Source organism: Microbacterium sp. CIAB417 (assembly GCF_022788845.1).
The window spans coordinates 737,337-794,281 of record NZ_JAHZUT010000003.1 but is presented as its reverse complement, the minus strand read 5'-3'; the positions used below and the strand labels follow the sequence as shown (position 1 = coordinate 794,281).

The following is a 56,945-nucleotide window of genomic DNA, read 5'->3' as shown; positions in this document are numbered from 1 at the left end:
CGGTTGGGGGACACCCCGTGGTTCCTGCGCCTGCTGCGCGACTCGTCTGCGGCTGCCGAAAGCCTCACCCGCGTGCTGTCGGGCTCGCGCTACATCGGCGAGCTGATGGAGTGGATTCCGGAAGCGGCGGCGTGGCTCGACGATCCCGAGCTCCTGCGCCCGCGCAGCGGTGTCGCGCTGCAGACCGAGGCCCGCGCGATCCAGACACGGCACGACAGTCTGGACGACGCGATGCCCTTCGTGCGCGCGCTCCGACGCCGCGAGCTGCTGCGCACCGCGATGGCCGCCGTACTCGGTGTGCTCACGATCGAGGAGCTCGCCGATTCGCTCAGCACGATTACCGAGGTGACGATCCAGGCGACGCTCCGCGCCGTGCGTCGCGAGGTCGTGCCGCCCGAAGACGACGCGCTCGACTTCTCCGTCATCGCCATGGGGCGCTTCGGAGGACGAGAGCTCGGCTTCGGCTCGGATGCGGACGTGCTGTACGTGTATCGGCCGAACGGTGTCGACCCGGAACGTGCGCACGCGCTGTCGCTGAAGCTCGTGCAAGGGCTGCGCACGCATTCCGAAGACCACCGTGTTCCCCTCGATCTCGACGCCGACCTCCGCCCCGAGGGGCGCAACGGCCCGCTCGTGCGATCGCTGGACTCGTACGCGGAGTATTACGGTCGCTGGTCGCTGTCGTGGGAGGCGCAGGCGCTTCTGCGCGCTCGGGGCGTCGCGGGGAGCGTGAAGCTCATCGACGCTTTCACAGAGCTGGCAGACCGCGTGCGGTACCCGGAGCGTGCAGACCCGCAGGGCGTACGAGAGATCAAACGCATCAAGGCGCGTGTCGAAAGCGAGCGGCTCCCGCAGGGCGTCGATCCGTCGCGCCACCTCAAGCTCGGGCCCGGCGGTCTCAGCGATGTGGAATGGCTCGTCCAGCTACTGCAGCTGCAGCACGCCCATGCGGTGCCGGCGCTGCGCACGACCTCGACGACGGATGCGCTGCGCACCGCCGGAGAGGCGGGGCTGCTGCCCGAGAGCGCCGTGCCGCGTCTTCACGAGGCCTGGCGGTTGGCCAGTCGACTGCGTTCGGCGAACACCCTGCTGTCGGCCCAGACGAGCGACGTCCTCCCCGCCGACCGGCGGCGCTTGGACGGCATCGGGCGTCTGTTGGAGTACCCGCCTCGTTCCGCCTCCCGGGTCGAGGAGGACTGGATGCGGGCGGCCCGCCTCTCACGCCGAGTGTTCGAGAAGCAGTTCTACGGATGAGCGGCGGCGAGGGTCGAGCGACGCGTCGGCGGCTGCGAGAATAGGCTCGTGCGCCGCTCCCGTCTTCCCCGCCTGTTGCGCGGGGCGACGTCTGCGGCCGTCGCGACTTTCGTCGCACTCCTGTCTCACGTGAGTGCCGGCGGCACCGTGCCGGGGTGGCTCGGCATCCTGATTCCCTTCGTGCTGTCGCTGGCCGTCTGTACGGTCCTGGCCGGCCGTCGCCTGTCGGCGTGGCGACTGTCGATGGCCGTCGTGCTCAGCCAGGCACTGTTCCACACCCTCTTCGTGCTGGGGTCCTTCGCCGTGCCGGGCGTGGGACAGGACCATCACGCCATGCACGGCATGGGTGAGGCGATGCCCTCGTCGAGCGCCGGGATGACCGACGCCCTGCACGGCGACCCTGCGATGTGGCTCGGTCACGCCGTCGCCGCCGTGGTCACGATCCTCGCGCTGCACCGCGGAGAACGATGCGTGCGTGCGCTCGTCGAGCTGACCCGCACTCTGATGGCACGGCTCCGCATCCGGCTGGCGCTCGTCGTCGAGGATGTCGATGCCGACGCCCCGCGCGTCGCGTCTGCGGCCTTCGTGCGCGCACCGCTCGTGCGCCCACGGTTCTTCCTTCGAGACATCGCCCGACGCGGCCCGCCGCACCTGCACACGGTCTGATCACGCCTCCACGACGCCTTCGCGTCGTGTGTTGCGCTTCCGCCTGTCGTTCTGGCAGGCGTCCCGTGTGGTGCGGCGCGTGCGCGCGCCGCTGTCGAAAGGTGTCTCATGTCCCTGTCGCGACGTATCGTCGCGGGGATCGTGGTGGCGTTCGCCGCCGTCTTGGCGGTGGCCGCTCCCGCGTCCGCTCACGATGAACTTCTGTCCTCCACGCCCGACACCGGGCAACGACTCGCCGAGGCGCCGACGCAGGTCACGCTGACCTTCTCCGCCGACGTGCTCGACACCGGCGCCGCGGTCATCGTCGCCGACGCCGACGGGCGCGACTGGGCAGCCACCGAGCCGATGCTCGACGGCCAGACCGTCAGCGTCGACCTGCAGCCGGACATGCCGGATGCGGGATATGAAGTGCGGTGGCGTGTGGTGTCGTCGGACGGTCATCCGATCGCGGGCACCGTCCCGTTCACGATCGGCGACGGAACGCCTCTCGAGCACACGGCGCAGCCGACGGCGCCGACGGCGGACGGTCAGGCCGCACAAGCAGACGATCCGACGGCCGATGAGGCCGGTCAGGAGAACGCCGGAGCGCTGCGCATCGCGTTCGTCGGCGCCGCCGGTGCCGGCATCGCCGTCGCGCTCTTCGCACTCATCCTCTTCCTCCGCCGCCGCTCCGACGCGCGCGGCACGGACGACGCCGAGCACTGAGCTCGCCCGTCCCGCTTTTGAAAGGCACACCCCTGTGTACAATCCCACCACCCGTATCCGCTTCACCGCAGCTCTCGCTCTCACCGCACTCGCTCTCGCGGGTTGCGCCGCCCAGAGTCAGCCGACTGCGAGCTCCGCGACCGCTGCCGAGACGATCTCCGTCTCCGACGCCTGGGTCAAGTCCGCGGACTCCGGCATGTCGGCCGCGTTCGGCGAACTGAACAACGACGGTGACGCCGACGTCACGGTGACATCCGCGACGACGCCCGCGTCGTCCGCGGTCGAGCTCCACGAGACCGTCGAGAACGAGTCGGGGCAAATGGTCATGCGTCAGATCGACGGCGGCTTCGTGATTCCCGCGCACGGGAGTCTGACCCTCGCCCCCGGCGGCAACCACATCATGCTCATGGATCTGACCGCGCCGCTCGTCGCGGGCGACGACGTCACCCTGACCCTCACGTACTCGGACGGCACGAGCTCCCAGATCACCGCTCCGGTCAAGGATTACGCGGGGGCGAACGAGAATTACGAGGGCGGCGACATGGACATGAGCGGCGACAGCGGGATGAGCCACTGATGTCACGGCGCGATCCCGATGACACTACGGTTCGGCATCGCGCCACCCGGCGACAGTTCCTCCTCGGGGGAGCCGTCGCGGGTGTCGGCGCGGCGGCCGCGATCGCCATCGACGCGGCGCTTCCCGCGGCGCCGTCCGCGCCATCCGCGATCGCGCCTTTGAACGGCGATACCACCGTGCCGTTCTACGGCGTGCACCAGGCGGGAATCGACACGGATGCGCAGTCGCACGCGGTCTTCGTTGCCCTGGATCTGAAGCCCGAGGTCGACCGCGACGGCCTGCGACGGCTGATGCGCACGTTGAGCGACGATGCCGCGCGGATGACGCAGGGAGAGCCTGCTCTCGCCGACTCCGAGCCCGAACTCGCGCTGGCACCGGCCCGTCTCACCGTGACGTTCGCGTTCGGTCCGCGCTTCGTCCAGGTGGCAGGGGGATCGGCTCCGCAGTGGCTCGGCCCGCTGCCGGCGTTCGGCATCGATCGGCTGCAGCCGGAGTACTGCGACGGCGACCTGCTGATCCAGGTCGCATCGGACGACCCGGTGACGCTCGCCCACGCCTCGAGGATGCTGTTGAAGGACGCACGCAGCTTCGCGAGCGTGCGGTGGACGCAGAACGGTTTCCGGCGTGCGCACGGGACCGTCAAACCCGGCACCACGATGCGCAACCTCTTCGGGCAGGTGGACGGTACGGCCAATCCCGAGCCCGGGACGGCCGACTTCGACGAGGTGGTGTGGCATCCGAGCGGATGGCTCACCGGCGGCACCGGCGTGGTCGTGCGCCGCATCGCGATGGACCTCGACAAATGGGACCGGCTCGACCGCCCCGGGCGCGACCAGTCCGTCGGGCGATTCCAATCGAACGGCGCGCCGCTAACGGGCACGCAGGAGCACGACGAGCCGGACTTCGACGCGAAGACGCCGATCGGCTTTCCCGTCATCCCGGAGTTCTCCCACATGCGTCGTGCACGCAGCGATGATCGCCGGGAACGCATCTTCCGGCGCGGATACAACTACGACGACACTCCCGCTGGTGGCGAGATCTCCCGTGCGGGCCTGGTGTTCGTGTCGTTCCAGGCGGATGTGGCGGGCCAGTTCGTGCCGCTGCAGCGACGCTTGGACGAGCTCGACCTGTTGAACCAGTGGACGACCCCCATCGGCTCCGCGGTCTTCGCGGCACCGCCCGGCTGCGCGCAGGGCGGGTTCATCGGCGAGACCCTGCTGTCGTGAGGAGCGAGACGATGACCGACACCCTCGTCCCTCCCTCACCGGCCCGCCCGCGCACGGGCGGGTCCCGTGGTGCATGGTTCGGATCGCTGCTGCTGCGGGTCCACTTCTACGCGGGGCTGCTCGTCGGCCCTTTCATCCTCGTCGCGGCGACGAGCGGGGCCTTGTACGCGATCGCCCCGACGCTCGAACAGGTCGTCTACGCGCACGAGCTGCACGCTCCCGAGACAGCCACGAGGCTGTCGCTCGCCGACCAGATCAGGTCGGCGGAGGCGTACGCCAGCGACGATGCGGTACTGAGCGCGGTGCGACCTGCTCCCGGGGCCGGTGACACCACCCGCGTTATGTTCGCCGAGGACGGGCTCGCAGCCAGCGCGTCACGCGCGGTGTTCGTCGACCCGGGCACGGGGGAGATCCGCGGCGACCTCACGGCGTACGGCACCAGCGGCGCGCTGCCGCTGCGCACGTGGATCTCCAACCTCCACCGCAACCTGCATCTGGGCGAGCCCGGTCGCCTGTACAGCGAGCTGGCCGCATCCTGGCTCGCGATCATCGTGCTCGCGGGTGGTGCGCTGTGGGTGATGCGCATCCGGAAGGCGCGCGCGAAGCGGGAGTTCGCTCGGCCCGCCGTGAGGCGCCGCGGATACCGGCGCCTGTTCAGTTGGCACGCCTCCGTCGGGATCTGGGTGCTCCTCGGCGCGCTCATGCTCTCGGCGACCGGGATCACATGGTCCACCTATGCCGGGGCGAACGTCTCCGCTCTGCGCGCGGCGGTCGGCGGCGCCACGCCGGTGCTGCAGACGGACCACGCGGGTGCGCAGGAGGCACCGGACGAGCATGCTGCGCACCACGGCGGGGCCGCTACGGCGCCGACGGGGGAGGCGAATCCGGCCACGTTCGATGCCATGCTGGCCATCGCCCGGCGGATCAACGTGAACACGGAAGAGGTGGAGATCAAGCCGCCCGCCGCGCCCGGGCAGGCGTGGACAGTGACTGAGATCAAACGCTCCTTCCCGACGGAGGCGGATGCGGTCGCGATCGACGGGGCCACGATGCAGGTCGTGTCGCGCGTGGACTTCACCGACTTCCCTCTGCTGGCAAAGCTCGCACGCTGGGGCATCGACCTGCATATGGGTGTGCTGTTCGGCTGGATGAACCAGCTCGCGCTGCTGTTCATCGCCATCGGCATCGGAACACTCGTCGTGCTCGGCTACGCGATGTGGTGGAAGCGCCGACCGACACGCGGCGGTCGGCTCGTCGGGGCGGCACCGGCGCGCGGAGCGATGCGCGCGGCGCCCTGGTGGGGCCTGCTCTCCGTCGTCGCGGCTGCGGGTGTGATCGGTTGGTGGCTCCCGCTGGTCGGATATCCGCTGATCGCGTTCGTCGTGATCGACGTGCTGCTCGGCCTGTGGGCGCGACGGCCGGCTCGCTGAGGCGACCGTCAGCGTCTCCGGTGGTCGTGGAGGGAGCCCACGGCCACCAGAGAGACGTTCATCCCCATCTGCCCGCAAGGGCCGGTCATCGCCGCATCCTCATCCGTATGCTGGACGGCAACCGCTGAGTGCGCTCGCGAGACTCGGCGCGATGCACAGCGACACGACGAAAACCGGGGGAACGATGTCCGATCCGCAGCAGCCGTCCGAGCCGCCCGTTCCAGCGCCCGACGCCGTGGCCCAGCCGGGGCCCGTCGCGAGCGATCAGCCGGTGGCGCCGCAGTCGGGCGATGCTCCGCAGCCGCCCGCCGCAGCGGCACCCCAGCCGACCTATCCGTCGTACAGTGTCCCGCCGCAACCCTACGGCGTTTCTCCGCAGCAGAGCTACCCCGGATACGCGCAGCCGCAGGCGCCGGGCTACCCGACGGCCCCACAGGGATACAACCAGCCGCCGGCTCCGGGTCACGCGCCGGCGCAGGGATACGCTGTATCGCCCCAGCAGGGCTATCCGCCGGTGCAGGGATACGGCCAGGCGACGCAGGCGCCCGGGTACCCGCAACAGCAGCCCGTCTACGCGCCGCATCCCGGGTTCCAGCCTCCGGCGCCCGGACAGCAGTCGGCCGTGGCGTCGTCAACAGCGGGCGCAGCCCCGGTCGTCGCGGGCCCACCCACCAACAACCCCGCGCTGTGGTCGCTGATCCTCGGCGCGATCTCGGCCGCATCCCTGCTCAGCCTGCTGATCCCCTTCCTCGGGTTCTTCATCGTGATCATGACGTTCCCGCTGAGCATCTGCTCGGTCGCACTCGGCTATGCAGGGCTCGCGAAAGCGAAGCGCTCGGGCGGTGTCGGTCGTACGAACGCGATCATCGGCATGATCCTCGGCCACATCGTGCTGCTGCTCGCGATCGCGGTCGGCATCTTCCTGCTGGTCGCGCTCGTCGCGGCCATGAGCAGTGGCTCGTTCGGCTGAGCTGTGCACACGAAGAACGGCCCCGGCGAATGCCGGGGCCGTTCTTCGTGTGGGAGCGCGAGGCTCGCGGCGTCAGACGCCGAAGTAGAGCTCGTACTCGAAGGGGTGCGGGCGCTGAGCGATCGGCTGGATCTCGTTCTCGATCTTGTACTCGATCCAGGTCTCGATGAGCTCCTCGGTGAAGACGCCGCCCTGCAGCAGGAACTCGTGGTCGGCGCGCAGCGCCTCGAGCGAGTCGAGCAGCGAGTTCGGCACCTGCGGGATGCCCTTGGCCTCCTCGGGGGGAAGCTCGTAGAGGTCCTTGTCGACCGGCTCGTGCGGCTCGATGCGGTTCTTGATGCCGTCGAGGCCGGCCATGAGCTGCGCGGCGAAGGCGAGGTACGGGTTGCCCGAGGCGTCGGGGGCGCGGAACTCGATGCGCTTGGCCTTGGGGTTGGTGCCCGTGATCGGGATGCGGATGGCCGCCGAACGGTTACCGGCCGAGTAGACCAGGTTGACCGGAGCCTCGAAGCCCTTCACCAGACGGTGGTAGCTGTTCAGCGTGGGGTTCGTGAACGCCAGGACGGCGGGCGCGTGCGCCAGGATGCCGCCGATGTACCAGCGGGCGATGTCGGACAGCCCGCCGTAGCCCTTCTCGTCGTAGAACAGCGGCTTGCCGTCGTTCCACAGCGACTGGTGCGTGTGCATGCCGGAGCCGTTGTCGCCGAAGAGCGGCTTGGGCATGAAGGTCGCGACCTTGCCCCACTGCTCGGCGGTGTTCTTGACGATGTACTTGAACTTCAGGATGTCGTCGGCCGCGTGCACCATGGTGTCGAAGCGGTAGTTGATCTCCTGCTGTCCGCCCGTGCCCACCTCGTGGTGTGCGCGCTCGAGGATGAGGCCGGCCTCGATGAGGCGCAGGCTGATGTCGTCGCGCAGGTCCGCCGTCTTGTCGACGGGGGAGACGGGGAAGTAGCCACCCTTGTAAGGGGTCTTGTTGGCCAGGTTGCCGCCCTCTTCGGTGCGGCCCGTGTTCCAGGCGCCCTCTTCGGAGTCGACCGAGTAGAAGCTCGAGTTCTGCTTCACCTCGTAGCGGACGTCGTCGAAGATGTAGAACTCGGCCTCGGGGGCGAAGAACGCGGTGTCGGCGATGCCGGTGGAGGCGAGGTACTTCTCGGCCTTCTTGGCGACCTGGCGGGGGTCCTTCGAGTAGATCTCGCCGTTGCGCGGGTTGTAGATGTCGAAGACCATGACGAGCGTCTTCGCCTCGCGGAACGGGTCGAGGTACGCGGTCGACACGTCGGGGATGAGCTGCATGTCCGATTCGTGGATGTTCGCGAACCCGCGGATCGACGAGCCGTCGAACAGCTGACCGACGGTGAAGAACTCCTCGTCGACGGTGGACGCGGGGATGTTGAAGTGCTGCTGCACACCAGGGAGATCCGTGAAGCGGATGTCGAGGAACTTGACGTCCTCGTCCTTGATGAACTTCAGCACCTCGGATGAATCACTGAACATGGAGACTCCAGAGGTAGGGCATTTCGGGAAGTTCCGCCCGCCACGGCGGGCTGATCTGACGCTATCGATCGGGCGTTGCTCGCCAGTGTCCCATATGTTTCCGGGATGTTACGGGTCCCCGATTAGGGTTGATGCATGCCCGAGACCCCCGTCGAGTCCAGCTATCCCGGTGAGCGCCTCGGGCTGCCCCGCACCGGATCGACGTCGGTCGCGCGCGTGGGCAGGCGCCTGCTCGCCCTGCTGATCGACTGGACGTGCGCCACGATCCTGGCCGTCGCATTCCTCCGGTATGACCCGTGGGCGCTGCCGGGCGAGGCGGGGCTGTCGACCTTCGCGCCGATGCTGGTGTTCGCGCTGGTGCAGATCCTGTTCATCCCGCTGATCGGCGGAAGCCCGGGGCACCGCATCCTCGGGATGCGACTGGTTCTTGTCCGCGGCGGATGGGTCGGTCTTTGGCGGCCCATCGTCCGCACGGTGCTTCTGCTGCTCGTCATCCCCGCGGTGGTCTGGGATGCCGACCAGCGAGGACTGCACGATCAGGCCGCGGGCAGCGTCCTCATCCGCGGCTGAAGATCAACGCGGGCGCTGGGCGCGCACGCGGTTGGGGTCGACGCCCTTCGGGATCGGCAGCGACGTCAGCGACTGCGACACCGAGTCGATGCGCTTGATGACGGCGGCCATCGTGGTGCGGTCGATCTTCTTGGGCAGAGCCTTGATCGTGCTCGCGAGCTTCGCGATCGGAACCTCGTCCTCGCCGTGGCCGACGTAGAACACGGTCACCGGCACGCCCGAGGCGACGCGCTGCGCCTTCGAGCGCTCGTCGGCGATGAGACGCGTCAGACGACCGCGCGCTCCCTCGCCCACGAGGACGATGCCGCCGCGGCCGACGGCGCGGTACACGGCCTCCTGAGTGCGGGGGTTGATGCCGACGGGCATCTCGCTTGCTTGCCAGCGGCGTCCGAGCGACACCGACATCACACGTCCGGCGGCACCCGGCATGCCGTCGATCTGCTTGTACATCGCGGTCGTCGACAGGCGCGTGGTCAGGATGAGCGAGCCCAGGATGCCGGCGAACAGGCCCGTGATGCCCCAGAGGATGACGCTCCAGACGGTGAGCGGCGGGATGAGGAAGCCCACGCCCGCGCCGAGCGCGATGCCCAGCAGCACGATGCCGATCAGGGCGTACGGCAGCCAGGAGTACGCGTCCTTGGTGTAGCGGTACAGGGTCTTCAACTGCGAGAAGAATCCGGGGCGCTTCTCGGGGGCGGAATCGCGGGCTGCCATACCCTCCAGCCTACCGGTGCCGTCCGATCTCTTCTCCCCACCCCGAGGGCAGTGCACCGAGCATCCTCCGCTCTGTGAAACGCCGCGGTGCCTGCCCCTCTGGCGACCACGATCGGAACATGTCCTCGTTCCTCCTGCCCGCCCCGCCACCCCTGCGTTCGCTCGTGGAACCCGTGGTCCTGCGCTCCGTCGGAGCCGATGCGGCCCCGTTCGGCGGAGACATCGTGGTCCACGAGGGTGAGCCGGCACTCGCGGTGCCGGTCGCCGCCGTCGAGGGAACGGGCATCTGGGCGGCCTCGGGCGAACACGTCCTGGCACCGCTGGACGTCGTCGCCACGGCCGAGGGGCCGCTCGTCCTGCTCCCGACGGTGCGCTGCACACTGGAGTCGCTGCTTCGTCGGCGCGCAACGGTGGCGCCCGGTGAGGCCGTCACCATCGCCGTGAGCCTGCTCCGCGGCGTCGCGGCCGAGAACGCCGCGCATCCGCGAGGCACCTGCGTGGGCAGCTGGTGGCTGGACGCCGCCGGTGCGCCGCTGTTCGTCCACGGTCACGAGGGTGCCGTCGCCGCGGTCGGCGCGGCCGATCTGCTGGCGATGCTGGATTGCGGTGACCACGATGTCGCTCGACGCGCGATCGATGCCGCATCCGTCGCCGTTCGCGACACGAGGCGTCTGCGCGGAGGGCTCTCCGCCCTGGAGGACGACTTGTTCGCTGCGGCGAGGCCGCAGGCGGTGCGCATCGAGGAATCATCCGTCGCGACGTCGATCAGCCGCGCGCAGGCGCGCGCGGAGGCGAACCCACCGACATCGACGTGGCGCCGATTGACCGTCGCGATGGACGGTTCGCTCAGCGACCTGGTCGCAGAGCGTGTCGACGCCGTGCGTCAGCGGTGGCGGCGGTCGACGCGGACGCAGAAGCCGCGCTCTCGTCGTCCCGTGCTGCTGGTCGGGCTCGGTGTCGTGGCTCTCGTTCTCGCCGTAGGGCTCCTGTGGCCGGATTCCAGTGACACAGCGCCCCTCCCGGCGTCATCCGGAGCTTCTCTCGCCCCAGAGGTTGCCGCCGCCACGGCGCCACCCGTCGATCCTCCCGCGGCGACGGGGCCGGATGACCCCGTCGCCGCGGCGCGCGCGTTGCTCGCCGAATGGCACGCGTGCGGAGACGATTCCTGCCGGCAGAGACTGCAGGAGGCGCGGATCGACGCCGACCCAGCGGGTGCGGCCATGGTCGCGGACGTGTCGCTGACGGTCATCGACGATCTCGGCGGTCTCACCCTGCTGCGCGCCGACGACCCGAGGGGTTCAGCGGTGCCGCAGATCGTGGCGATCGTGCGTCAGAACGACGAATGGGTGCTGCGCGGCATCCATGATGTCGCGCAGCACCCATAGGTGCGGGATGGGTCAGATCCCGAGGTCTCCGGCGAAGTCGGCCGTCTCGAGGCGGGTCTTCATCGCTGAGAGGAAGCGTGCCGCGTCCGCACCGTCGATGATCCGGTGGTCGTACGAGAGCGCAAGGTAGACGTAGGAACGCACCGAGAATGCATCCTTGCCGTCCACCGTCACGACACCGGGGCGCTTGACGACGGTGCCGGTGCCGAGGATCGCGGACTGCGGCAGGAACACGACCGGGGTGTCGAACAGTGCGCCGCGCGAGCCGGTGTTCGTGACCGTGAACGTGCCGCCTGCGAGCTCGTCGGGCTTCAGCTTGTTGTCACGCGTGCGGGCCGCGAGGTCGGCGATGTCGTGAGCGATCTGGGCGAGGTTCTTCTCGCCCGCCTCGCGCACGACCGGCGTCAGCAGGCCGCGCTCGGTGTCGACCGCGATCGAGATGTTCTCGCTCGACGGGTAGACGATCTGCTCGCCATCGACAGTCGCGTTGATGACGGGGTAGGTCTTCAGCGCCTCGGCGGCGGCCAGCACGAAGAACGGCAGGAAGGAGAGCTTGTCGCCCGTCTTCTGCTGGAACTCGTTCTTGACGCCGTCACGGAACAGCGCGACCTTCGTCACGTCGACCTCGACCACTGTCGTGAGCTGGGCGGTGGCCTGCATCGACTCGACGGCGCGCTTGGCGAGCACCTTGCGCAGACGCGACATCGGCTGGGTCGTGCCGCGGAGCTCGGACACCTCGACGGGAGCCTTGGACGCGGCCGGGGCCGCGGGTGCGGACGCCGCGGCGGGGGCGGCAGCGGCCTCGGCGGCCTTCAGCACGTCCTCCTTGCGGATGCGGCCGCCGACTCCCGAACCGGTCACGGTCGCGAGGTCGACACCCTGCTGAGCCGCGAGGCGGCGCACGAGCGGCGTCACATAGCCCGAGCCCTCATCGCTCGAGGTCTCGGCCTGAGCGGGTGCGGGAGCCGGCGCGGGCGGCGCTGCAGCCGGGGCCGGTGCGGCAGCCGGGGCCGGTGCGGCAGCGGGCGCGGGCGTCGCGGGAGCCTCGGCTTCGGCCTCCTCGACCTCGACGGGCTTCTCGGTGGACGGAGCCTCGGGAGCGGCCTCGGCGGCCGGTGCGGCGCCGTCGCCGATGCGTGCGAGCGGGCTGCCGACGGCGACCGTCTCGTCCTCCTGGACCAGGATGGCCTGCAGGGTGCCGGCGAACGGCGCGGGGATCTCGGTGTCGACCTTGTCGGTCGAGATCTCGAGCAGCGGCTCGTCGACGGCGACCTCGTCGCCCACGGCCTTGAGCCAGCGGGTGACAGTGCCCTCGGTGACGCTCTCGCCGAGCTCCGGGAGAACGACGTCACGGCCGCCGGATGCGGCGGGGGCCGCTGCCGGAGCTGCCTCTGCGGCCGGCTCGGGCTCGGCGGCCGGAGCAGCCTCGGCGGCGGGCTCGGGAGCCGCAGCCGCCTCGGGCTCTGCTGCGGGAGCCGCTGCTCCCGAGCCGTCGCCGATCTTCGCGAGGACGGCGCCCACCTCGACGGTGTCGTCCTCCTGGAAGAAGATCTCTTCGATCACGCCGCTGACCGGCGAGGGGATCTCGGTGTCGACCTTGTCGGTGGAGATCTCGAGCAGACCCTCGTCCGCCTCCACCGTGTCACCCACATTCTTGAGCCAGCGGGTGACCGTTCCCTCGGTGACGCTCTCGCCGAGAGCGGGGAGGACAACGGAAGTGCTCATGGGATTTGCTCCTTCGAACTGCGATATCGATGTCTAGCTTAGTGAAGCCGAAGCCTCATAGCGTGTGCAGGGGCTTGCCTGCCAGAGCCAGGAACGCCTCGGACAGCGCCTCGCTCTGCGTGGGGTGCGCGTGGATGAACGGGACGACATCCTCGGGGTGCGCATCCCAGCCGATCACCAGCTGTGCCTCGGTGATCAGCTCGCCCACCCGCGGACCCGCAAGATGGACGCCCACCACAGGACCGTCGACGCGTCGGATCACCCTCGCGACGCCGCCGCCGCCCAGGATCTCACTGCGTGCATTGCCCGCGAGGTTGTAGTCGACGACGCGGATGCCGTCGGCACCGTAGCGCTGCTCGGCCACCTGGCGCGTGATGCCGACCGACGCGAGTTCGGGCGAGCTGTACACGACGCGCGGCACGAGCTCGTCCGAGACGATCGCCGGGTCCTGACCCGCGATCCGCTCGGCAACGGCGATGCCGTGCTGGAACCCGCGGTGCGCGAGCTGCGGGCCCGCGACGACGTCCCCGACGGCCCAGATGCCGGGGACGGACGTGCGCAGCCGGTCGTCGACGACGACGAAGCCGCGGTCGAGGACGACGCCGACCTCTTCGAGACCGATCCCGTCGGCGGCGGGTTCACGTCCCACGGCCACCAGCAGGTAGTCGCCGGTGAGGACGGTTCCGTCCGCCAGCTCGACCCGCACGTGCTCCGCATCCTGCGCGACCGCGGCGAAAGGAGAGCCGAGCCGGGTCTGGATGCCGCGGCGGCGGAAGGCGCGGGCGAGTTGCTGGCGCAGGATCTCGTCCTCCGCAGGTACGAGGGTGTCGGCGGCCTCGACCACCGTGACCTCGGCTCCGAGCGAGCGCCACAGACTGGCGAACTCCACGCCGATGACTCCTCCGCCCAGCACGATCGCCCGAGACGGCACCTCGTCGAGCTCGAGCGCCGTCTCGCTGGAGAGGATGCGGCCGCCGAGCTCGATTCCGAGAGTGCGGGTGCGGGCACCGGTGGCGACGATGATGTCGGTCGCTGTGATGATGTCGCCGTCGACCTCGACGATGCCGGGGGAGGCGATCCGGCCGCGACCGGGCACGATCTCCACGCCGCGTGCGGCGAGCAGGCCCTGCAGTCCCTTGTACTTCTTCGCGACCAGATCCGTGCGGAACGCGTGCATCGCGGGGACATCGATCGCCTCGAGCGTCGCCTTCACGCCCAAGGACGGCCCTTCACGGACCGCATCCGCCGTCTCGCCGACGTGCAGGAGCGCCTTCGTGGGAACGCATCCCCGGTGCAGGCATGTGCCGCCGACCTTGTCGGCTTCGACGACGACGACCTTCTTCCCGAGCTCCGCGGCGCGCAGCGCGGCCGCGTAGCCGCCGCTGCCGCCGCCGATGATGGCGACGTCAGTGCTGCGGGCGGTCACCGCGAGGATCCGGTGACGAGGTCGATGAGGCTGCGGACGGTGGCCGCCGTGGGGCCCTTGTCGGTGAAGCCGTAACCCGCGCCCTTGTTCATCCCGACGCCGGCGATGTCGAGGTGCACCCACGGGATGCGGGGCGAATCCGGGCCGTCGGTCCTGCCGACGAACCGCTGCAGGAAGAGGCCGGCGAACAGGGAGCCGGCCGCGGGGTCACCGATCTTGGCATTGACCATGTCGGCGATCGGGGAATCGAGCTCTTCCTCCATGTGCGCGGGGAGCGGCAGGCGCCAGGAGAGTTCTGAGACCCGCTCGGCCGACGCGAGGTACTCGGCGACCGCGTCGTCGGAACCCATGACTCCGGTCAGGCGGTTGCCGAGCGCGACGGTGATGGCACCGGTGAGGGTGGCGACGTCGACGATCAGGTCGGGGTTCTCGCGGCTCGCTGCGACGAGGCCGTCGCCCAGGACGAGGCGGCCCTCCGCATCCGTGTTGAGCATCTCGACGGTCGTGCCGTCGGCCATGCGCAGCACATCACCCGGGCGGGTCGCGCGGCCGGACGGCATGTTGTCGGCGATGCAGAGCCACGCGGTGACGTGGACATCGGCGGCGAGCTGCGCCGCCGCTCGGACGACCGCGAGCACGGTCGCGGCGCCGCACATGTCGTACTTCATGCCGACCATGGAGGCTGCGGGCTTGAGTGAGAGGCCGCCGGTGTCGAAGGTGATGCCCTTGCCGACGAGCGCGATGTGACGCTTCGCATCGGCGGGGGAGTAGTCGAGGCGAACGAGTCGGGGCGGGCGGTCGGAGCCCTGCCCGACGCCGAGGATCCCCCCGAAGCCCTCTTCGCGCAGCCGCACCTCGTCGTAGACCTCGACCGAGATCGGGAGATCGGCCACGAGCGCGGCGGCCTGGTCCGCGAGCTCGGCCGGACCGAGCCACTCTGCGGGCGTGGAGACGAGGTCCTTCACCACGGCGGCGGCGGATGCGTTCGCTCGCGCGGCGGCGAGGTCGGCCTCGGAACCCTCGGCGTGCACGGTCACCGATTCGGCGCGCGTCTTGCCCGCCGAGCTCTTGTAACCCGCGAATCGGTAGCCGCCGAGGCCCGCACCCTCCGCGAGTTCGCGTGCGCCACCCTCGACCGACGGCGCGGCGAGTGACAGGGAAGCGAAGCCGACGAGGGTGCGGACGCCTGCGCCCGCGGCGAAGCGCAGTGCGCCACCGTCCGGCGAGGCTCCGGTGCCGACGACGGCGACGGGAACCGCGGGGAGCTCGGCCACTCCCGGCAGGGCCACGCGCTGTACGGCCCCGGCGGCGCCGGTGAAGCCGACCGCCTCCAGCGTGTCGCGCATCGCGGCGCCGAGCCCGCCCTCGTAGAACGCGTCGTCGAGAGGCGGCAGGGCCAGTAGCAGCGCGTCCGCGGTGCTGTCGGTGAGGGGGTCCGAGGTGAGGTGCAGATCCGGGAACGGCATGACTCCATCCTAAGGACGCCGAGGCGAGTAGAGACGGCCCACACGGGCCGTTGCGTGTTCGACGCCTCGTACCATGGAGGAATGTCCTGGACCCCGCCGCTGTACGTGAGCGTCGACGACGCGCCCGCAGTGCCCACCGGGTTGCCGCTCGTGATCCTGCTCACGGGTTTCACGGACGCGGGCTCCGCCGTGTCGCAGTCCATCGGGTATCTGCGTGATGAGGCGAGCCCTTCCGTGCTCCTGCGCTTCGAGAACGACGTCCTGCTCGACTATCGTGCGCGCAGGCCCCAGATCACCTTCGACGCCGACCACCTCACCGACTACCGTCCGGCGCGCCTCGAACTCTCACTCGCCTACGACGCGCTCTCGCGTCCCTTCCTGCTGCTGGCCGGCTACGAGCCCGACTTTGCGTGGGAGGCGTTCGCGAACGCCGTGCTGGGTGCGGCGACGGCCTTCGCGGTCTCATCGGTCACGTGGGTGCACGCGATCGGCATGCCCGTGCCGCACACGCGCCCCTTGGGCACCACGGTCTCGGGCAACCGCTCCGCGCTCACCGAAGCGCATTCGGTGTGGAAGCCGCACACGACCGTGCCCGCGACGGTGGGGCACCTGCTCGAATACCGCTTCGTCGCCTCCGGCCACTCCGTCGCCGGTTTCGTCCTGCTCGTGCCGCACTATCTGAGCGACACCGAGTATCCGGCGTCGGCGATCACCGCGCTCGACAGCATCACCGCTGCCACGGGCCTCGTGTTCGCCGTCGACGATCTGCGCGAGCAGAACGAGGACTTCCTGTCGAAGGTCGGCGAGCAGGTGAGCGCGAGCGACGAACTCACCACGATGCTCACGGGCCTGGAGGAGCGTTACGACGCCTACATGGCAGGCGCGACGCTCGCGACACCGCTCCTGCACGAGGCGGATCTGCCGAGTGCCGACGAGATCGCGGCGGAGCTGGAGCGCTTCCTCGCCAACGGCTCCCACGACGACGATCAACGAGGGCCGAGTTTCGGCTGACGCCAGGCGTCGGGGGAATGCAGGGGGATTCGGGGGTGTTGTCCAGAGAAGCAGGCCGCGCGTGCAAAGCCGCGGTCGGGGGTATGAGACAATAGAGCACCGGCCCGTTGTCGATCAAGGAGTTTCCCGCTCCGGACTTGACAAGGGTCTTACTCGTGTTCGAGAACGACCGGCGTGATCGCGTCGGTGAAAGGTGAACCGTGACTCCTGGCACGAAGACCGAATCCCGCTCGCGGAAGACCGCGACGCCGGGTGACGAGGAGGTCGTCGACACGGCGACCGAGACCGCGGCGCCGGCCAAGAAGGCGCCCGCGAAGAAGGCTCCGGCCAAGAAGGCTCCGGTGAAGAAGGCGCCTGCCAAGAAGAAGGCAGCTGCCGAAGACGAGGAAGAGTTCGAAGACGACGTCGATGTAGACGTAGAGGTCGATGACAGCGACGACGCCGAAGAGGGCGACGAGCAGGAGGCCGCGGGCGACAAGAAGACCGCCAAGGCTTCCGACGACGACGCAGACGACGAGGATGGCGAGAACACCAAGCCCGCCTTCAGCGAGCCGCTTCCGACCGGCGCGATCGTCATCTCCTCGAGCGACGAGGACGACGTTCCCGTCTACTCGACCCAGATCACCGGCGCCACCGCCGACCCGGTCAAGGACTACCTGAAGCAGATCGGCAAGGTTCCGCTGCTGAACGCGGCCGAAGAGGTCGAGCTCGCCATGCGGATCGAGGCGGGTCTGTTCGCCGAGGAGAAGCTGTCGAAGATGTCGGCGGCCGAGAAGTCCACGCAGCTCGGACTCGACCTGCAGTGGGTCGCCCGTGACGGGCAGCGCGCCAAGAGCCACCTGCTCGGTGCGAACCTGCGTCTGGTCGTGTCGCTCGCCAAGCGCTACACGGGGCGCGGCATGCAGTTCCTCGATCTCATCCAGGAGGGCAACCTCGGCCTCATCCGTGCCGTCGAGAAGTTCGACTACACCAAGGGCTTCAAGTTCTCGACGTACGCGACATGGTGGATCCGTCAGGCCATCACCCGCGCGATGGCCGACCAGGCGCGCACCATCCGTATCCCGGTGCACATGGTCGAGGTCATCAACAAGCTCGCTCGCGTGCAGCGCCAGATGCTGCAGGACCTGGGCCGTGAACCCACCCCCGAAGAGCTCAGCCGTGAACTCGACATGACCCCCGAGAAGGTCATCGAGGTGCAGAAGTACGGCCGCGAGCCGATCTCGCTGCACACGCCGCTGGGTGAAGACGGCGACAGCGAGTTCGGTGACCTCATCGAGGACACCGAGGCCGTGGTGCCCGCCGACGCCGTGGGCTTCACGATGCTGCAGCGCCAGCTCGAGTCGCTGCTCGACTCGCTGAGCGAGCGCGAGGCCGGCGTGATCCGCATGCGCTTCGGCCTGGGCGACGGGCAGCCCAAGACCCTCGACCAGATCGGCGACACCTTCGGCGTCACCCGCGAGCGGATCCGTCAGATCGAGTCGAAGACCATGGCGAAGCTGCGGCACCCCAGCCGCTCGCAGTCGCTGCGCGACTACCTGGAGTGATCGGGGCGTGAGCGGCAGCATCCGTTATGTCCCCGCGGTGCTCGCAGGCAAGGCCGCCCGTTTCGCCACGCGTCTGCGCGGCGGCGGGTCGGCCTTCCCGGGCTACCTCGCCAATCGGCTCGCGCCGACGCTGCTGAGCAGCCTGGCCGCGCAGTTTCCGTACGGGGTCGTCTTCGTCCTCGGCTCCAACGGCAAGACGACGACCACGCACATGGTCAGCGAGGTGCTGCGCGCCCACGGGCTGCGCGTGTTCACGAACCCGACGGGGGCCAACCTGCCGCAGGGCGTGACCAGTGCGCTGCTGGCCGAGGCCACGCCCACCGGCAAGGTGCGCGCCGACGTTGCCGTGCTCGAAGTCGACGAGGGGTACGCGGCGGAGCTCGCCGACATCCTGTCGCCGCGCGTCATCGTCGCGTTGAACGTGCAGGTCGATCAGCTCTATCGCTTCTACGAGACCGAGCGCGTCGCGGACATGATGCTGGATGCCGCGACCCGCGCCTCCGTGCGCGTCGTGGTCAACCGTGACGACCCGTATCTCAGCAAGATCGACGCGTCGGCCCTCCGGTCGCCGGTGTCGTTCTTCGGTGCCTCGACCGAGGTCGTCGCGGCATCCGCGCACGGCCTGAACAACGCGGCCGACACACGCAGCGGCACAGTGGGAGCGCTCGATCATCCCGCCGAGAGCGAAGTCACCGCGGTGGCCGGGCGCAACGTCGAGATCACGCTCGACGGCAACCCCATCTCCGTGACGCTGCCCGCTCGCGGGCTGCACTACGCGGTGGATGCGGCAGCCGCGATCAGCACGGCGCGCCATGTCCTGGGCGACGCCTTCCGCGCCGACGCGGCCGCTGCGGGCTTCTCGAAGATGACGCCGGCCTACGGGCGAGGTGAGCTGGTGCCACTGCGCCGCGACCGTTCGGGTGAACAGGTCGAGTTCGTGATGTTCAAGAACGGTCCCAGCCTGCAGCTCAACGTCGATGCGCTGGATGGCCCGCCGGAGCGCATCCTCATGGCCATCGACGAAGGCACGCCCGATGTGTCCTGGCTCTACGACGTCGATCTCAGCGCGTTCGACCACGTCGACGTCGTCACAGGGGAGAAGGCACACCAGATCGCGACGCGCCTCGCCTACGCGGGCATCCCGATCGGCGTGGTGGAACCCGATATGGAGAAGGCGGTCGAGCTCATGCGGGCATTCGCTCCCACCTCGGCCGGCCGCCAGATCTGGTTCGTGAACTACGAGCTCATGATGATCGGTCGCCGCATCCTCGGCTACGGCGACCAGGAGGTGGCTCGACGATGACGACGCTGCGAATCGTTCAGCTCTACCCCGATCTGCTGGGTGTCACCGGCGATCGTGGGAATGTGGAGGTGCTCGCGGCGCGCGCGTTACTCGCGGGTCACGAGAGCCAGGTGACACTCGTCGGCCTCGGTGAAGACGCGCCGACGGAAGCCGACATCGTCGTGATCGGCAACGGTCCGCTGTCGGCGCTGCGCGTTGTGCGTGACGACCTCGAGAGCCGTCGCGACTGGCTGGCAGCGCTCGTCGCAGCGGGCACGGTCGTGCTCGCCGTGGGCGGCGGATCCGAGCTGCTCTCGGAGGGCATCGACCTCGTCGACGGCAGTCATCTCGACGGACTGGCACTCATCCCTGCTCGCGTGGGCCGCACGAAGCAGCGGCGCGTGGGCTATGTCGTCGCCGACACCGTCGACGGAAAGCTCATCGGATTCGAAGACCACGCGTCGCTGTGGCGCCTGGGCGATCCCGGCATCGCGTACGGCACCGTGACCGCCGGCAATGGCGGCATCCAGGGCGGTTTCGAGACGGTCCGCATGGGCTCCATCTACGCGACGAACGTGCAGGGCCCGGTGCTGCCGCTGAACCCGGCGCTCGCGGACGCACTGCTCGCTCAGGCGTTCGTGCGTCTCGGCGCCGCGTACTCTCCGGGACCGGCGCATGCCGAGATCGACGCTCACGCCCTCGCGGCGCGTGCAGAGATCGAGCGCCTGGCTGTCGACAAGCGCTTCACCGCCATCCAGCTCTGACCGCATGAGCGACGACGGCGCACCCGTGGCACGCATCCGGACGTCGGCCATCGTGGCCAACGTCCGGATGGCAGGTCTCACCGCACCGGTCGTCGATCTTCGCCGCGACGCCTACGGACACGGGCTCATCCATGTTGCCGACGCGCTACGCGCGGGCACGGATGCCGTCCTTCTGGTCGACGAGACGGCCGAGCTGGCTGATCGCGATCGGACGGTGACGGCCGGACCCACGACCCTTGCGCCCGATGTCGTGTTCGGGTGGGAGCACACTCTTCCGGCCATGACGCTCGTGGGCACCGTCCTGTCCACCAAGGCTCTGCATGCCGGCGAGGGCGTCTCTTACGGATACATCCACCGCGCGTCGGAGGACACACGCGTGGCGCTCGTCACCGGCGGCTATGCGCAGGGCGTGGTGCGCGAGCTCGGCAATCGAGCGCACGTCGTCATCGGCGATATCGCACATCCGATCGTCGGCCGCGTGGCGATGGATGTGTGCGTCGTCGACATCGGCGACGCGTCCGTCGCTCGAGGCGAGCGCGCCGTCTTCTTCGGCGACGACGGCCCACGCGTGGCTGACTGGGCGTATGCGACCGGATGGCGGGCCGACGAGATCGTGACCGCGGTCGGATTGCGAGCCCGTCGGGAGGTGGCGACGTGAGTTCTGTGCTGCACGTCGACCTCGATCGACTCGCGCGCAACATCGATGTCGTGCGCGCCCGGGTGACACCGGCCGCTCTCATGCTCGTGGTCAAGGACGACGCGTACGGGCACGGTGTGGCAGAGGTGGTCCGCCGCGCCGTCGCCGAGGGCGTCCACTGGATCGGCGCCTTCGACGTCGCGACGGCGCTCGAGGTGCGGCGGGCCGTCGGGCAGGAGCCTCGTGTCTTCGTCTGGATGATCGCGGGCGAGAGCGCGATCCGCTCGGCGCTCGATGCCGATCTCGACCTCGGCATCGGCGATGCGGACCTTCTCGAGGAAGTGGCGGAGGTCGCTCGCATGCGGGGCTGTCGTGCCCGCATCCATCTGAAGATCGACACGGGTCTGCACCGCAACGGCATCCGACCCGAGGAGTGGACGGATGCCGTGAGCCGCGTCGTCGCGCTGGCGCGTGAGGGCGTCGTGGAGCTGACCGGCGTGTGGAGCCACATCGCCGAGGCTTCGGACGAGGAAGACGATCTCTCGCGGGCCGCCTTCGAGCAGGCGGTTGCGGCCGTAACCGCTGCGGGATTCGACCGTCCGCTCCGCCATCTCGCCGCGAGTGCCGCGTCGTCGGCCCGCGCGGAGTTCCGATACGACCTCGTTCGTGTGGGGGCGTTCTGCTACGGAATCCGCCCCGCCGGCGGCCCGGCCGACGCCGAGCTGGGGATCGCACCGATCGGCTCGTGGGAGGCAGAGGTGCTCTCCGTGGACGGCGACCGGGTACGCATCGATGCGGGAGCGCTGGACGGGCTGGTGTCGGCGCTGGCGGGGCGCGTCGACGTCGCGACGCCCGCGGGGCCTCGGCGTCTGGTGGCGGTGGACGGCGTGAGTGCAGCCGTCAGCGGATGGGACGGTGCGCGCGTGGGCGATGTGGTGCGCATCTATGGCGCGGATGCGGCGAGCCCCACCGATCTGGCCGAGGCGATCGGCACGATCGGTGAGGAGATCGCGCTGCGGGTATCGCCGCTCGTGGAGCGGCGATACCGCTGAAGCGGGTCAGACCGCGTCGACGAGGCGCGCGGTCTCGTCGTGCCAGCTGGTGGCGACGGCGCGAAGCTTCTCTTCGTACTTGCGGCCGTGGTGCGCGCAGAACAGCAGCTCGCTGCCGTTGACCTCGGCGGCGATGTAGGCCTGCGCTCCGCACGAGTCGCAGCGGTCGGCCGCGGTCAGCCGGTGTTCCAGTACGGCGGACTGCTCGGTGGGTGTCGACGTCGTGCTCATCGGAGACCTCCTCGGTGCGTCGGGCGGGTACGGATATGACATGTAACCATGCGCGCCTGTGACCCATGCCCGCTGTGCCGCGCGTTTCGCTGACCGCGTACGGCGGCCCCGGTGGTGTCGTGTCTGTGCAGAGCCGTGGGGGTGGCCCCGGATACCCTTGAGGATTGTGACTGCCGAGTACTCCGCCCATCATCTGCAGGTCCTCGAAGGGCTCGAGGCCGTGCGCAAGCGGCCGGGCATGTACATCGGCTCCACCGACTCCCGCGGGCTCATGCATTGCCTCTGGGAGATCATCGACAACTCCGTCGACGAAGCCCTCGCCGGACACGGTTCGCGCATCGACATCCTGCTCCACGCGGATGGCAGTGTCGAGGTACGGGACCGGGCGCGCGGCATCCCCGTCGACGTCGAACCGCGCACGGGGCTGACCGGCGTCGAGGTCGTCTTCACGAAGCTGCACGCCGGCGGCAAGTTCGGAGGGGGCTCGTACGCCGCATCCGGCGGTCTGCACGGTGTCGGCGCCTCCGTCGTGAACGCGCTCTCGGAGCGTCTGGACGTCGAGGTCGACCGCGGCGGCAAGACCTACGCCATGTCGTTCCATCGGGGCGAGCCCGGCACGTTCGCCGGCGATTCGCCGGACGCGCCGTTCACTCCCTACCAGCGCTCGTCGGAGCTGCGCGTCGTGGGCAAGGCACCGCGAGGAGTCACCGGCACCCGCATCCGCTATTGGGCGGATCGGCAGATCTTCACGAAGGACGCGACGTTCGGGCTCGACGAACTCGTGCAGCGCGTGCGCCAGACCGCCTTCCTCGTTCCGGGGCTGGAGATCGTGGTCGACGACCAGCGCGGCGAGGAGCGCGTCGAGACCAGCTACCGGTTCGACGGTGGCATCTCCGAGTTCGCCGACTTCCTGGCACCCGATGCGCCGATCACCGACACCTGGCGTCTGACCGGCGAGGGCACCTTCACCGAGACGGTTCCCGTGCTGCAGCCTTCGGGCGCGATGGTGCCGACCGAACTCGAGCGCTCGTGTGAGGTCGACGTCGCGCTGCGCTGGGGAACGGGCTACGACACGACGATGCGCTCGTTCGTGAACATCATCTCCACCCCGAAGGGCGGAACGCACCAGGCGGGCTTTGAAGCCGGCCTGATGAAGGTCATCCGCAGCCAGGTCGAACAGAACGCCCGTCGGCTCAAGGTTGGCAACGACAAGCTCGAGAAGGACGACATCCTCGCGGGACTGACGGTCGTTCTCACCGTGCGACTGCCGGAGCCGCAGTTCGAGGGCCAGACGAAGGAGATCCTCGGCACGCCGGCCGTTCGGCAGATCGTCGCCAACGTGGTCTCGCGCGAGCTCACCGCGAAGTTCACCTCCACCAAACGCGACGACAAGAACCAGACCGCGCAGCTGCTGGAGAAGGTCGTCTCGGAGATGAAGGCGCGTATCTCCGCACGCACGCACAAAGAGACGCAGCGTCGGAAGTCCGCTCTTGAGTCTTCGTCCCTGCCCGCGAAGCTCGCGGACTGCCGCACGAACGAGGTCGCCGACTCCGAGCTGTTCATCGTCGAGGGCGACTCTGCCCTCGGTACCGCGAAGCTGGCCCGCAACAGCGAGTACCAGGCTCTGCTGCCGATCCGAGGCAAGATCCTCAACGTGCAGAAGGCATCGATCAGCGACATGCTGTCCAATGCCGAATGCGCCGCGATCATCCAGGTGATCGGTGCAGGGTCCGGCCGCTCCTTCGACATCGACGCCGCGCGTTACGGCAAGGTCATCCTGATGAGCGACGCGGACGTGGACGGCGCCCACATCCGCACTCTCCTGCTCACGCTCTTCTTCCGTTACATGCGTCCGTTGGTCGAAGCCGGACGTGTCTACGCCGCCGTGCCTCCGCTGCACCGCGTGGTCGTGATGAACCCGGGCACGAAGCCCAATGAGACGATCTACACGTACAGCGAGAAGGAGCTGCACGCGCTGCTCGCGAAGCTGCAGAAGGCGGGCAAGCGCTGGCAGGAGCCTGTGCAGCGGTACAAGGGTCTGGGCGAGATGGACGCCGACCAGCTTGCGACCACGACGATGGACCGTGCCGGTCGCATGCTCCGTCGCGTGCGCGTCGAGGACGCGGATGCGGCGAACGCGGTCTTCGAGCTTTTGATGGGTAACGAGGTCGCCCCGCGCCGCGACTTCATCGTGACCTCGAGCGACCGGCTCTCCCGCGAGTCCATCGACGCCTGACCCGCCGCATCCATCCGCCGGCTCCTTCGCCCGTCCCGCGAGACTGCATTTCGGCCACGAGATCACGGGTATTACCCGTGATCTCGTGCGGTGAATGCAGTCTCGCGGTGAAGGAGCGCGGTCAGGCGATGGCGGTGCCGACGGCGCCGATCACGTCGTCGAACGGTTGACCGGATGCGTCGCGCTTCGCGCCCGCCTCGGGAAGCGTGCGCACGGCCCCGTCGGGTCCGACGGCGCGGGGCTGGTCGCCGACCCACGCGAGCATGAGGGTGTCTTCGCCCTTCAAGAAGCGCTGCGCACGCACCCCGCCGGTCGCCCGACCCTTCGCGGGGAACTCGGACAGGGCTGACACCTTTCCGCTGCCGCCCGCCGTGCCGGCGAGCGCCTGAGACGAGTCCGCGATCGTCACGACGACGGACTCTTCGGATGCGGCTACGGCCGTGAACATGATGACCTTCGCGCCGTCGGCGAGGCGGATGCCGGCCATGCCACCGGCACTCTTGCCCTGGGGGCGCACCGTGGACGCATCGAAACGCAGCAGCTGCGCGTCGGAGCTCACGAAGACGAGCTCGACGTCGTCCGAGGCCAGTGCCGCGCCGACGACGCGGTCGCCGGGCTTCAGGGCGATGATCTCCGCATCCGGCTTTCCGGGCGCGAGCTCGGTGACCGCGACGCGCTTGACGACACCCTGGGCCGTGCCCAGCGCGATCGGGGCGGGCGCGTCGAGCGGGACGAGAGCGAGCACGTGCTCGTTGGCGGGGAGACCGAGGTACTGGTCGGCCTTCGCACCCGCCGCGGGCTGCACGCTGTTGCCCGGCACGGAGGGGAGGTCGACGGGGGAGAAGCGCACGAGGCGTCCGGCGCTGGTGACGGCTCCCACATCGCCGCGGACCGACGCATCCACCGCGCTGCGGATGGCGTCGTGCTTGCTGCGGCGCGCGGGCGGCACGATGCCGCCGTCGAGCGCATCCGCGACGAGTTCGGCGCGCAGCATCCGCCCGGTCGCCGTGAGGAACACGCGGCACGGAGCGTCGGCGATCTGCAGATCGGCCGCAGCCGCCGCCTTCGCGCCGCGGGGTGTGACCGGTCCGCCGTTGAGCAGCAGAGTGCGCCGCGGCGTGCCGTAGGTGTCGGAAGCCGCCTCGAGCTCGCGCGCCACCTGGGCGCGCAGGAGCACATCGCTGCCGAGCAGTTCTTCGAGGGCCGCGATGTCGGCGCGCAGCTGGTCGCGCTCGGTCTCGAGCTCGATGCGCGAGAACCGGGTGAGACGGCGCAGGCGCAGCTCGAGGATGTACTCCGCCTGCAGCTGGGAGAGGTCGAACACCTCGATCAGACGTGTGCGCGCCTGCTCGCTGTCGTCCGAGGAGCGGATGACCTGGATGACCTCGTCGATGTCGAGGATGGCGATGAGCAGGCCCTCGACGAGGTGCAGTCGCTCCTGCTTGCGCGCCAGACGGTACCGGCTGCGGCGCGTGACGACCGAGATCCGGTGGTCGAGGTACACGCGAAGCAGCGGCTTGAGTCCCAGCGTCTGGGGCTGGCCGTCGACCAGGGCGACGTTGTTGATGCCGAAGGAGTCCTCGAGGGGCGTCAGTCGGTAGAGCTGGTCGAGGACGGCCTTCGGATCGAAGCCCGTCTTGATCGTGATGACCAGGCGGAGGCCGTGATTGCGGTCGGTGAAATCCGCCACATCCGCGATGCCGGTGAGCTTCTTCGCGTTGACCGCATCCTTGATCTTCTCGATCACGCGCTCGGGACCCACCATGTACGGCAATTCGGTGACGACCAGGCCGGTGCGCCGGGGGCCGAGCGACTCGACCGACACCTTCGCCCGAGTGCGGAAGCTTCCGCGTCCGTGGGCATAGGCGTCCTTGATGCCGTCGAGACCGACGATGACACCGCCACCCGGGAGGTCGGGGCCGGGGACGAACTCCATGAGCTCTTCGAGGGTCGCGTCAGGGTTGTCGAGCAGGTGGATGGCGGCCGCGACGACCTCGTTGAGGTTGTGCGGCGCCATGTTCGTCGCCATGCCGACGGCGATGCCGGTCGTGCCGTTGACGAGCAGATTGGGGAAGGCGGCGGGGAGGACCTCGGGCTGCTGGAACTGGCCGTCGTAGTTGGGGATGAAGTCGACGACGTCCTCGTCGAGGTTCTCGGTGAGCGCAAGCGCGGCCGGCGCCAGACGCGCCTCGGTGTATCGAGCCGCGGCCGGGCCGTCATCGAGGGAGCCGAAGTTGCCGTGCCCGTCGACGAGCGGCACCCGTAGCGCGAAGTCCTGCGCGAGGCGCACGAGCGCGTCGTAGATGGGTGAGTCGCCGTGGGGATGCAGCTTGCCCATGACCTCGCCGACGACGCGTGCGCTCTTCACATGTCCGCGGTCGGGGCGCAGCCCCATGTCGGCCATCTGGAACAGGATGCGTCGCTGCACCGGCTTGAGTCCGTCGCGCGCGTCCGGGAGGGCACGCGAGTAGATGACCGAGTACGCGTACTCGAGGAAGGACCCCTGCATCTCGGCAGACAGGTCGATGTCTTCGATGCGGCCTTCCTCGGCGGGCGCAGAATCGGACGTGGCTCGGGACATGCAGAACACCTCGGGTCGGAAAGGGCCTGGCGCGGGTATGCGAGACTGGGCCCGATGACCCTCAGCCTACCGGCGGACCCCTCCGGCGCCCCGAGGCTCACCGGTGTGCTACCCGACGCGGTCGCGGCCCTCGACGCAGGCTCGACCCGCTGGCCCTCCGTGCAGAGCCTCATCGTCTTCGTCGTCGACGGACTCGGCGCCGCCAACCTCGCCGAGAACGTCGCCTATGCGCGGTTCCTCGCGGAACATCGCGGCAAGAAGCGCGTCGCGACCTCGGTATTCCCGAGCACGACGGCGGCCGCCCTCACGAGCCTGCTCACCGCATCCGAGGTCGGCAAGCACGGACTCGTCGGCTACCGTGCGCGCGATCCGCTGACGGGGCTCGTGCACAACCAGCTCACGGACTGGGGCCCTCGCGCGCTCGACCCGCTCACGTGGCCTCAGATCGCCCCGCTGAGCGCGACCGACGCGGCGCACCGCTGGGTCGTGGCCTCGAAGCCCGAGTATGCCGGCACGGGCTTCACCGAAGCCACGCTCCGCGGGGCGGAGAACTTCGGTGAGAAGCGGCTTGACGATCGTGTCGAGCGTGCCATCACCGAGGCGCGCAGCGCACCGGGGACGATCGTCTACCTGTACGCGCCCGAGCTCGACTCGGCCGGCCATCGGCACGGCGTCGCCTCAGATCGGTGGACCGCCGCCCTCGAGGCCGTGGATGCGGCAGCGCGCCGCCTGCACTCGGGCGCCGGTGCGGGTGTCGGGGTGATCCTCACCGCTGATCACGGGATGGTCGACGTCCCGAGACACCGTCAGATCGTCATGACGGAGGGCGACCCCCGACTCGAGGCGGCTGCCGCGATCGCCGGGGAACCGCGGATGCTGCATCTGTACGCACATCCCGGCGGCGAAGCGTCCTTGATCCGTGCCTGGCGTGAGGAACCGGCGGCCTGGGTGTTCACTCGAGAGGAAGCGATCGCCGCCGGGCTGTTCGGGGGCTCCGTCTCCGCCGCGGTCGCCGCGCGCATCGGCGACGTGATGGTGGCTGCACGCGGGCGCGTCGCCTACTACGACGGCCGGCTCGCCGACACATCGGCGCAGCACATGGTGGGTCAGCACGGCTCGCTCACCACAGAAGAGCGTGTCGTCCCCCTGATCGGACTGGGGGGCTTCGCCGGCTGAGAGCGCTCAGCTCTCGTCGGAGCGGGCTCCGAAGACGATCTCGTCCCAGGAGGGCATCGACGTCCGCCCCTTGCGGCGTCCGGTGTCGGAGGCGGGTTCGGTGCGGGAAGCCTCCGCGGGTGCGGAGTCGTTCGTCTCGGTGTATCCCGGCTCCAAAGCATCGAAGAGCGCGACAGGCGACGGTGCGCGGGTCGGCTCCTCGGAGGTCTCTGCGGTGGGAGCGGCCGTGCGCTGACCGCGTCGGCGGCGCAGCGCCTCCAGGAGATCCGCTGTCTCGGCGGAGGTCTGCACCGCATCGGGCGCGCGTTTGATCGCGGCATCCTGCACGGCGGGGCTCGCCGGTGCCGGCAGGGTCGGGCGTTCCGTCGCGTCGTGGCGGGGGCCGAACGCACCGCTGTCGAAGCGCGTGTCGTCCTTGATCCCCGGGGTGTCGAGTGCGCGCAGGCGCGGGATGAGTCCCTCGGGAAGCGAACCCTGACGGGAGAGCTGCGTGGCATCGGCGTTCAGCGGCGACAGCGAGCTGCGGCGGGGCTCGAAGCTCCAGCGCGCGTCGCGCTCGACATCACCGGCGACGAAGCCCAGCTTGACGACCCACCCGGTGGGTTCCTTCCAGCTGGTCCACCGCTCGCCGGTCGCGCCCGCTTCCGCCAGCTTGGCGCGCACCGCGTCGCCGAAGCTGGTCTGGTTGTCGCCGTCGAAGTCGGATCCGAGCAGGACGGGAACCGCGAGCGCCTGTCCGACGATGAACTCGCGTTCGGCGAGCACGGGCGGCTCGAACCGGACGACGTCCTCGAGAGTCGCTCCGAGCACCTCGGCGACCTCGCGTGCCGACAGGCCTGCGCGGATCTGCGCCTGGATCTCGCGGGGGCTGGGGCGATTTGCCTTGGCGGGCTCCTCGCGCTCCTTGCGCGCCCGACGAAGCTCTGCGCGCAGCACGTCATCGATGGCCAGGGAGTAGCGCTGCCCGGACTCGGTGGAGACCACCAGCACACCGTCTTCGGTGCCGATCACTCTGAGTTGTTCCATGCGACACACGCCTCCCATCTGCCGTGTGGGCCCATGCTGACACAGGGCGTCGCCGCGGGCGGGAATATCCAGGGCGTGGCGCGAGTTTCGATGCGTGCCGACCCCGATGAGAGCACCACGCATCCGCATTTGCTAAATGCCACCCGGTCATGCAAACTATCGCCGCCTGCCCGACGGCGGGAGATCCACAACGCGACAAGAGACACGAGAAGAATGGCTACGGACTACGACGCCCCCCGCAAGACCGAAGACGACAGCGAGTCCATCGAAGCGCTCAAGGAGCGCGTTCCGGACAAGATGTCCGGGGCCGTCGACGTCGAAGACGCCGACAACCCGTCGGGCTTCGAGCTGCCCGGCGCCGACCTTTCGGACCTTGAGCTCGACGTCGTCGTGCTCCCCGCGCAGGAGGACGAGTTCACCTGCGTCAGCTGCTTCCTGGTGAAGCACCGCTCGCAGATCGACCACGAGGAGTCGCTCGGCGCTATCTGCGTGGAGTGCGCTGCCTGACCTGCGCTCTGCGCACAGCCGCGGCGAGTCGGTCGGGGGTCCGAGAGGACACCACCCACGCCGGTGTCGGATCGTCCGCATCCTCGACAGGAATGACGACCGCCCCACCGATTCCGCCGCGCACCAGCATCCATGACCGAGGGTCGGCATCCCGGCCACGCGCGAACCGCGCGTTTTCGCCTGTGTAGGCGACCGGCTCTCCCAGAAGGTCGACCGGGATGTGGGCACGACCCGCGCGAAGCTCTCCTTCGCTGACCTCGACGCGAGGCGCGGATGCCATCAGTGCCCAGATGATCAGCGCCGCGACCGCGGCACCGGCCACCAACGCGATCGTGGTGTCGACGGGCGAGAGGGCGAGCGCCACCATGGGAGCGCAGACCGCGGCGGCGACGAGCGTCCACAGCGAGGGGCTCAGGCGTTCGCGATAGACGACGTCGGAAGTCATGTTCTGCATTACCCTCGTGAGGTGGCCGAAAGCGTGGACATCCCCATTATCGCGCCCGTCGTCCCTGCGTTCGCTCATCCGGGCGACGCCGGGGCAGACCTGATCGCCGCAGAGGGGGTGCGACTCGGACCCGGCGAGCGTGCGCTCGTGGGAACCGGTGTGCGCATCGCGCTGCCCGAAGGGTACGCGGCCTTCGTCATGCCCCGTTCCGGGCTTGCGGCCAAGCACGGGGTCACCGTGGTCAACGCGCCCGGGACCGTCGATGCGGGCTACCGCGGCGAGATCAAGGTCGCGCTCTTGAACACCGACCGCGCCGAGACCTACGAGGTGTCGGCGGGGGATCGGATCGCGCAGCTGGTGGTTCTTCCTATCCCGCCGGTTCGCTTCCTCCCGGTCGATGAGCTGCCCGCCAGTGTGCGCGGCGAAGGGGGCTTCGGCTCCACCGGATACGACACTTCTGCGAGGACGACCCGATGACCGACGCATCTCTGGAACCGAGCGGCAAGAGCGCTCCGATCGACCGCGAAACCGCGGGACCTTTCGACGAGTCGGAAGTGAACCCGGTTCGTCCCTACATCGACCTGGGCGCGATCAAGGTGCTTCCCCGAGAGGGACTCAACCTGCGGCTCGAAGTCGAGGAGCAGACCAAGCGCATCGTCGCCGTCGGACTCGACTACGCCGACTCGACACTCCAGGTGCAGCCTTTCGCCGCACCCCGCTCGAGCGGGCTCTGGGAGGAGACGCGAGAGCAGATCCGTCAGCAGGTGCGTCAGCAGGGCGGCCGGGTCGAGGAGCGGGAAGGCCCGCTCGGTCCGGAGCTCCTCGCCGAGGTTCCGGTCGTCGTGGCCGGTGACGCCGGCAGCGGCGCCAAGCGACTCGCGCGCTTCGTCGGCGTCGACGGGCCCCGCTGGTTCCTGCGCGGCGTGATCGGGGGAGCAGCGACGTCCAACGTCGAAGCCGCGGCCCAGATCGAGGATCTGTTCCGCTCGCTGGTGGTTGTGCGAGGCGGTACGCCGATGCCCCCGCGCGATCTGATCCCCCTGAAGATGCCAGCGACCCCGGGCGCGGCGTGAGCTCCGACGAGACGCACGGCGAACGTCCCTCGCTCGAGCCACCGGTGCCCGCCGAGCCCCGCGCATCCGAGCTCATCGGTTCCGCGCTGGGTGCGGCCGCGCGTCGCGCGGGGATGGATCCTGCGCAGGAAGCGAGCACCGGTCACGTCGTGTGGCACGCCATGGGCGGTTGGCGCGGTGTCGTCGAGTCCGTGCTCCCGAGCCTCCTTTTCGTCATCGTCTACACCGCGACGACGAACCTCGTTCTCTCCCTCGCGACCTCCGTCGGCATCGCCGTCGTGTTCACCGTGGTGCGCTTGCTGCAGAAGTCGCCGGCAGCCGCCGCGCTCGGCGGACTCGTCGCCGCCGGTGTTGCCGCTGTTCTGGCGCTGATCACGGGCAATCCGTCCGACAACTTCGTGCCGGGGCTGCTGACGAACGCCGGTTACGGTCTGGCGATGCTCGTCTCCGCACTCATCGGCTGGCCGATCATCGGGTTGGCAGCCGGTTACATGCTGGGCGAGGGCACCTCATGGCGGCAACTCAAGGCGAAGCGCCGCGCCTACTTCTGGCTCACCATCGCCTGGGCGGCGCTCTTCTTCGTGCGGTTGGCGGTGCAGCTTCCCATCTACTTCTCGTCGCTCGATCCGGTGAATCGGGAGAGCGCGGTGGCGCTGCTGGGAACCCTCAAGATCGCCATGGGGCTGCCGCTGTTCGCGCCTCTCGTGGCCGTCACCTGGCTGACCGTCCGCGCCGTGCACGCGCGGGCCTCACAGGGCGGCGCGCCCGTCGAGGAGTCCGACGCCCGGTGATACTATTTATCTCGACATCGAGATAAATTTCCGGGCGACGGGGTAAGGCTTACCTTCCTAGCAACCCCTTCCGGACGCGGGGAAGATGGGCAGATCGGGCCCCGCGACGACGCCCGTGAACGCCGACGAAGGAGACAGACGTGTCCACGGTTGACAGCTTCGGTGCGAAAAGCACCCTGACGGTCGGCAGCACCGACTACGAGATCTTCCGTATCGACACGGTCGCCGGTTACGAGAAGCTCCCCTTCAGCCTCAAGGTGCTCCTGGAGAACCTGTTGCGCACCGAAGACGGCGCCAACGTGACCAAGGAGCAGATCCAGGCGCTCGGGTCCTGGAACCCGGATGCGGAGCCCGACACCGAGATCCAGTTCACGCCCGCGCGCGTCGTGATGCAGGACTTCACCGGCGTGCCCTGCATCGTCGACCTCGCGACGATGCGTGAGGCCGTGACCGCCCTCGGCGGCGACCCGAACCGCATCAACCCGCTCTCTCCGGCTGAGATGGTCATCGACCACTCCGTCATCGCCGACCTGTTCGGCTCCGAGAACGCCCTCGAGCGCAACGTCGAGATCGAGTACGAGCGCAACGGCGAGCGCTACCAGTTCCTTCGCTGGGGCCAGACGGCCTTCGACGACTTCAAGGTGGTACCGCCGGGCACCGGCATCGTGCACCAGGTGAACATCGAGCACCTCGCCAAGGTCATCTACGACCGCACGGTCGACGGTGTCCTGCGCGCTTACCCCGACACGTGTGTCGGCACCGACTCGCACACCACGATGGTTAACGGCCTGGGCGTGCTCGGCTGGGGCGTCGGTGGCATCGAGGCCGAGGCCGCCATGCTCGGTCAGCCCGTCTCCATGCTCATCCCGCGCGTCGTGGGCTTCAAGCTCACGGGCGAGATCCCCGCCGGTGTCACCGCGACCGACGTCGTCCTGACGATCACCGACATGCTGCGCAAGCACGGCGTCGTCGGCAAGTTCGTCGAGTTCTACGGCGAGGGTGTCGCCTCCGTCCCGTTGGCCAACCGCGCCACCATCGGCAACATGAGCCCGGAGTTCGGCTCCACGGCCGCCATGTTCCCGATCGATGACGTGACTCTCGACTATCTGCGTCTCACCGGACGCAGCGACGAGGCGATCGCCCTCGTCGAGGCGTACGCCAAGGAGCAGTCGCTCTGGCACGACCCTTCGCGCGAGCTGGTCTTCAGCGAGTACATGGAGCTCGACCTCGCGACCGTCGTCCCCTCGATCGCGGGCCCCAAGCGTCCCCAGGACCGCATCCTGCTCTCCGAGGCGAAGGCGCAGTTCGAGAAGGACATCCTCAACTACGCGACCGCCTCCACGTCGGACTCGATCGTCGACCTCGAGGGCGACCAGTCCTTCCCCGCATCCGACCCCGGTCCCGTGCCCGGCGACGAGCACGTGCACACGGGCGAGGTCCTGATCTCGAGCGGCGGGCCGGCGGCGGCGTCCAAGCCCGTGAAGGTCACGCCTGCTGAGGGCGCGCCCTACATCCTGGACAACGGCGCGGTCACCCTCGCGGCGATCACGTCCTGCACCAACACCTCCAACCCCTCGGTGATGATGGCGGCGGGTCTGCTCGCGAAGAAGGCCGTTGAGAAGGGCCTGACGCGCAAGCCCTGGGTCAAGACCACGCTCGGCCCCGGCTCGAAGGTCGTCACCGACTACTACGAGAAGTCGGGCCTCGACAAGTCGCTCGAGGGTCTCGGCTTCTACACCGTCGGTTACGGCTGCACGATCTGCATCGGCAACTCGGGCCCGCTCATCGAAGAGGTCTCTGAGGCCATCAACGAGAACGACCTCGCCGTGACGGCCGTCCTCTCGGGCAACCGCAACTTCGAGGGTCGTATCAGCCCGGACGTGAAGATGAACTACCTCGCGTCGCCGCCCCTCGTGGTGGCCTACGCGCTGGCGGGTTCGATGAACTTCGACTTCGACAACGACCCGCTCGGTAAGGACCAGAACGGCGAGGACGTGTTCCTCAAGGACATCTGGCCCTCCACCGAAGAGGTCCAGGCCGTCATCGACACCTCGATCTCGCGCGAGCAGTTCATCAAGCAGTACGCGACCGTCTTCGACGGCGACGACCGCTGGCGGAACCTACCCACGCCCACCGGCCCGGTGTTCGAGTGGGATGCGGACTCCACCTACGTGCGCAAGGCGCCCTACTTTGACGGCATGTCGATGGAGCTGACCCCGGTCTCCGACATCACCGGCGCCCGCGTGATGGCGACTCTGGGTGACTCGGTGACCACCGACCACATCAGCCCGGCAGGAAACATCAAGGCGGGCACCCCCGCCGCGCAGTACCTGACCGAGCACGGCGTCGCGCAGAAGGACTTCAACTCCTACGGCTCGCGCCGCGGGAACCACGAGGTCATGATCCGCGGGACGTTCGCGAACATCCGCCTCAAGAACGCGATCGTCAGCGCAGTCAACGACGGCGCCGTCGTCGAGGGCGGCTACACGCGCGACTTCACGCAGCCCGGTGGTCCGCAGTCGTTCATCTACGACGCCTGCCAGAACTACGCCGCGCAGGGCACGCCTCTCGTCGTGTTCGGCGGCAAGGAGTACGGCTCCGGCTCGTCGCGCGACTGGGCGGCCAAGGGTACGAGCCTCCTGGGCGTGAAGGCCGTCATCACCGAGAGCTTCGAGCGCATCCACCGCTCGAACCTGATCGGCATGGGCGTCGTTCCGCTGCAGTTCCCCGAGGGTGAGAGCTGGTCCTCGCTCGGCCTCGACGGCACCGAGATCGTCTCGATCACGGGCCTGGAGAAGCTCAACGAGGGCGTCACGCCCAAGACGGTGACCGTCACGGCCGAGCCGAGCGAGTTCTCGCCGGAAGGCAAGCAGACGATCACGTTCGAGGCGAAGGTGCGCATCGACACCCCCGGCGAGGCGGACTACTACCGCAACGGCGGCATCCTGCAGTACGTGCTGCGCTCGCTCGTCTGAGCGTTCGCACCGCAGACGGGTCGGTCCTGGCAAGGGACCGGCCCGTCTTTTGCTGCAGCGGCTAACCTGTGGAGATGAGCCGGATCTTCGCGACGCCGTTCGCCGACATCTACCCGCTCTACGTGGCGAAGATCGAGCGGAAGGGGCGCACGAGCGCCGAGCTCGATGAGGTCATTCGATGGCTCACGGGGTTCGAGGACGGGGAGATCGCCCGTCACCTCACCGAACGGACGAGCCTCGAGGACTTCTTCGCCCAGGCTCACCTGAACCCGCACGTCGATCGGATCACCGGCGTGATCTGCGGCATTCGGGTGGAGGAGATCGACGACCCTCTGATGCAGCAGATCCGCTATCTGGACAAGCTCGTCGACGAACTCGCGAAGGGGCGCCCGATGGCGAAGGTGTTGCGGCAGGAGCCCGCGGACGCCAGGGGGGGCCGACCATGACCGCCTCGCCCGAGAGGAAGGGATACGATATGTCGCTGTTGTCCCAGGTGACCCAGCCCAGCGATCTGCGCACCCTCACGACCGCTCAGCTCGAGGAGCTAGCGGGCGAGATCCGCGCCTTCCTCATCGAGAACGTCGCCCGCACGGGCGGGCATCTCGGCCCGAATCTCGGGGTGGTGGAGCTGACGATCGCTCTGCACCGCGTCTTCGACTCCCCGAACGACCCGATCGTCTTCGACACGGGGCACCAGTCGTACGTGCACAAGCTGCTCACCGGGCGGCAGGACTTCTCGGCGCTGCGCTCGCGCGGCGGCCTGGCCGGTTATCCGCAGCGTGCGGAGAGCGAGCACGACATCGTGGAGTCCTCTCACGCCTCGAGCTCGCTCAGCTGGGCGGACGGCATCTCCCGTGCCTTCGCGCAGACGGGGCGTCGGGACCGACACGTCGTGGCCATCGTCGGAGACGGCGCGCTCACCGGCGGCATGACCTGGGAGGCGCTCAACAACATCTCCGACGACAACGACCGCAACCTGGTCATCGTCGTCAACGACAACGGCCGTTCCTATGCGCCGACGATCGGCGGGATGGCGCGTTACTTGAACCGCGTACGCACCGCCGACGCCTACCAGAGCCTGCATCGTGGGTCACGGAATCTCATCACCCGTCTCGGGCCGGCCGCACGAGCGTTCTACCGTGGTGTACGCGGCGGCACCCGCGGGTTCCTCTCGAGGTTCACCAACAACGAGGCGCTCTACTCGAATCTCGACATCAAGTACCTGGGCCCGATCGACGGTCACGACATCCGGGCGCTCACAGAGACGCTCGAGCTCGCGAAGAACTACGGCGCCCCCGTGATCGTCCACACGATCACGGAGAAGGGCCGCGGCTACCAGCCCGCCGTCGACGACGAGGCAGACCAGTTCCACGCGGTGGGCCGCATCGACCCGGTGACGGGTGCGACCCTCGGCGCCGACGCGGGAACCGCGTGGACGGACGTGTTCGCGGAGGAGCTCACACGCATCGGGGCGGAGCGACCCGACGTGATCGCCGTCACCGCCGCCATGCTGCGCCCGACGGGTCTCCTGCCCTTCGCGCAGCGGTTCCCCGACCGGGTCTACGACGTCGGCATCGCCGAGCAGCACGCGGCCGCATCCGCGGCGGGTCTCGCCTATGGCGGGCTGCACCCCGTCGTGGCGATCTACGCGACGTTCATGAACCGCGCCTTCGACCAGGTGCTGATGGATGTGGCATTGCATCGCGCCGGCGTCACGTTCGTCCTCGACCGCGCCGGGGTCACGGGTCCCGATGGCCCGAGTCATCACGGCATCTGGGACCTCGCGATGCTGCAGCTCGTGCCCCGCATCCGCATCGCCGCTCCACGCGACGCGACGCGGCTGCGTGAGGAGCTCGCGGAGGCGGTGGCGGTCCCGGATGCGCCCACCGTGCTGCGCTATCCGAAGGGAGCCGTGGGCAAGGAGCTTCCCGCCGTCGAGCGTCTGGACGACGGCGTCGACGTTCTCGTGAAGCCCCAGGCGGCCGACGTGCTGATCATCGGCATCGGACCGATGGCGCACACAGCCGTGGAGGTCGCCGACCGACTGTCCGCGCAGGGCATCGGCGCGACAGTCGTCGATCCGCGCTGGGTCGTTCCCGTGGCCGGCTCTCTCGTCGAGTTGGCCGCCGCGCACCGACTGGTGATCACGATCGAGGACGGCATCCGGGTGGGCGGCATCGGCACCCGCATCCGCCAGGTGCTCCGTGAGAACGGGGTCGATACGGCTGTCGACGAGCTCGGAGTCCCGGACGAGTTCATCGACCATGCCTCCCGCGACCAGATCCTCGTGGATGCCGGACTCACCGCCGCCAAGATCGCGCAAGACGTCGTCGCGCAGGTGCTGGGCACCCGGATCCCCGTCGCTCGAGGATCGAAGGATGCGGCGGATCTCCGTATCCCGGACGACGAAGGCGTCGGCTCGCACAAGGCGTGACGCGCCGGAACGACGAAGGGGGTGGCCCACCGATCGGTGAGCCACCCCCTTCGTCGTTCGTCAGTCGCCGACGCCGCGGATCGGGGGATTGTGGAACGTCGCGCCGAACACGCGCTCCGAGGCGCCCTCTCGATCGAGGTAGGGCGATGCTCCGCCGTCGATGAACGGCCAGCCCGCGCCGAGGATCAGGCACAGATCGATGTCCTGCACCTCCGGCACGACCTCGTCGTCGAGCATGATGCGGATCTCCTGCGCCAGGCCGTCCTGCACGCGGCGGAGGATCTCCGCCTCCGCGACGGGCGTCGTGCCCACGGCGGGCTTCAGCACCTTCTCCGCCGCCTTCGTCCAGCCGGTGACCCGCCCGTTCTTGTCCTTCTCCACGATCTCCGACAGCTCGGCGAGCTTGTGAAAGTTCTCCGACGCGAAGAAGCGGTCGGGGAATGCGTGCGCCATCGTGTCCTGCACGTGCGCCGCCACCTTCCAACCGACGAGATCGATCAGCTGGAACGGTGTCATCGGCAGGCCGAGGGGGGCGAACGCCTTCTCGACGGTCAGCAGGGGCGTGCCCTCGTAGACCGCGCGCGCTGCTTCGCCCATGACCTTGGCCAACAGTCGATTGACGACGAAGCCGGGAGCATCGGCAGTCAGCACCGCGTTCTTGCCGAGGCCCTTGGCGACGACGAACGCCGTGGCCAACGCCGCATGCGAAGTGGCTTCCGTCTTGACCACCTCGATGAGCGGCATGACGGCGACCGGGTTGAAGAAGTGGAAACCGACCAGCCGCTCGGGGTGGGCGAGCTTCGACCCGATCTCGGTGACCGACAGCGATGAGGTGTTCGTCGCGAGGATCGCGTCGTCGGCGACGATCGCCTCGATCTCCGCGAACACCTGCTGCTTGACGCCGACCTCCTCGAAGACCGCCTCGATGACGAAGTCGCAGTCCGCGTACTGCGACTTGTCGGTCGTGCCGGTGACGAGCCCGCGCAGCTGGTTGGCGGCGTCAGCGTCGAGCCGACCCTTTGCCTCGAGCTTGCCGATCTCCTCGTGGATGTGCGCGACTCCCTTGTCCACTCGTGCCTGATCGATGTCGGTGATCAGTACAGGCACCCGGAGCTTGCGCACGAACAGCAACGCGAACTGGCTGGCCATGAGGCCCGCGCCGATGACGCCGACCTTGGTGACCTTCTTCGCGAGCGTCTTGTCGGGTGCGCCGACCGGGCGCTTGGCGCGCTTCTGCACGAGGTCGAACGCGTACATCGACGCCGCGAACTGGTCGCCGACGACGAGGTCGGCGAGCGCGTCGTCCTCGCGCGCGAAGCCTTCGGCCTTCGTGCCGCCCTTGGCCTTGTCCAGCAGCTCGAGAGCCACATAGGGAGAGCGCGGAACGGTGCCGATGCGGCTCTCGAGCATGCCGCGCGCCATCTTGATCGCGATGGGCCATTTGGTGAGGCGCTCGATCTTGCCGGGCTCGTTCTTGCGTTCCACCCTGATCGCGCCGCCGATGACACCGTCGGCCCAGATGAGCGACTCCTCGAGGAAGTTCGCCGGCGAGAAGATCGCGTCGAACATGCCGAGCTCGTATGCCTGGCGAGGCTTGAGAGTGCGGTTCTGCTTCAGCGGGTTCGAGATGACAACCTCGAGCGCCTTCTCGATGCCGATGAGGTTCGGGAGCAGGTATGACCCGCCCCAGCCCGGGATGATGCCCAGGAACACCTCGGGCAACGCGATGGCCGCCGCGGACGCATCGACCGTGCGGTAGGTGGAGTTGAGTGCGATCTCCACGCCGCCACCGAGCGCCAGACCGTTCACGAAGGCGAAGGAGGGCACTCCGAGCTCGGAAAGGCGGCCCAGCACCTGATGACCGCGCTGCGCGATGAGCTTGGCGGCTTCCCGGGAGGGGACCTTCGAGACATCGGAGAGGTCGGCGCCTGCGGCGAGGATGTACTGCTTGCCCGTGATGCCGACGGCATGGATCTCGCCCGCGGCGGCCCGCGTGGCGAGCGCCGTGAGCGTGTCGCCGAGCTCCTTCAGGGTCGCCGGCCCGAGCGTGTTCGGTCGTGTGTGATCCCGGCCGTTGTCGAGCGTGATGAGGGCGAGCACCCTGCCGGAGGGCAGCCGGATGTCGCGCACGGGGGAGTGAGTGACCACTTCGTCGCCGCTGAACTGGTCGAGCGGGGAGAAATCGATCGCGTCGTAATCGGTCATGGTCTCACTCACTTCCGCTTCTTGCCGTCGAAGTACGGGTTCTCCCAGATGACCGAGCCGCCCTGCCCCAGCCCCACGCACATCGCCGTGAGCCCATAGCGGACATCGGGCCGTTCGCGGAACTGCGCGGCGAGCTGGATCATCAGGCGTACACCGGATGCGGCCAGCGGGTGGCCGAGGGCGATGGCGCCGCCCCAGGGGTTCACACGCGGGTCGTCGTCGGCGATCCCGAAGTGATCGAGCAGCGAGATGACCTGGATCGCGAACGCCTCGTTCAGCTCGAACAGGCCGATGTCGTCGATCGTCAGCCCCGCCTTGCGCAGCGCCTTCTCGGTCGCCGGAATCGGGCCGATGCCCATGATCTCGGGCTGCACGCCGGCGAAGGCGAAGGAGACGAGACGCATCTTGGGCTGCAGGCCCAGCTCCTTCACCGCGCCGCCGCCGGCCAGCAGACCCATCGTCGCGCCGTCGGTGAGCGGCGACGACGTGCCGGCCGTCACGCGGCCGTGAGGCCGGAACGGGGTCTTCAGAGTAGCCAGCTGCTCGAGCGTCGTCTCAGGGCGGCGTCCTTCGTCCTCGGTCGCCAGGCCCCACGCTCCTTCGCCGTCCTTGATGGCGACCGGAACGAGGTCGGGCTGGAACTTGCCGTTCTCGTACGCCGCCTGCGCCTTGTGCTGGCTGAGCATGCCGAACATATCGCTGCGCTCGCGCGTCAAGTGAGGGAAACGATCGAAGATGCGCTCCGCGGTCACGCCCATGTTCAGCGCGCCCGGGTCCACCATCCGCTCGGCGACGAATCGCGGGTTCGGGTCGGCGTTGGCCCCGATGGGGTGACGCCCCATGTGCTCCACGCCTCCGGCGAGAGCGACGTCGTACATGCCGACGCCGATCGAGCCCGCCATCGTGGTGACGCTCGTCATCGCTCCGGCGCACATGCGGTCGATCGCGAAGCCGGGGACCGTCATCGGCAGGCCCGCCAGGATCGCCGCCGAGCGGCCGAGGGTCAGGCCCTGGTCGCCGGTCTGGCTGGTCGCGGCGATGGCGACATCGTCGATGCGGTCCGCGGGGACCTTCGGATTGCGCTCCATGACGCCGATGATCGTCTTGACCACCAGATCGTCCGCGCGGGTGTTCCAGTACATGCCCTTCTCGCCGGCGCGCCCGAAGGGCGTACGCATGCCGTCGACGAAGAAGACGTCCGAAATCTCGGCCACTCTGCCTCCAATGATCGGGGTTTCCTCCAACGTAGGAGGGGCTCGTGGCCGGAAAAAACCGGTTGGATCGAACCTACGAAGCGTTCTCCGCCGCGTTCTCGACCGATTGCACGGAAGCCACAAAAGCATCGGCGATCACCTGTGCGGTCTCTCGCACTTGCCAGTGGCGAGCGCCGAGCGCCAGCAGGGCCGCTCCCACCGTGTCCGCGTCGATCGGGGTCGGCGGCTCCCACGCCACGCGTCGCAGGAGTTCGGGCGTCAGCAGATTCTCCGTCGGCATCGTCAGCTCTTCGGCACGCGCCTCGACGAGTGGGCGCGCGGCCTTCAACCGGGCGTCGGCCTCGGGGTTGCGGTCGACCCACGCGCGGGGCGGAGGCAGCGCGTCGCTGCCGACGCGCTCGAGGGGGAGATCCGTCGTCGCGCGCCCCTGCTCGATGGCTGCCCACCAGCGATCGAGCTCGGACCGGCTGGCGCGACCGGTGAACTCCTTCACGGCTGCGAGGGCGCGCTTGCTCTCGGGGGCGGCCGCGACAGCCGCCACGAGCGCGCGGTCGGGTACCAGCCGTCCCGGTGACACATCCTGCGCGACGGCGAGTTCCTCGCGTGCCTCCCAGAGCGCGCGCGCCACGGCGAGGTTGCGTCGCCCCCGGAGCGTGTGCAGCCCGCTCAACCGCCGCCACGGATCGGTGCGCGGCGGCTTCACCGGCCGGTCGAGCACGGCTTGGAACTCCTCCTCGGCCAGTGCCGTCTTGCCCTGCTCTGCCAGCTCCGACACGAGCGCGTCACGCACGTCGATCAGATGCAGCACATCCAGTGCGGCGTATTCGAGCCAGGACTGCGGGAGCGGACGCGTCGACCAGTCCGCCGCGGAGTGCGCCTTGGCGAGCGTGATCCCGAGCGTGTCCTCGACGACAGCCCCGAGCCCCACGCGCGCGTGTCCGAGAAGCCGTGACGCGAGTTCCGTGTCGAAGATGCGAGGCGGCTCCAGTCCCAGTTCACGCAGCGAGGGAAGATCCTGGCTGGCGGCGTGGAGCACCCAGTCCGCCGTGCCGAGAACAGCCTGCAACGGGGAGAAGTCGGAGAGGGCCGGCGGGTCGATGAGGAACACACCCGACCCGCGTCGATAGATCTGCACCAGGTAGGCGCGTTGGGAGTAGCGGAAGCCGGATGCGCGTTCCACGTCCACAGCGAACGGACCTTCACCCTCGGCGAGTCTCTCGATCGCCGACGTGAACTCTGCTTCGTCGGCGATGACGGAGTACTCAGGCACGGGATGAACCCCTTCCCCGGATCTGTGCGATCCCTTCCGAGCCGGGTGGGAGCCCGGCGAGCATGCATACCAATTCTGCCCACGCTTCCACGTGCCGTTCGATCTCGCCCTCCGGAGACCACGACGCGCGCAGCTCGATCTGGGCGCCGTCTCCCTCCGCCGCGAGCGAACCGAACCCCTTGGAGAGTGTCTTCGTGGCGGTGCCGGATGCGGCGTGGTAGCCGGCGCCGCGCGTGTGCAGCGCGTCGACGAGCCACGACCAGGCGACATCCGCGACAAGCGGGTCCGCGCCGATCTCGGCGTCGAGAGGCGCTTGCGCGAAGCACACGATGCGCCACGGCGAGTCCCAGGGCTCGGGCTCACTCGCGTCGTGCAGGAGGAGGAAGCGACCCGTGCCGAAGGCGGACTCGTGCTCGCCGGGTTCGGGGCGCACATCTCCTGCCAGTGCGAACGAGGCGGGGGCGATTCCCGACGGGGCGGGAATCTGACGCACGACGAGGTCCTCGCGAAACGACACCTCGAGGATCCGCGCGACGGCGTCATCGAGTGCAGACGCGGGTGCGGCTGGGTCGGAGGGCACGGCGACAGACTAGAGTGAAGCCACGATGTTGGACTCCAGGCGCGCCGCCCGCCATGGCGCCTCACCCACCGCCTTCGCCCTCTTCCGCGGCGCGGCCGTCGCTCTCGCGACCGCGACCGCGCTGTGCTCCGCGCTGATCGGCGCCGTGGCCATCCGGGTCGCGCGTCAGGTCGTGACGCCCGCCGGACGTCGTGCTGACACCCGCATCCTCGCGCTCGATCCGGCGTCGCAGACGATCACGCTCGAGCGCAACGACGACACCGAGCTGCCGGGGCGCTACGGTTTGTTCACGCGGGGCACCGAGGACTACGTCAAGCTCGGCAGCGTCCTCGCCGAGAACGAAGCCGGCGTCAAGCGCAAGTTGCTGACGCACGTCGGTCAGGACGCGCGGCTCTCCGCCGAGGCCGCGTTCAGCGGTTGGTACTTCGACCGCCCCGATCAGCTGCAGCTGCCCTTCAGCTCGCAGCTCATCGGTTCGGCCGTCGGGCCGTGCCCCGCGTGGCTGTTCCCGGCGGAGCAGGAGACGGATCTCTGGTGCATCCAGATCCACGGTCGGGGCACGACGCGCGCCGAGTGCCTGCGGGCAGTCCCGCTCATGCACAGCCTGGGTGTCACCACGCTGGTCGTCTCGTATCGCAACGACGGTGAGGCGCCGCGCAGCCGCACGGGCACCTACGGGCTCGGTGCCACGGAGTGGCGCGACGTCGATGCCGCGATCGGCTTCGCCCGGCGCAACGGTGCCCGCCGCATCCTGCTCATGGGGTGGTCGATGGGGGGCGCGATCGCACTGCAGTTGGCGCTCAGCTCGGCGCACCGGGACATGATCGCCGGTGTCATTCTGGATTCGCCCGTCATCGACTGGCGCGTCGTGCTCGACTACCAGGCGGGCCTGATGAAGCTTCCGCCCACGGTCACGAAACTCGCCATCTCGGCGCTCGAGTCGGACTGGGGCACGGCATTCACCCGCACCGGGACACCGATCCCTTTCGACCGGTTGGATGTCGTCGCTCGCGCGGGCGAGCTGCGGGACCCGATCCTCATCCTGCACAGCGACGACGACGGCTTCGTCCCCTCGGACGCCTCTCACGATCTGCGGCAGGCACGCCCCGACCTCGTCGAGCTCGAGGTCTTCGAGGTGGCGCGCCACACGAAGCTGTGGAACTACGACGAGCAGCGCTGGAGTGCCCACATCCGCGACTGGATGCGTGCGCAGGGACTCACGCCGACGGGCGAGCCCGCAGATAGCTGAAGCCCGAGTCGTCGACGAGCAGGCCGTGCGGCGCTGCCAGCGTGTGACCGTCGGGAACACGGATGAACGGCGCGGTCGCCGGCACGAGTTGGGGCGCGACGGAGACGCAGAACTCATCGATCACACCCGCGCGAGCGAATTGCGAGGCGAGCGTGGGTCCGCCCTCGCAGACGACACGCAGCCACCCGCGATCCGCGAAGGCCGAGAGCACGCGGGAGGGCTCGAGTTCGTCGCCCGCAACGGCGATGACGTCGAGCCCCAGACCCTCGCTGTTGCTTCTCACGGTGTCGGCATCGCGCTCGGCGCACACGAGGACCACGCGGGCGGTGTCGTCGTCCGGCGCCAGCTGGTGGCCTTCGAGTCGTCCTGTCCGGGTAACGATCGCCAGCCGGGTGCGCTTGGGCACGACGTATCGCTCGGCGCGTACGCTCTGCGCACCCACCACCACGACATCGCTCCATCCGCGGATCACGCCGAGGATGCGTCGATCGACGGGGCTCGAGAGCGTGTCGCTCGTGCCGTCCGCGCCCGTCGCAGAACCCGTCAACGAGGTGATCATGTTGAGCCGCACCGACCGCTCGGCCTGCGGCTCGTACTCGCTCCGCAGCCATCGGAGCCCGGCGTCGTCACCGGCGTCGATACGCTCGACCGGGCGGGGGATCACGCGCGTGAGGTGCATCTTCACCCGCCGCTCTTGCGCTGGATCTGGCGCTTCGCGCGCAGCAGCATGCCCGTCATCCCCGCGATGCGAAGGGGGGAGACAGCGCGGGTCAGGCCGAGGCTCTGCGGGTAGTCGTCTGGAACGGCGAGGGCGTCTGCGACGGTGAGGCCGGTCAGCCCCTGGGCCAGGATGCTGGCGAAACCGCGGGTGGTCGGAGCCTCCGCCGGCGCGGTGGCGTGCATCGCGACAAAGCCGTCGTCATCCACATCGACCACGATGTACACGGGGGACTGGCACTCCGCCACCCGCTCGCACAACTCCGGGTGCCCCTCATACTCCGCCGGGATCGGCGGGAGCTCCTGCGAGAACTCCAGGAGCAGCTGCAGGCGTTCGGGTTCTGCGAGTGCGAGGAAGTCCTCGCGGATCTCGGCGAGCTTCTCGGGGAGGGCGCTGTCGGTCATCCGCGACATTCTCGCACGCAGCGCCTAGCGGCCGGGCACCTCGCCCGGCTCGGAACCGGTCACGATGGGAACGCGCACCGCGCTGCCCCATTCGGTCCACGAACCGTCGTAGTTGCGGACGTCCTCGAAGCCGAGCAGGTGCTTCAGCACGAACCAGGTGTGGCTGGAGCGCTCACCGATCCGGCAATACGCTACGACCGGCTCGCCGTCGGCGAGTCCGGCCTCATCGCGGTAGATGGAGTCCAGGTCGGCGCGCGACTTGAAGGTTCCGTCCTCGGCTACCGCGCGCGCCCACGGCACGCTCTGCGCCGACGGGATGTGGCCGGCACGCAGCGCGCCTTCTTCGGGGTATGCGGGGGCACTGGTCCGCTCGCCCGAGTACTCCTCGGGGGACCGTACGTCGATCAACGGGTGACCCAGATGTGCGAGGACGTCCTCCTTATATGCGCGCAGCACGCTGTCATCCCGCTCGATGACGGGGTATTCGGTGCGCGCGCGGTTCGCGGGTTCGGTGGTGATCTCTCGCCCCTCTGCGATCCACCGGTCACGGCCCCCGTCCAGCAGTCGGACGTCCTCGTGGCCGAACAGCGAGAACACCCACAGGGCATAGGCGGCCCACCAGTTGTTCTTGTCGCCGTAGATGACGACGGTGTCCTCGCGCGAAATGCCCTTGCGGCTGAGGAGGTCGGCGAATCCGGCGCCGTCGACATAGTCGCGTACGACGGGGTCGTTCAACTCGGTGTGCCAGTCGACCTTCACCGCGCCGGGGATATGGCCCGTCTCGTACAGGAGGACGTCCTCGTCCGACTCGACGACGACGAGTCCGGGAGTGCCGAGGCGCTCCTGCAACCACTGGGTGGTGACGAGTCGTTCGGGGTGCGCGTAGGCGGCGAATTTCTCGGAGGTGGAATCGAGGTCGACGGGCACGGGATTCTCCTGTTCAGTCGGGATGCGACCGAGCACGTAAAGTGGGGAAGTCGCCTGATCGAGCCTAGGTTCGAGTCGCTGCGGCCGCATCCGCCCCGTAACCGTGTGACACAGGATCCCGCATGACTTCGCCTGCTCAACAGAACGCATTCGTGCACCTTGCCGAGCGGTCCCCGCAGGTGACCGGTGCGGACATGGTGGCCTCCCTCGTACCTCCGCCGCAGTTCGCCGACGCGAGCTTCGACACCTACCGTGCGGATGATGCCTTTCCCTCGCAGGCCGAGGCCAAGCAGACCCTCGGCGAGTTCGCCGGAGCGGCGGTGGAGGCGCCGAGGCGCGGCCTCTTCCGCCGTGCCCCTCGCGCGCCCGAGCGCAAGCCCGGCGTGTACCTCGACGGCGGGTTCGGCGTCGGCAAGACCCACTTGCTCGCGTCGATCTATCACGCGATGCCCGCGCGCAGAAAGTACTTCGGCTCGTTCATCGAGTACACGGCCCTCGTCGGTGCACTCGGGTACCAGCAGACCGTGGAACTGTTCCGCGGTTCCGACCTGTTGTGCATCGACGAGTTCGAGCTGGATGATCCGGGCGACACGATGGTGATGACGCGACTGCTCGGCGAGCTCGTCGCATCCGGCACCAAGCTCGCCGCCACCTCCAACACGCCGCCGAACGCACTGGGCGAGGGGCGTTTCGCCGCGCAGGACTTCCTGCGCGAGATCCAGGCGATGTCGGCTTCGTTCGAGACGCTGCGGATCGACGGTGTCGACTACCGCCAGCGAGCGGTCGACGGTCATGCGGTCGTTCTGGATGCGGGAGCATACGAGAGTGCACTTGCCGAGGCCGCCGCATCCGGCGTCGTCTCCGATGACGATTTCTCGACGCTCATCGCCCATCTGGCGAAAGTCCACCCCTCGCGCTACATCCGCCTCATCGAGGGAGTGACGACCATCGGGCTGCGCGACGTGCAGCAGCTGACCGACCAGTCCGCGGCCCTTCGCTTCGTTGCCTTCGTCGATCGCGCCTACGACGCGCAGATTCCGGTGAGGGCGACCGGCGTGGCTCTCGACCAGGTGTTCGGCGACGAGATGCTCGCGGGCGGCTACCGCAAGAAGTACCTCCGCGCCATCTCACGTCTGATCGCGCTCACCCACTCCTGAGCCGGGATCCCTGGCGGGTTCTCGGTGTGGGGAAACCTGTTGTTTACCGTGGCGGGCTCGCTGTAACACAGCCGAAACACCATTCGCGCACCACTGGAACTCCTTCTCGACAAACTGTGGACGTCCTGAGGAGCTGCGACCCGATCTGCGGCCCCGGGATACCTCGAGTAACACGACATGGATGAGGAATTTCATGGATAGCGGAAATCTCGCCTGGTCCGTCGCTGCGACGGCACTTGTGCTCTTCATGACGCCGGGCGTCGCGTTCTTCTACGGAGGACTCGTCAAGGCCAAGAGCGTCGTCAGCATGATGATGATGAGCTTCGGCGCGCTGGGCCTGGTCAGCGTTCTGTGGATCCTCTACGGGTTCAACATGAGCGCGGTCGAAAGCCCGTTGTCGTTCGCCGGCAACCCCTTCTCCGACTTCGGTCTGGGTGGCCTCGACGACAACGGCCTCGTCGGCGCCACCTATGGCGCGACGTTCGCGATTATCACCGTCGCGCTGATCTCCGGCGCGATCGCCGACCGCGCCAAGTTCGGCGCCTGGATGATCTTCGCCGGCGTCTGGGCAACGGTCGTCTACTTCCCCGTCGCAGCATGGGTCTGGGGTGGCGGCTGGGCCATGTCGCTGGGGGAGACCTTCGGGTTCTCGACCTCGGTCATCGACTACGCCGGTGGTACCGCCGTGCACATCAACGCCGGCGCCGCGGCGCTCGCGCTCGCGCTCGTCCTCGGCAAGCGCATCGGCTTCCAGAAGGGCATCACCAAGCCCCACAACGTGCCGCTCGTCATGCTCGGTGCGGCGATCCTGTGGTTCGGCTGGTTCGGCTTCAACGCCGGCGCTGAGGGCACCTTCGGGCTGCTCGGCACCGAGGACTCCTCGGTCGGCCTCATCATCATCAACACGCTGGGCGCCACCGCGGCCGCCATCATCGGTTGGCTCGTCGTCGAGAAGCTGAAGGACGGCAAGGCCACCTCGGTGGGCGCCGCCTCGGGTGCTGTCGCCGGTCTCGTCGCCATCACCCCCTCGTGCGCCAACCTCACGCCCGGCTGGGCCCTGCTGCTCGGTGTCGTCACCGGTGCCGTCTGTGCCCTCGCGATCGAGCTGAAGTGGAAGCTCGGCTACGACGACTCGCTCGATGTGGTCGGCATCCACCTCGTCGGCGGTCTGATCGGAACGATCTACCTCGGCTTCTTCGCGACCGAGACGGGCCTGTTCGTCGGCGGCAACTACGAGCAGCTCGTGCTGCAGGTCATCGCCGCTGTCGGCGTGCTGGTCTACTCCTTCGTCGTCGCCTGGATCATCGGCTTCGCGATCGAGAAGACCATCGGCTTCCGCATCAAGAACGAGGACGAGCTCGCCGGCGTGGACTCCACGGTTCACGGTGAGGAGGGCTACTCGCTCGCCGAGCAGTCCTGACACATCGTTTCCAGCAGGAGAGGGCGTCGCGGATCACCGCGGCGCCCTCTCCTTTCGGCATCTGCAGCACCCTTCGGCCTGGATAGGCTGGCGCGATGGGTCTGCTCTCCCGCCTCGGCCGCGGTGTCCTGCGCCTGGTGCGCCCCGGGGCGTCGTCACAGACGTACGAGGTGGACCCCCGTTCGGTCGGTCGGCTGAGACTCGCGTACGCGCCGCGTCCCGATGGGATTCCGGATGCGGGGGAGATCGTCTGGACGTGGGTGCCGTACGCCGAACGTGACGGCCGCGGGAAAGACCGCCCGGTGCTCGTCGTGGCTCGTCAGAGCCGCGACCGTGTGTACGCGGTCAAACTCACCAGTCGTGCGCACCCGGGGGTCGATGCCTACGTTCCTCTGGGGGCGGGTGCATGGGACCCGCAGCGTCGGCCGTCGTGGGCCGACATCGATCAGCTCTACAGCGTCTCCCACGCGGGGCTGCGCCGCGAGGGGGCGACGCTCGACGCGGCGCGCTTCACCCGCGTCGTCGATGCTCTGCGCGCGCGCTTCGGGTGGCGGTGAGTGTCAGTCGTCGCTGATCGATAGGCCCACGTGCGCCGCGAGAAGCGGTGCCAGCTGCAGGGCCTGGTCGTGCGTGATCGTGGCGCCGGACAGCTGGCCGACGCCGGAGACGGCTGAGAGCGCTGCGTCTCTGAGATCGACATCCACCAAGACCGCCCGAGGCAGCTCGAGGGAGGCGATTCGGGTGTCGGTGAACCGCACCCGCCGGCAGCGTGCGTCGGCCAGATCGAGTTCGTCGATGGCGCAGTCGGTGAACTGGACGTCGATCAGCTCAGAGCCGCGCAGGTTCACAAAGCCGAGGCGGCATCCGATGAAGTGGATGCTGCGCAGCGAGCTGTCGTATGCGGTGAGGGCGCCGACGCGGCCGCTCAAGCGCGCGTCGGACCAGTCTGTGCGAGCAGCATCCATCACGGGAACATCCAGCGCGTCGAGCGCGACCTCGAGCAGGCCCGCGCCACGGAGGCGCAGCTCGGGGGCGACGAATCGGTCGAAGCGGACGCCGTCGAGCCGGGCGTCGGTGAGATCAGCGGGGGAGTGGCTCTCGACGGCGAGTCTCACGCCCGTCAGCGTCGCCCCGGCGCGCAACTGAGCGAGGCTGCCGTCGGCGAGGTCGTCGAGATGCAGGAGGTTCAGCTGCGGGGGCTTCGGGAGCGGCGCCATGCGTCCATCCTGGCCCGTCCCGGCCGCTCTCCTGGAGCGAGTTGTCGCTCCGCACCTGCTCGCCTGTAGCCTCGGGGCCATGCGCGCGAGCATCCGGCGAACACGGAGGTGGGCTGTCCGCGGATTGGCCTGGGCGGCGTCCGTCCTCATCGCCGCCGCGGTCGTCGTCCTCATTACGAGCTCCACCCACGGAGCGTGCTACGACTCGGGTACCGATCCCGACGCGAGTTCCTGCACGAGTGGGCCGATCGTGGGCGTGGCGGGCGTGTGGATCCTCTTGGTTCTGTGGGCGCTCGTCGCTGCATATACCGGCTACCGGGTACTTCGGCGGAGGATTCCGTGACAGAAGCGCGGGGCGCGACAGGAAACGCGAAACCCCCGGCTGAACCGGGGGTTTCGATGGTGGGCGATACCAGACTCGAACTGATGACCTCTTCCGTGTGAAGGAAGCGCGCTACCAACTGCGCCAATCGCCCGTGACCCGTGGGGCCGAGAATCGAGCATACCGGATGCGGACGGGCTCCGTTGACCAGACGGCGAGACACGCGCGGGCCCGTCTCGGTTTTGCGAAGCGTCGGAGTTGGGATAATGTTTTCCAAGTGCCCGAGAGATCGGGAACGAAATGCGGATGTAGCGCAGTTGGTAGCGCATCACCTTGCCAAGGTGAGGGTCGCGAGTTCGAGTCTCGTCATCCGCTCGAGTGCGGGGATCTCCCTCCGGGGAGATCACGTCACGTGGGTCGAACCACACACGGTGGCGTGGCCGAGCGGCTAGGCACCGGCCTGCAAAGCCGTTTACACGGGTTCGAATCCCGTCGCCACCTCGCCCATAACTGAACAGCCTATACAGGCGCGATTGGCGCAGCGGTAGCGCGCTTCCCTGACACGGAAGAGGTCACTGGTTCGATCCCAGTATCGCGCACCGAAGAACCCCCGGTTATCCGGGGGTTTTCTCGTCCTCGGGGTGGATTCTGCGCAGAAGCCCGGTCACTCGAATCCTGGCGGTGCGACGTCTGCACGACCAGTGGTGCTGATGTGGCCTGGCGTGGCTGGTGCGCTATGCGTTTCGGCATCCGCCGTGCAGACGTCGCGCCGCCGGCTCCGACCCTCCGGGGCCGGGACCGGGGTCGGGTCGGCGTCGGTGAGTGGCGTGCCTTCGCGATCTGGGCCATCGCAGGCTTCGCGCAGAGCCTGCTGCTCTGAGCCGCCCAATGCGGTCCGGATGCGGCGAGCCCGCCCGGCGCGGCGGCATGCCGCGCGCCGGACGGGCTCGAGAGTCAGGCGAGTTCGGCGAGCGCGGTCTTGATCAGCTCGGCGACGGCGCCGGGGTTGGAGACCATCACCGAGTGCGACGCGCCGTCGATGACGCGGGTGCCGCGCGACCCCGCACGCTCCGCCATGAACGCGAGCCCCGCCTCGGGGATGTTCTTGTCACCCGTGCCGTAGACGAACCACGACGGGAGCGTCTTCCAGGCCGGCGTCTCGGTGGGCAGACCTTCGCCGAGCGCATAGTCGCGGATAGGGCGCTGCGTGAGGGCGGACAGTTTCGCGACCTCGAGCGGCACGTCCGCGGCGAACTGGTCGGGGAACAGTGCGCGGTCGACGACGAGATCGTTCGTGCCGTCGCCGAGCGGATAGGGGCGCACACGCTCGCCCAGGGTGCTGCCCGGGAACTGACCGGTGAGGTCGAGAGCGTTCTCGCCGTGGTCGGGTGCGAAGGCCGCGACATACACGAGGCCCTTGACCTTGCCGTTTCCTGCGCCGGCCTCGGTGATGACCGCACCGCCGTACGAGTGGCCCACCAGCAGGACGTCGCCGGGCAGCGAGTCCACGAGTCGACGCACGTTCTCGGCGTCCGTGGTGACGCTGCGCAGGGCGTTCGGTGTCGCGATCGCGTCGATGCCCGCATCCTGCAGCAGGGTCAGGACGCCGTTCCAGCTCGACGACTCGGCGAAGGCGCCGTGGACGAGGACGACGGTGATATCGGACATGGGTGGATTCTCCTCAGGTTCCTGTGCTCGCTCTCGGGGCGCCCGACGGCGCGGCGAGTACGGCCCGAACCTATAAGCGGCGCCGGTGACCCGCATCCGCTCTGAGTCGGAAGCCGCCCCGCTCCCTGACGAGGCTCGACGCGGGTCGAAGTCGTCTTCGTCACGCCGCGGTGCCACGGCACGGCGCGGCTCGACGAGACTCGCCGGCATCCACTTCACGGGACGAAGGAGCACCATCATGGACACCCCGGAGCGCACAGTGCCGCACCACGAGGCGGCGACGTTCGGCAACCCTGACCTTCCGCCGGAAGGTGAGATCAACACGGTCGACCGGCCGCAGAGCACCGTGATGACGGGCCCGCAGAACCCCGCCATCGCATCGCAGTTCCCGAACCAGATCGACGCCCCGGCCACCGACATCTCGACGCAACCGTTCTTCTGGTCCTCGTTCAACATCTCGCCGCGTCGCGTGCAGCGCGGGGGTTGGGCGCGCGAGTTGACCAGCAGCGACTTCCACATCTCGGACGAGATCGCCGGCGTCAACATGTACCTCGAGCCGGGTGGGATCCGCGAGCTGCACTGGCATCAGACGGCGGAATGGGCCGTCATGACGCGTGGCAAGGCTCGTGTGACGACGCTGAGTCGTTCTGGGCTGCCGGCGGTCGAGGACGTGGAGGAGGGGGACCTGTGGTTCTTCCCTGCGGGAACTCCGCATTCGTTGCAGGGACTCGGCCCGGACGGCGCGGAGTTCGTGCTCGCTTTCGACGATGGACAGCAGTCGGAGTCGAACACGCTGCTGCTGACGGACTGGTTCGCGCACACGCCGCCGGAGGTGCTGGCCAAGAACTTCGGGGTCGCGCAGGAGGTGTTCTCCGACATCCCGCTGCACAACCTCTGGATCTTCCCCGGCGACGAACCGCCCGCACTCGATGTCGATCAGGCCGCCGCGGGCGTCGAGTGGGGGATGGAGCCGGTCATCTTCCGGCTGTCGCGCTCCCAGCCGCGGTATCAGAACTCGGGCGGCAGCGTTCAGGTCGCCGACTCCACCAACTACGCGTACTCGAACACGGTCGCTGCGGCTCTTGTGACGGTCGAGCCGGGCTCGATGCGCGAGTTGCACTGGCATCCCAACGCGGACGAGTGGCAGTACTACCTGCGCGGCTCCGCCCGCATGACGGTCTTCAACACCGGCCCGCACGCCAACACCACGGATTTCCGCCCGGGTGATGTCGGCGTGGTGAAGAAGAACTACGGTCATTACATCGAGAACACCGGCGATGACGTTCTGCAGTTTCTGGAGGTGTTCCGTACCGACAGGTACGAGGAGATCAGCCTCGCCAACTGGCTGGCGCACGTGCCGCCCCAGCTCGTGTCCGCCCACCTCAACATCGATCCCGCCGTTCTCGCCACCTTCCCGCGGACGGCACAGGGCATCACGCCTCTGCGCGGATGAGCGGATGCGTGGGCCGGGACCGGGCCGCCCGCGGCGAGGTCCCGGCCCACGCGTCGTTCAGCGTCCCGCTTCGGGAGGCAGCGCCAGCCACGCGGCGCGGCGCTCCGCCTGTGCCACCGGGTCCGGCACCGGGAGCGACGTCAGGAGACGCTCGGTGTAGGCGTCCTGGGGATGCAAGAGCACCTGCGCCGTCGTTCCCTGCTCGCGCACCTCTCCCTGACGAAGCACGACGACCCGGTCGGCGACGGCATCGATGACGGCGAGGTCATGGCTGATGAACAGCGACGCGAAGCCGAGTTCCCGCTGGAGCGTGGCGAACAGCTCCAGCACCGTCGCCTGCACCGATACGTCGAGGGCGCTCGTCGGCTCGTCGGCGATGAGGAGCTTCGGGTCGAGCGCGAGGGCACGTGCGAGAGAGGCGCGCTGACGCTGACCCCCGGACAGCTCGTGCGGAAAACGGTCACCGTATGCGGCGGGCAGGCGCACCGCGTCCAGCAGCTCGTCGACCCGCTTCCGCGCCTGAACGGCGCTGCGCACCCGCTTGTGCACCACGAGGGGTTCTGCGATGCACTCCGCGATCGTCAGCAAGGGATTGAAGCTCGTCGCCGGATCCTGGAAGACGAATCCCACCTGCGGGCGGAGGGCGGCGAGCGCCCGCGGCTTCACGTCGCGCATCTCGGTGCCGAGAACCTCCAACGACCCGTCGACGACGGAGGTGAGACCGACGATCGCGCGGCTGATGGTCGTCTTCCCGGAACCGGACTCGCCGACCAGGCCCAGGACCTCACCGGGTCCGATCCAGAAGTCGACGCCGTGCACGGCCACGACGCCCGTGCGGCCGAAACGACCCGGGTAGGCGATGTGAAGGTTGCGAGCGACCACGAGACTGCCCGCCGGCGGCTCGGACGGGGCGGCGGCGGCCGCATCCTGAGCGGCGCTCTTGCCGGCACCGACGTGGGGGACGGCGGCCAGCAGTTCCCGCGTGTAGGGCTGCTGCGGATCGGCGAAGAGCTCGAGCACCGGGGCCTGCTCGACGATCTCCCCGCGATACATGACCACCACACGATCCGCGAGGTCGGCGACCACGCCCATGTTGTGCGTGATGAGCACGATCGTCGCGCCGAACTCGTCGCGACAGGCGCGCAGCAGTTCCAGGATCTCGGCCTGCACGGTGACATCCAGAGCGGTCGTCGGCTCGTCCGCGATGATGAGGCCCGCGTTGAGGACGAGCGCCATCGCGATGACGACGCGTTGCTTCTGCCCGCCGGAGAACTGGTGCGGGTAGTCATCGACGCGCCTCTCCGGGTCGGGGATCCCCACCTTGCGAAGGATCTCGATCGATCGGCGCCGCGCCTCGGCGCGGGTGACGCGCTCGTGGGCCCGGATGCCCTCGGCGATCTGCCAGCCCACCGTGAACACGGGGTTCAGCGCCGTCGACGGCTCCTGGAACACCATCGCGGCATCGCGACCGCGCATGGCGCGCAGCTGGGAGGCGGTCGCGTGGACGATGTCCGTCTCTCCGCCGTGCCGAGCCTGGATCACGACGGCGCCCGACGTGGTCGCGGTCTCCGGGAGCAGACCGAGCAGGGTGTTGGCCGTCACGGTCTTTCCGGAACCGGACTCCCCGACGATGGCGAGGACCTCGCCTGCGTGCGCGGCGAGCGAGATGCCTGCGACGGCGACGACGGGATCGCCGTCGGTGGCGAAGGTGACGGTGAGGTCGTCGATGCGTGCGATATCGGTCATGCGGTCGCCTCCTTCTTGCGCGGGCGCGCCGCGCGCCGCCGGGTGCGCAGACGCGGGTCGCTGAGATCGTTGAGGCTCTCGCCGACGAGCGTGATGCCGAGGACGACGAGGACGATCGCGATGCCCGGGGGAATGGCGGTCCACCAGATGCCGCTCGTGACGTCCGAGACGGCGCGGTTGAGGTCGTAGCCCCACTCCGCGGCGGCCGTGGCCTCGATGCCGAATCCGAGGAAGCCGAGGCCGGCGAGCGTCAGCAGCGCCTCCGAGGCATTGAGGGTGACGACCACGGGCAGCGACCGGGTGGAGTTGCGCAGTACGTGTCGCAGGAGAATGCGCGAGGTCGGAACGCCGATGACCTGCGCCGACTCCACGAACGGCTCCGCCTTGACGCGCACCACCTCACTGCGGACGACCCGGAAGTACTGCGGGACGAAGACGACGGTGATGGCGATCGCCGAGGCGAGGATGCCGCCGCGGAGAGTCGACTGCCCCTGGCTGATGACGATCGACATGACGATCGCCAGCAGCAGCGACGGGAAGGCGTAGATGGCGTCGGCAAGCACCACGAGGATGCGGTCGAGCCAGCCCCCGAAGTATCCGCCGAGCAGGCCGACGAGCACGCCGAGGAAGATCGAGAACGCGATGGCGCACACGATGGCGAGCAGCGCCGTCTGCGCGCCCCAGATCGTCCGCGACAGGACGTCGAAGCCGCTGACGGTCGTTCCGAGGAGATTGACCGCGTTCGGCGCCTGGAGGGTTCCGAAGTCCTGACCGTCTACGGAGCGCTGGGCGAAGCCGTAAGGCGCGATCCACGGGGCGAGGGCGGCGGTCAGGATGAACAGGGCCGTGATGACGAGTCCGGTCACGAGCATGCCCCGCTGCAGTCCCACACTCCGGCGGAGCTGCGAGAGGACCGGTAGCCGATCGATCAGGGGACGGCGGCGCTTGGTGACGGCGGCCGGAGAGGAGACGGTGGACATCAGTACCTCACTCGCGGGTCGATGAGAGCGGCGACGACGTCGACGATGAAGTTCGTGACCGCCACCACCACGGCGATCATGACGACGATGCCCTGCACGGCCACGAAGTCCCGCGCCTTCAGGTACTCGGAGAGCATGAAGCCGATGCCCTTCCACTCGAAGGTGGTCTCGGTGAGGACGGCGCCCGAGAGGAGCACGGCGATCTGCAGGCCGATGACGGTGACGATCGGGATGAGGGCCGGGCGGTAGGCGTGCTTCGTGACGAGCCGGTACTCGCCCACGCCGCGGGCGCGTGCACTCGTGACGTACTGGGAGCCGAGGGTGCCGATCACGTTGGTGCGCACGAGACGCAGGAAGATCCCGGCCGTGAGGATGCCGAGGGCGAGCGCCGGAAGCACGGCGTGCCACAGGACGTCGCCGATCGCATCCGCTCTGCCGAGTCTGATGGCGTCGATGAGGTAGATCCCGGTCTGACCGTCCAGGCTCTGCAGGGCGAGTTCGGTGCGCGTTCCCGCGCGCCCGGATGCGGGGAGGACGCCGAGTCCGACGGAGAAGATGAGCTTGAGCACCATCCCCAGAAAGAAGATCGGCGTCGCGTAGCCGAGGATCGCGGCGATCCGCAGCGCCGCATCCTGCCAGCGGTCGCGGCGGTAGGCCGCGAGCAGACCGAGCGGGATGCCGAGCACGAAGGCGACGATCAGCGCGTACAGGGCGAGTTCGAGGGTCGCGGACCCGTACTGCAGCAGGATCGTCACCACCGGACGACCGTCGGTGATCGTGTTGCCGAAGTCGCCGCGGAAGACGCCGCCGATGTACTCGGCGTACTGGATGATCAACGGGCGGTCGTAACCGGCCTCGTGGATGCGTTCGGCGAGCTGATCGGGGGGGAGCTTGCCGCCGAGGGCGGCTGTGATGGGGTCTCCGGTGACCCGCATCAGAAGGAAGACCACGGTGACGAGGATGAAGACGGTGGGGATGATCAGGATGAGTCTGATCAGGATGTAGCGCCAGAGCCCGCCCCGCTGGGGAGCGACGGGCT

50 protein-coding genes and 4 tRNA genes (2 of these 54 cut by a window edge) are annotated in these 56,945 nt (G+C 68.8%); 32 read left to right on the top strand and 22 right to left on the bottom strand.

All coding sequences use genetic code 11. The annotated features are described in order from the left end of the window. From KYX17_RS16170 to KYX17_RS16140, 7 genes are all read left to right on the top strand, one after another. On the top strand, window positions 1–1,254 hold the 3' portion of the coding sequence (locus tag KYX17_RS16170; RefSeq protein WP_243227957.1) for a bifunctional [glutamine synthetase] adenylyltransferase/[glutamine synthetase]-adenylyl-L-tyrosine phosphorylase. The gene continues 1,746 nt to the left of window position 1, outside the view; the window shows 1,254 of its 3,000 coding nt (coding positions 1,747–3,000); the start codon falls outside the window, past its left edge; its stop codon occupies window positions 1,252–1,254. 48 nt (window positions 1,255–1,302) lie between these two features. Beyond that, window positions 1,303–1,920: a hypothetical protein gene (locus KYX17_RS16165; RefSeq protein ID WP_243227956.1), complete on the top strand. Its 618-nt coding sequence runs from the start codon at window positions 1,303–1,305 to the stop codon at window positions 1,918–1,920. Between the two features lie 108 nt (window positions 1,921–2,028). Then, complete coding sequence (locus tag KYX17_RS16160) at window positions 2,029–2,625, top strand: copper resistance CopC family protein (RefSeq protein ID WP_243227955.1); 597 nt, start codon at window positions 2,029–2,031, stop codon at window positions 2,623–2,625. A gap of 34 nt (window positions 2,626–2,659) precedes the next feature. Next, the gene (locus KYX17_RS16155) at window positions 2,660–3,202 is read left to right on the top strand and encodes a copper chaperone PCu(A)C (protein ID WP_243227954.1); all 543 of its coding nucleotides are present in this window, start codon (window positions 2,660–2,662) and stop codon (window positions 3,200–3,202) included. Continuing rightward, a complete protein-coding gene (locus KYX17_RS16150; RefSeq protein ID WP_243227953.1) occupies window positions 3,202–4,428 on the top strand; it encodes a Dyp-type peroxidase in 1,227 nt (408 codons plus the stop codon). The genes KYX17_RS16155 and KYX17_RS16150 overlap by 1 nt, the downstream gene beginning before the upstream one ends. 11 nt (window positions 4,429–4,439) lie before the next feature. Beyond that, a complete protein-coding gene (locus KYX17_RS16145) occupies window positions 4,440–5,858 on the top strand; it encodes a PepSY domain-containing protein (protein ID WP_243227952.1) in 1,419 nt (472 codons plus the stop codon). Window positions 5,859–6,009: 151 nt separating this feature from the next. After that, entirely contained in the window at window positions 6,010–6,828 is an 819-nt protein-coding gene (locus KYX17_RS16140) for a DUF4190 domain-containing protein (RefSeq protein ID WP_243227951.1), read from the top strand. A 72-nt stretch (window positions 6,829–6,900) separates the two neighbouring features. On the opposite strand, the gene glnA is transcribed toward KYX17_RS16140, so the two are convergent. Continuing rightward, a complete protein-coding gene (gene glnA, locus KYX17_RS16135) occupies window positions 6,901–8,325 on the bottom strand; it encodes a type I glutamate--ammonia ligase (RefSeq protein ID WP_243227950.1) in 1,425 nt (474 codons plus the stop codon). 135 nt (window positions 8,326–8,460) lie between these two features. Between glnA and KYX17_RS16130 the strand changes: the two genes are divergently transcribed. Then, window positions 8,461–8,895 (top strand): RDD family protein, encoded by a 435-nt coding sequence (locus KYX17_RS16130; RefSeq protein ID WP_243227949.1) that lies wholly within the window; start codon window positions 8,461–8,463, stop codon window positions 8,893–8,895. 3 nt (window positions 8,896–8,898) lie between these two features. On the opposite strand, the gene KYX17_RS16125 is transcribed toward KYX17_RS16130, so the two are convergent. Next, a complete protein-coding gene (locus KYX17_RS16125; protein ID WP_243227948.1) occupies window positions 8,899–9,609 on the bottom strand; it encodes a DUF4191 domain-containing protein in 711 nt (236 codons plus the stop codon). Window positions 9,610–9,728: 119 nt separating this feature from the next. Between KYX17_RS16125 and KYX17_RS16120 the strand changes: the two genes are divergently transcribed. Beyond that, complete coding sequence (locus KYX17_RS16120) at window positions 9,729–10,994, top strand: hypothetical protein (RefSeq protein WP_243227947.1); 1,266 nt, start codon at window positions 9,729–9,731, stop codon at window positions 10,992–10,994. Window positions 10,995–11,006: 12 nt separating this feature from the next. On the opposite strand, the gene sucB is transcribed toward KYX17_RS16120, so the two are convergent. From sucB to KYX17_RS16105, 3 genes are read right to left on the bottom strand one after another with little or no spacing between them, the layout of a single operon-like run. After that, window positions 11,007–12,719 (bottom strand): 2-oxoglutarate dehydrogenase, E2 component, dihydrolipoamide succinyltransferase, encoded by a 1,713-nt coding sequence (sucB, locus tag KYX17_RS16115; protein ID WP_243227946.1) that lies wholly within the window; start codon window positions 12,717–12,719, stop codon window positions 11,007–11,009. A gap of 55 nt (window positions 12,720–12,774) precedes the next feature. Next, entirely contained in the window at window positions 12,775–14,145 is a 1,371-nt protein-coding gene (gene lpdA / locus KYX17_RS16110) for a dihydrolipoyl dehydrogenase (RefSeq protein WP_243227945.1), read from the bottom strand. After that, window positions 14,142–15,611: a leucyl aminopeptidase gene (locus tag KYX17_RS16105; RefSeq protein ID WP_243227944.1), complete on the bottom strand. Its 1,470-nt coding sequence runs from the start codon at window positions 15,609–15,611 to the stop codon at window positions 14,142–14,144. The genes lpdA and KYX17_RS16105 overlap by 4 nt, the downstream gene beginning before the upstream one ends. Window positions 15,612–15,692: 81 nt before the next feature. Between KYX17_RS16105 and KYX17_RS16100 the strand changes: the two genes are divergently transcribed. The 6 genes from KYX17_RS16100 to KYX17_RS16075 all read left to right on the top strand — a co-directional run bounded on the left by KYX17_RS16100 (window position 15,693) and on the right by KYX17_RS16075 (window position 21,901). Next, entirely contained in the window at window positions 15,693–16,622 is a 930-nt protein-coding gene (locus KYX17_RS16100; protein WP_243227943.1) for a proteasome assembly chaperone family protein, read from the top strand. A 200-nt stretch (window positions 16,623–16,822) separates the two neighbouring features. Then, window positions 16,823–18,166: an RNA polymerase sigma factor gene (locus KYX17_RS16095; RefSeq protein ID WP_243227942.1), complete on the top strand. Its 1,344-nt coding sequence runs from the start codon at window positions 16,823–16,825 to the stop codon at window positions 18,164–18,166. Window positions 18,167–18,173: 7 nt separating this feature from the next. Continuing rightward, window positions 18,174–19,469 carry a MurT ligase domain-containing protein gene (locus KYX17_RS16090; RefSeq protein ID WP_243227941.1) on the top strand — a complete coding sequence of 432 codons (1,296 nt, stop codon included), beginning with the start codon at window positions 18,174–18,176 and terminating at the stop codon, window positions 19,467–19,469. Beyond that, window positions 19,466–20,212 carry a glutamine amidotransferase gene (locus KYX17_RS16085; protein WP_243227940.1) on the top strand — a complete coding sequence of 249 codons (747 nt, stop codon included), beginning with the start codon at window positions 19,466–19,468 and terminating at the stop codon, window positions 20,210–20,212. The genes KYX17_RS16090 and KYX17_RS16085 overlap by 4 nt, the downstream gene beginning before the upstream one ends. 4 nt (window positions 20,213–20,216) lie before the next feature. Next, window positions 20,217–20,870 (top strand): alanine racemase, encoded by a 654-nt coding sequence (locus KYX17_RS16080; RefSeq protein WP_243227939.1) that lies wholly within the window; start codon window positions 20,217–20,219, stop codon window positions 20,868–20,870. Next, complete coding sequence (locus tag KYX17_RS16075; RefSeq protein WP_243227938.1) at window positions 20,867–21,901, top strand: alanine racemase; 1,035 nt, start codon at window positions 20,867–20,869, stop codon at window positions 21,899–21,901. Before KYX17_RS16080 ends, KYX17_RS16075 begins: the two co-directional genes overlap by 4 nt. A 6-nt stretch (window positions 21,902–21,907) precedes the next feature. Here the strand turns inward: KYX17_RS16075 and KYX17_RS16070 are convergent, their stop codons facing one another. After that, on the bottom strand, window positions 21,908–22,132 hold the full coding sequence (locus tag KYX17_RS16070; protein WP_137416902.1) for a hypothetical protein: 225 nt from the start codon (window positions 22,130–22,132) through the stop codon (window positions 21,908–21,910). 166 nt (window positions 22,133–22,298) lie between these two features. Between KYX17_RS16070 and KYX17_RS16065 the strand changes: the two genes are divergently transcribed. After that, window positions 22,299–24,368, top strand: a complete 2,070-nt coding sequence (locus tag KYX17_RS16065; RefSeq protein WP_374208961.1) for a type IIA DNA topoisomerase subunit B — start codon at window positions 22,299–22,301, stop codon at window positions 24,366–24,368. A 121-nt stretch (window positions 24,369–24,489) separates the two neighbouring features. Here the strand turns inward: KYX17_RS16065 and KYX17_RS16060 are convergent, their stop codons facing one another. Continuing rightward, on the bottom strand, window positions 24,490–26,949 hold the full coding sequence (locus KYX17_RS16060) for a DNA topoisomerase (ATP-hydrolyzing) subunit A (protein ID WP_243227937.1): 2,460 nt from the start codon (window positions 26,947–26,949) through the stop codon (window positions 24,490–24,492). Window positions 26,950–27,003: 54 nt separating this feature from the next. On the opposite strand from KYX17_RS16060, the gene KYX17_RS16055 reads away from it, so the two are divergent. Beyond that, window positions 27,004–28,125 (top strand): alkaline phosphatase family protein, encoded by a 1,122-nt coding sequence (locus KYX17_RS16055; RefSeq protein WP_243227936.1) that lies wholly within the window; start codon window positions 27,004–27,006, stop codon window positions 28,123–28,125. A gap of 6 nt (window positions 28,126–28,131) precedes the next feature. On the opposite strand, the gene sepH is transcribed toward KYX17_RS16055, so the two are convergent. Next, a complete protein-coding gene (gene sepH / locus KYX17_RS16050) occupies window positions 28,132–29,151 on the bottom strand; it encodes a septation protein SepH (RefSeq protein WP_243227935.1) in 1,020 nt (339 codons plus the stop codon). Window positions 29,152–29,364: 213 nt separating this feature from the next. Between sepH and KYX17_RS16045 the strand changes: the two genes are divergently transcribed. After that, entirely contained in the window at window positions 29,365–29,658 is a 294-nt protein-coding gene (locus tag KYX17_RS16045) for a DUF4193 domain-containing protein (protein ID WP_137416906.1), read from the top strand. On the opposite strand, the gene KYX17_RS16040 is transcribed toward KYX17_RS16045, so the two are convergent. Next, entirely contained in the window at window positions 29,633–30,103 is a 471-nt protein-coding gene (locus tag KYX17_RS16040; RefSeq protein ID WP_308220905.1) for a DUF3093 domain-containing protein, read from the bottom strand. The genes KYX17_RS16045 and KYX17_RS16040 overlap by 26 nt on opposite strands. Before the next feature lie 21 nt (window positions 30,104–30,124). Between KYX17_RS16040 and dut the strand changes: the two genes are divergently transcribed. From dut to dxs, 6 genes are all read left to right on the top strand, one after another. Beyond that, window positions 30,125–30,580, top strand: a complete 456-nt coding sequence (gene dut, locus KYX17_RS16035) for a dUTP diphosphatase (protein WP_243227933.1) — start codon at window positions 30,125–30,127, stop codon at window positions 30,578–30,580. Beyond that, window positions 30,577–31,176 carry a DUF3710 domain-containing protein gene (locus KYX17_RS16030; protein WP_243227932.1) on the top strand — a complete coding sequence of 200 codons (600 nt, stop codon included), beginning with the start codon at window positions 30,577–30,579 and terminating at the stop codon, window positions 31,174–31,176. Before dut ends, KYX17_RS16030 begins: the two co-directional genes overlap by 4 nt. Further along, window positions 31,173–31,967: a DUF3159 domain-containing protein gene (locus KYX17_RS16025; protein ID WP_243227931.1), complete on the top strand. Its 795-nt coding sequence runs from the start codon at window positions 31,173–31,175 to the stop codon at window positions 31,965–31,967. Before KYX17_RS16030 ends, KYX17_RS16025 begins: the two co-directional genes overlap by 4 nt. A gap of 140 nt (window positions 31,968–32,107) precedes the next feature. After that, the gene (locus KYX17_RS16020; protein ID WP_243227930.1) at window positions 32,108–34,942 is read left to right on the top strand and encodes an aconitate hydratase; all 2,835 of its coding nucleotides are present in this window, start codon (window positions 32,108–32,110) and stop codon (window positions 34,940–34,942) included. Window positions 34,943–35,016: 74 nt separating this feature from the next. Beyond that, window positions 35,017–35,388: a DUF2200 domain-containing protein gene (locus KYX17_RS16015; protein WP_243227929.1), complete on the top strand. Its 372-nt coding sequence runs from the start codon at window positions 35,017–35,019 to the stop codon at window positions 35,386–35,388. Window positions 35,389–35,417: 29 nt separating this feature from the next. Beyond that, entirely contained in the window at window positions 35,418–37,376 is a 1,959-nt protein-coding gene (gene dxs, locus KYX17_RS16010; RefSeq protein ID WP_243227928.1) for a 1-deoxy-D-xylulose-5-phosphate synthase, read from the top strand. 60 nt (window positions 37,377–37,436) lie between these two features. Here the strand turns inward: dxs and KYX17_RS16005 are convergent, their stop codons facing one another. The 4 genes from KYX17_RS16005 to KYX17_RS15990 all read right to left on the bottom strand — a co-directional run bounded on the left by KYX17_RS16005 (window position 37,437) and on the right by KYX17_RS15990 (window position 42,645). Beyond that, complete coding sequence (locus KYX17_RS16005) at window positions 37,437–39,581, bottom strand: 3-hydroxyacyl-CoA dehydrogenase NAD-binding domain-containing protein (RefSeq protein ID WP_243228215.1); 2,145 nt, start codon at window positions 39,579–39,581, stop codon at window positions 37,437–37,439. An 8-nt stretch (window positions 39,582–39,589) separates the two neighbouring features. Beyond that, window positions 39,590–40,795: a thiolase family protein gene (locus tag KYX17_RS16000; protein WP_243227927.1), complete on the bottom strand. Its 1,206-nt coding sequence runs from the start codon at window positions 40,793–40,795 to the stop codon at window positions 39,590–39,592. Between the two features lie 73 nt (window positions 40,796–40,868). Continuing rightward, window positions 40,869–42,065, bottom strand: coding sequence for a ribonuclease D (locus KYX17_RS15995; protein WP_243227926.1), 1,197 nt, complete (start codon window positions 42,063–42,065; stop codon window positions 40,869–40,871). Continuing rightward, on the bottom strand, window positions 42,058–42,645 hold the full coding sequence (locus KYX17_RS15990; RefSeq protein ID WP_308220904.1) for a DUF3000 domain-containing protein: 588 nt from the start codon (window positions 42,643–42,645) through the stop codon (window positions 42,058–42,060). The genes KYX17_RS15995 and KYX17_RS15990 overlap by 8 nt, the downstream gene beginning before the upstream one ends. Before the next feature lie 25 nt (window positions 42,646–42,670). Here KYX17_RS15990 and KYX17_RS15985 point away from each other — a divergent pair, with 25 nt between their 5' ends. Beyond that, window positions 42,671–43,894 carry a S9 family peptidase gene (locus KYX17_RS15985; RefSeq protein ID WP_243227925.1) on the top strand — a complete coding sequence of 408 codons (1,224 nt, stop codon included), beginning with the start codon at window positions 42,671–42,673 and terminating at the stop codon, window positions 43,892–43,894. Here the strand turns inward: KYX17_RS15985 and KYX17_RS15980 are convergent. Genes KYX17_RS15980 through KYX17_RS15970 form a run of 3 tightly spaced genes read right to left on the bottom strand, consistent with a single transcriptional unit; the run spans window position 43,863 to window position 45,943 of the window. Beyond that, complete coding sequence (locus KYX17_RS15980; protein ID WP_243228213.1) at window positions 43,863–44,573, bottom strand: dihydrofolate reductase family protein; 711 nt, start codon at window positions 44,571–44,573, stop codon at window positions 43,863–43,865. The genes KYX17_RS15985 and KYX17_RS15980 overlap by 32 nt on opposite strands. A gap of 2 nt (window positions 44,574–44,575) precedes the next feature. Further along, a complete protein-coding gene (locus tag KYX17_RS15975; RefSeq protein WP_243227924.1) occupies window positions 44,576–45,016 on the bottom strand; it encodes a SufE family protein in 441 nt (146 codons plus the stop codon). A gap of 24 nt (window positions 45,017–45,040) precedes the next feature. Next, entirely contained in the window at window positions 45,041–45,943 is a 903-nt protein-coding gene (locus KYX17_RS15970; protein ID WP_243227923.1) for a sulfurtransferase, read from the bottom strand. A 122-nt stretch (window positions 45,944–46,065) separates the two neighbouring features. Here KYX17_RS15970 and zapE point away from each other — a divergent pair, with 122 nt between their 5' ends. The 3 genes from zapE to KYX17_RS15955 all read left to right on the top strand — a co-directional run bounded on the left by zapE (window position 46,066) and on the right by KYX17_RS15955 (window position 49,077). Further along, entirely contained in the window at window positions 46,066–47,100 is a 1,035-nt protein-coding gene (gene zapE, locus KYX17_RS15965; RefSeq protein ID WP_243227922.1) for a cell division protein ZapE, read from the top strand. A gap of 193 nt (window positions 47,101–47,293) precedes the next feature. Continuing rightward, complete coding sequence (locus tag KYX17_RS15960; RefSeq protein ID WP_243227921.1) at window positions 47,294–48,520, top strand: ammonium transporter; 1,227 nt, start codon at window positions 47,294–47,296, stop codon at window positions 48,518–48,520. 95 nt (window positions 48,521–48,615) lie between these two features. Beyond that, window positions 48,616–49,077: a type II toxin-antitoxin system PemK/MazF family toxin gene (locus KYX17_RS15955; protein WP_243227920.1), complete on the top strand. Its 462-nt coding sequence runs from the start codon at window positions 48,616–48,618 to the stop codon at window positions 49,075–49,077. A 3-nt stretch (window positions 49,078–49,080) separates the two neighbouring features. On the opposite strand, the gene KYX17_RS15950 is transcribed toward KYX17_RS15955, so the two are convergent. Both KYX17_RS15950 and KYX17_RS15945 read right to left on the bottom strand, forming a co-directional pair. Next, window positions 49,081–49,737 carry a pentapeptide repeat-containing protein gene (locus tag KYX17_RS15950; protein WP_243227919.1) on the bottom strand — a complete coding sequence of 219 codons (657 nt, stop codon included), beginning with the start codon at window positions 49,735–49,737 and terminating at the stop codon, window positions 49,081–49,083. Window positions 49,738–50,137: 400 nt separating this feature from the next. Then, window positions 50,138–50,213 (bottom strand) — tRNA-Val (locus KYX17_RS15945). A 148-nt stretch (window positions 50,214–50,361) separates the two neighbouring features. Between KYX17_RS15945 and KYX17_RS15940 the strand changes: the two genes are divergently transcribed. The 3 genes from KYX17_RS15940 (at window position 50,362) to KYX17_RS15930 (ending at window position 50,658) form a co-directional block, all read left to right on the top strand. After that, window positions 50,362–50,434 (top strand) — tRNA-Gly (locus KYX17_RS15940). A gap of 55 nt (window positions 50,435–50,489) precedes the next feature. Then, window positions 50,490–50,560 (top strand) — tRNA-Cys (locus KYX17_RS15935). Between the two features lie 26 nt (window positions 50,561–50,586). Next, window positions 50,587–50,658: transfer RNA gene (locus KYX17_RS15930), tRNA-Val, on the top strand. 355 nt (window positions 50,659–51,013) lie between these two features. Here the strand turns inward: KYX17_RS15930 and KYX17_RS15925 are convergent. Further along, on the bottom strand, window positions 51,014–51,727 hold the full coding sequence (locus KYX17_RS15925; protein ID WP_243227918.1) for an alpha/beta fold hydrolase: 714 nt from the start codon (window positions 51,725–51,727) through the stop codon (window positions 51,014–51,016). A gap of 238 nt (window positions 51,728–51,965) precedes the next feature. Between KYX17_RS15925 and KYX17_RS15920 the strand changes: the two genes are divergently transcribed. Further along, entirely contained in the window at window positions 51,966–53,180 is a 1,215-nt protein-coding gene (locus KYX17_RS15920; RefSeq protein ID WP_243227917.1) for a cupin domain-containing protein, read from the top strand. A gap of 57 nt (window positions 53,181–53,237) precedes the next feature. Here KYX17_RS15920 and KYX17_RS15915 read toward each other — a convergent pair whose 3' ends face one another. The 3 genes in view from KYX17_RS15915 to KYX17_RS15905 are tightly spaced (each overlapping or abutting the next) and all read right to left on the bottom strand, a layout consistent with a single transcriptional unit that may run on beyond the window. Next, window positions 53,238–54,926: an ABC transporter ATP-binding protein gene (locus tag KYX17_RS15915; protein WP_243227916.1), complete on the bottom strand. Its 1,689-nt coding sequence runs from the start codon at window positions 54,924–54,926 to the stop codon at window positions 53,238–53,240. After that, window positions 54,923–55,906: an ABC transporter permease gene (locus KYX17_RS15910; RefSeq protein ID WP_243227915.1), complete on the bottom strand. Its 984-nt coding sequence runs from the start codon at window positions 55,904–55,906 to the stop codon at window positions 54,923–54,925. Before KYX17_RS15910 ends, KYX17_RS15915 begins: the two co-directional genes overlap by 4 nt. Next, window positions 55,906–56,945: the 3' portion of an ABC transporter permease gene (locus tag KYX17_RS15905; RefSeq protein WP_243227914.1), read on the bottom strand. The gene runs 34 nt beyond the window's last position; only the last 1,040 of its 1,074 coding nucleotides appear in the window; the start codon falls outside the window, past its right edge; its stop codon occupies window positions 55,906–55,908. Before KYX17_RS15905 ends, KYX17_RS15910 begins: the two co-directional genes overlap by 1 nt.

What these genes read in the sequence shown, in the direction of transcription:
- KYX17_RS15950 (WP_243227919.1), bottom strand. Translation starts at nt 49,737, where the DNA reads ATGGCGCCGCTCCCGAAGCCCCCGCAGCTGAACCTCCTGCATCTCGAC.
- KYX17_RS16085 (WP_243227940.1), top strand. Translation starts at nt 19,466, where the DNA reads ATGACGACGCTGCGAATCGTTCAGCTCTACCCCGATCTGCTGGGTGTC.
- KYX17_RS16015 (WP_243227929.1), top strand. Translation starts at nt 35,017, where the DNA reads ATGAGCCGGATCTTCGCGACGCCGTTCGCCGACATCTACCCGCTCTAC.
- KYX17_RS15980 (WP_243228213.1), bottom strand. Translation starts at nt 44,573, where the DNA reads ATGCACCTCACGCGCGTGATCCCCCGCCCGGTCGAGCGTATCGACGCC.
- sucB (WP_243227946.1), bottom strand. Translation starts at nt 12,719, where the DNA reads ATGAGCACTTCCGTTGTCCTCCCCGCTCTCGGCGAGAGCGTCACCGAG.
- KYX17_RS15910 (WP_243227915.1), bottom strand. Translation starts at nt 55,906, where the DNA reads ATGTCCACCGTCTCCTCTCCGGCCGCCGTCACCAAGCGCCGCCGTCCC.
- KYX17_RS16005 (WP_243228215.1), bottom strand. Translation starts at nt 39,581, where the DNA reads ATGACCGATTACGACGCGATCGATTTCTCCCCGCTCGACCAGTTCAGC.
- KYX17_RS16105 (WP_243227944.1), bottom strand. Translation starts at nt 15,611, where the DNA reads ATGCCGTTCCCGGATCTGCACCTCACCTCGGACCCCCTCACCGACAGC.
- KYX17_RS16030 (WP_243227932.1), top strand. Translation starts at nt 30,577, where the DNA reads ATGACCGACGCATCTCTGGAACCGAGCGGCAAGAGCGCTCCGATCGAC.
- KYX17_RS15925 (WP_243227918.1), bottom strand. Translation starts at nt 51,727, where the DNA reads ATGTCCGATATCACCGTCGTCCTCGTCCACGGCGCCTTCGCCGAGTCG.
- KYX17_RS16145 (WP_243227952.1), top strand. Translation starts at nt 4,440, where the DNA reads ATGACCGACACCCTCGTCCCTCCCTCACCGGCCCGCCCGCGCACGGGC.
- KYX17_RS16080 (WP_243227939.1), top strand. Translation starts at nt 20,217, where the DNA reads ATGAGCGACGACGGCGCACCCGTGGCACGCATCCGGACGTCGGCCATC.
- zapE (WP_243227922.1), top strand. Translation starts at nt 46,066, where the DNA reads ATGACTTCGCCTGCTCAACAGAACGCATTCGTGCACCTTGCCGAGCGG.
- glnA (WP_243227950.1), bottom strand. Translation starts at nt 8,325, where the DNA reads ATGTTCAGTGATTCATCCGAGGTGCTGAAGTTCATCAAGGACGAGGAC.
- sepH (WP_243227935.1), bottom strand. Translation starts at nt 29,151, where the DNA reads ATGGAACAACTCAGAGTGATCGGCACCGAAGACGGTGTGCTGGTGGTC.
- KYX17_RS16045 (WP_137416906.1), top strand. Translation starts at nt 29,365, where the DNA reads ATGGCTACGGACTACGACGCCCCCCGCAAGACCGAAGACGACAGCGAG.
- KYX17_RS16125 (WP_243227948.1), bottom strand. Translation starts at nt 9,609, where the DNA reads ATGGCAGCCCGCGATTCCGCCCCCGAGAAGCGCCCCGGATTCTTCTCG.
- KYX17_RS15960 (WP_243227921.1), top strand. Translation starts at nt 47,294, where the DNA reads ATGGATAGCGGAAATCTCGCCTGGTCCGTCGCTGCGACGGCACTTGTG.
- KYX17_RS16055 (WP_243227936.1), top strand. Translation starts at nt 27,004, where the DNA reads ATGACCCTCAGCCTACCGGCGGACCCCTCCGGCGCCCCGAGGCTCACC.
- KYX17_RS15955 (WP_243227920.1), top strand. Translation starts at nt 48,616, where the DNA reads ATGGGTCTGCTCTCCCGCCTCGGCCGCGGTGTCCTGCGCCTGGTGCGC.
- KYX17_RS16130 (WP_243227949.1), top strand. Translation starts at nt 8,461, where the DNA reads ATGCCCGAGACCCCCGTCGAGTCCAGCTATCCCGGTGAGCGCCTCGGG.
- KYX17_RS15985 (WP_243227925.1), top strand. Translation starts at nt 42,671, where the DNA reads ATGTTGGACTCCAGGCGCGCCGCCCGCCATGGCGCCTCACCCACCGCC.
- KYX17_RS16040 (WP_308220905.1), bottom strand. Translation starts at nt 30,103, where the DNA reads ATGACTTCCGACGTCGTCTATCGCGAACGCCTGAGCCCCTCGCTGTGG.
- dxs (WP_243227928.1), top strand. Translation starts at nt 35,418, where the DNA reads ATGTCGCTGTTGTCCCAGGTGACCCAGCCCAGCGATCTGCGCACCCTC.
- KYX17_RS16100 (WP_243227943.1), top strand. Translation starts at nt 15,693, where the DNA reads ATGTCCTGGACCCCGCCGCTGTACGTGAGCGTCGACGACGCGCCCGCA.
- KYX17_RS16150 (WP_243227953.1), top strand. Translation starts at nt 3,202, where the DNA reads ATGTCACGGCGCGATCCCGATGACACTACGGTTCGGCATCGCGCCACC.
- KYX17_RS16070 (WP_137416902.1), bottom strand. Translation starts at nt 22,132, where the DNA reads ATGAGCACGACGTCGACACCCACCGAGCAGTCCGCCGTACTGGAACAC.
- KYX17_RS16160 (WP_243227955.1), top strand. Translation starts at nt 2,029, where the DNA reads ATGTCCCTGTCGCGACGTATCGTCGCGGGGATCGTGGTGGCGTTCGCC.
- KYX17_RS16060 (WP_243227937.1), bottom strand. Translation starts at nt 26,949, where the DNA reads ATGTCCCGAGCCACGTCCGATTCTGCGCCCGCCGAGGAAGGCCGCATC.
- KYX17_RS16140 (WP_243227951.1), top strand. Translation starts at nt 6,010, where the DNA reads ATGCACAGCGACACGACGAAAACCGGGGGAACGATGTCCGATCCGCAG.
- KYX17_RS15975 (WP_243227924.1), bottom strand. Translation starts at nt 45,016, where the DNA reads ATGACCGACAGCGCCCTCCCCGAGAAGCTCGCCGAGATCCGCGAGGAC.
- KYX17_RS15920 (WP_243227917.1), top strand. Translation starts at nt 51,966, where the DNA reads ATGGACACCCCGGAGCGCACAGTGCCGCACCACGAGGCGGCGACGTTC.
- KYX17_RS16120 (WP_243227947.1), top strand. Translation starts at nt 9,729, where the DNA reads ATGTCCTCGTTCCTCCTGCCCGCCCCGCCACCCCTGCGTTCGCTCGTG.
- KYX17_RS15915 (WP_243227916.1), bottom strand. Translation starts at nt 54,926, where the DNA reads ATGACCGATATCGCACGCATCGACGACCTCACCGTCACCTTCGCCACC.